This window comes from Chryseobacterium ginsengisoli, from assembly GCF_039542325.1.
GTDB lineage: Bacteria > Bacteroidota > Bacteroidia > Flavobacteriales > Weeksellaceae > Chryseobacterium > Chryseobacterium ginsengisoli.
On sequence record NZ_BAABHX010000006.1, the window covers coordinates 1 to 57,671 of the forward strand.

Here is a 57,671-nt window from a genome sequence, read left to right on the forward strand (position 1 = left end):
GTTTTGGAAAAACCAGCGCAGGTGCTCTTGAGATTGTTGATGCTAATGATTATTATCCTTTTGGGATGAATCATTTGAAGAGTGGAACTTCTTTCTTTGGGACGAGTTCTTATAAGAATTACAAGTATAATGGTAAGGAGTTGCAGGAGACAGGCATGTATGATTATGGAGCGAGAATGTATATGCCAGATCTAGGACGCTGGGGCGTGGTAGATCCATTGGCGGAAACTTCAAGAAGATGGTCGCCATATACATATGCTTTTAATAATCCGATTAGATTTATAGACCCGGATGGTATGGAAAATAAAGATATTCATCTTCTGGGGAATTTAGCAGATAAAGCACTTGAGCAATTAAATGCAAATAGTAGTCTTGCTATGACTAAGGATTCTAACGGGAAATTAGATACTGCAAAACTAAGTAAAAGTGGCTATAATAAATTGTCTGAAACGGATAAAGTATTGTATGATGGTATTAAAAATAGTCCTAATACTGATTCTAGAATTTATACTGAAAATAATAATGTAACACCAAGTGGAGGTTTAATTCCGGGAGGATCTTTTGGTGGAGCTGATTATGATTCGGTAACCGGAATTAGTACAGGAACACAGTATACAAATCCAGAAGTATTAGGAAGTGCAGAAAGTTTTGCAGGAACTCAAAAAGGAACGGGAATGACTCATGAAGTTGTCGAAAATGTGCTTATCACACAAGAGTCTTTAAAAACAAAAAGTGATGTTTCGATTAGTACTTCTGATAATCCTAATCCTGTTTTTAATAAATTTCATGATGCAACTAGAGCGATGATGCCATATGATAATATAGTTATATCAGCCAGAACAAGAACCGAAGCTACAGGAATGGGATCTAGAAAATATTATGAAGGATTTGCTGGAAAAAGAGATGCTAATGGAAAAGTACAAAAGCTGCCTTTATATAAAGTTTATGCAGACGATAAAAAGCTAAAAAGATAATTTTATGAAAAGTACAGTTTTTTTATTTTTTTTCATTATTTACAGTTGTCAAACAAACAATGCAATTGTTAGTTCAAAACCTACTAATATAACAAGGAAAATAGTCTCTTTTAAAGAAAATAATGAAGTTAACATATTAATAGCAGATAATAATGATATTATAGAAGTATTTAAAGAAAATACTTCTAATAATTGTAAAAAAATTAAATTAGGAAAAAGCTATTCTTTAAAAATAATTCCTGTGAGTGATTTAATACAACATGGCGTTGAATCTCCCAATGAATATATTTTAAACGATTCAACCATAATTAAATATAATCATTATTATACTTTAGAAAAAAATCAAAATATTTGCATAACAAAATAATATAATAGATCGATGTCGTGGACATCCCGCTACGCAAAATCTGTGACTTTGAGTAGATAAAAATAACCCACCGCAATTGCGGTGGGTTTTGTGTTATATAGTGTAGCTGTGTTTTAAACTAAACTTTTTATTGATCAGTATTTTTCAATAGTTAAAAAAATAGGAAACAATCCGAAACAGTCTAAAACCTATCATAAAAGGTTAAATACAGACACCGAGAAAGTGATCACCGAAACTTTTGAATATGATAATCAAAACCGATTATTGGTTCACAAACATAAAGTGGATAATAATACTGAAGAGATTCTGGTACAAAATACCTACAACGATATTCTTCAGCTTTCCAACAAAAAAGTAGGTGGGATTGACACGTCTACTCCTTTACAGAGCATTGATTATTCCTACAACATTCGTGGATGGATGACCAAGATTAATGATCCTGCCAATCTTGGTGGAAAACTGTTCGGGTACAAAATAAAATACAACGAAGTGGAAGGACAGGAAACTCCCAATATGGATTTTACAAACCTAAAAGTAAAACCAAAATACAATGGCAATATCGCAGAAGTAGACTGGAGAACAGGAACTGTGACAGGTGATTACTTAAGAAGATACGGTTATGTATACGACAGTGTCAACAGATTATCGGCAGGATTTTACCAGAAAGACACCAATCCTTCTGCAAAAGAATATTTTGAGAAGATGGATTATGATGTGAATGGAAATATTACCTACCTGAAAAGATCAGGAGCTGCAGAAGGTACTACAGCGACCAATATTGATGATCTTGCGTATATTTATTCAGGAAACAGGCTGACTTCGGTGACAGATTCTTCAACGGATTACAGAGGATATCCCGATACATCAGGAAATAACATTCCTTATGATATCAATGGAAATATGACCTCACAAAAAGATAAAGGTATTCTGTTGATCGATTATAATTTCCTGAATCTTCCCAATTATCTGAAATTCAATTCAGGATTATCGACCCGTACAGGAATGATTAATGAAAATACAAATTACCTTTATCGCGCAGACGGAAGTAAACTTAGAAAAACTTTCAATTATGCCCCTTATAATCCTTTAGGAACTATTACTCAACTTTCTACAAAAGTAACGGAGTATCTTGATGGCTTCCAATATGAAGGATCAGGAAAAAAAGGTACCTCCATTGTAGCGTTAAAATTTGTACCCACTGCAGAAGGGTATTACAATTTTGAAAATAATAAGTATATTTACAACTATACAGACCATTTGGGAAATGTACGTTTAAGTTATTTCAAGAATGGAACGAGCGCAGAAGTTATTGAGGAAAACAATTATTATCCGTTTGGAATGAAGCATGAAGGATATAATCCTACTGCTGGAAATCCTGCGTATACATACAGCTATAACGGAAAAGAATTACAGACTGAATCTGGCATGTATGATTATGGCGCGAGGTTTTATATGAGTGATATCGGAAGATGGGGTGTAGTGGATCCGTTGGCTGAGAAAATGAGACGTTGGAATCCTTACAACTATGCTTATAACAATCCTATTAGGTTTATTGATCCAGATGGAATGTTTGCAATACCACCTGATGATCACTTTAATCAATTCGGACAGTTCTTATATACAGATAATAAAACAACAAATAATATTATCATAGACTTTCAAAATCCTATTACAGGAAAATTAAATACAGCACCGTGGTTATCAACTGAATTAAAGGACTACCGTTTTAATAAAGAAAATATGCAAACATTAATAAATATCGGAAATTATTATGCTGACCAAGCTGGAGTTGATGTTGTTAATTTAAGAAATCAATCAGTTTCTGTCGCTATGTGGAATGATAAAGTTTATTCAGGTGGCAGCCCAGACAGAGATAAAGGAGAATATAAAACATTTAATGGAGGTAATTATTGTTATGATTGTCTAATGAATAGTAATAAAGAAGAAAACGTAATTACTATCCAAGTAAACGAGCATAAAGTTAATTCTAAATTAAATAATAAGGGTCATGTATCAAAGTTAGTGATGAAAAATTTCTAATAATTAACTTATTGAATTTCAACAATAATTAAAAATCTGATAAACAAAACAAGAGTAGGTATTTCCCTACTCTTGTTTATTTTAGCCGAAAAAACATATGCAAATGATTGAATGTCATTCCTTGTGTATCAAAGTTAGTGACACAGGAATTTGTATCTATTGTTATTCAAAAAATATCATTAAAAACGGAACAACAAAAACTAGAAAACAACAATATTTCTGTAAAAACTGCTATAAAAGATTTATAGATTTTTATACTTATAAAGCTTATGAGAAAAATATTAATTCTCAGATTATTCAACTCACAAAAGAAGGATTAGGAATAAGAAGTACTGCAAGAGTATTAAATATTTCAACCACAACATTGCTTAAAAGAATTATCTATATTGCAGGTCTTATTACTCAACCTAAAATCTCATTGTATCAATCTTACGAATTAGATGAAATGAGATTTTACATGACTAATAAATCAAACCAGATGTGGCTGACTTATGCTATTAATAAGGATACTAAAAAAATCGTAAGTTTTCAAATAGGAAAAAGAACCAATAAGACTTTAAATACAATCATCAAAACCCTACTCCATTCAAAAGCAGAAAAAATATTTACAGATAAGCTAAGAAATTATCAATATTTAATTCCAAAAGAAATTCATTCAACAAAAAGATTTGAAACTAATTCCATTGAAAGAAAAAATCTAACCATTAGAACACATCTCAAAAGGTTCAATAGAAGAACAATTTGTTTTACAAAAAATAATACTGTTTTATACTCAATTCTGAAAATCTATTTTTGGGGATAGAATCAATAACTTTTGAAAAAAATATTTAATATTAACATTCCGGAACATTCACAGCAATCGCCAAACCACCTTCCGAAGTTTCTTTAAACCTGTCGCTCATAGAAAGCGCCGTTTCCCACATCGTCTGGATCACCTCATCTAACGTTACTTTTGCTTTTGCAGGATCACTTTCCAATGCAATATTTGCAGCAGTAATCGCTTTTATCGCGCCCATCGTATTTCTTTCGATACAAGGAATCTGTACAAGACCTTTGATAGGATCACAAGTCAATCCCAAATGATGTTCCATCGCGATTTCCGCAGCCATTAGAACCTGACCGACACTTCCACCAAGAATTTCTGTTAAACCTGCTGCTGCCATTGCCGAAGAAACTCCGACTTCAGCCTGGCAACCACCCATTGCCGCAGAAATAGTAGCGTTTTTCTTAAATAAAGTTCCGATTTCTCCTGCCACAAGAATAAATCTTACAATATCATCATCACTTATGAAATCTGTAAAAGCCTGAGAATACATCAAAACTGCCGGAATTACACCACTCGCTCCGTTGGTCGGTGCTGTGATAATTCTTCCGAAACTTGCATTTTCTTCATTTACAGCCAAAGCAAAACATGAGATCCATTTATTGATGTTAGTGAAATTTTCTTCGGCATCAACAACCTGTTGAAACCATTCGTCTTTATTTTTATAAATTTTATCTCCTAATAATTTTCTGTTGATTCCGGCTGCCCTTCGTGTAACATTCAATCCCCCGGGAAGAATTCCTTCTTTATTTACACCTTTATAAATACATTCTTTGATCTGCTGCCAAATGTAAAGCGCTTCCTGCTTGGTTTCTTCCTGAGTTCTCCAGCTTTCTTCATTCATTAAAATTAAATCAGAAATTCTGTCAAGTCCCAATTTTTGACAATATTTTGCAATATCAGAAGCTTTATGACAAGGATATAAAGTACGAATACATTCTTTTTCAATCGATTTTTTCTCCTGACTCATGATAAAACCTCCGCCAACAGAATAAAAATCCTGAACAAGCTCTGTTCCGTCTTCAAAAACAGCTTTGAAAATCATTCCGTTGGGATGATAATCAAGGGATTTTTTCATATTTAAAACCAAATGATAACCGTAAATAAAAGGAATTTCTTTCTCACCACCGAGATTAAGAATCTGATATGTTTTTATCTTTTCTATTTTTTCATCAATTTTTGTAGTATCGATTGTTTTAAAATCTTCACCATTCAAACCAAGCATTCCTGCGATATCCGTTCCGTGTCCGATCCCTGTTTTTGCCAGTGAACCGAAAAATTCAAGGAAAACTTCCTTCACCTCATCTATTGACCTCTCTCTTTTTATGATTCTGATAAATGCAGAAGCTGCATTCCAAGGTCCCATTGTGTGCGAACTGGACGGACCTATTCCTACTTTTATAATCTCAAAAACCGATATTGATTCCATATAGAAAATTCCTCATTTTTTCCTAATCACAAAGATACACGATAAATCGAAATGCAAAAGCCGGAGTTGAAAAATCAGCTCCGGCTTTCTAATTAAAACTATATGAACACTTGTAGATAACCTATTTTTGTATTAATTATCAATTGAGAATTAACTTTTTAACATAAACTTTCTTCATGCTGAGAAATATCAAGTCCCAAATCTTCAGACTCTTCGGAAACCCGTAATGTGATAATTCTATTGGTAATTTTGTATAAGATTAATGACCCGAAAAAAGTAAACACTGAAACCAAAAGCAATGCAATCATATGATGCGCAAATACTTCCAAACCTCCATGAAGAAGACTTGCATTTTCTCCGTGTGCAAAAATTGCCGTTAAAATCATTCCCATAATTCCACCAACGCCGTGACAGGCAAAAACATCTAATGTATCATCAATTTTCTTTAAAGCTTTCCAGTTTACCATTAAATTTGAAACAATTGCAGAAATAAATCCAATGAAAAGACTTTCTGAAACCGAAACGAAACCACATGCAGGTGTAATTGCAACCAAACCGACAACTGCTCCGATACACGCTCCCAAAGCCGAAACTTTTCTGCCGTTTATCCTGTCGAAAAATATCCAAGTCATCATTGCTGATGCAGAAGCTATCGTTGTTGTTCCGAAAGCTGTTGCCGCTGTTGCATTTGCTGCCAAAGCTGAACCTGCATTGAAACCAAACCAGCCAAACCAAAGCATTCCTGTACCCAAAAGAACATAAGAAATATTCGAAGGTTCATGATGCGGCTTTTTCCTGTTTCCTACTACCAAAGCTCCTGCTAATGCAGCAAAACCTGCACTCATGTGAACGACTGTACCGCCTGCAAAATCTTTAACTCCGAAATATTTATTCAAAAGTCCATCCGGATGCCAAACCATATGACAAAGCGGTGTATAAATAAAGAGGCTAAAAAGTACCATAAATAAAAGGTAGGAAATGAAACGTACACGTTCTGCAAATGAACCTGTAATTAAAGCTGGAGTAATCACTGCAAATTTCATTTGAAATAAGGCAAAAAGTATAAAAGGAATCGTAGAAGCCATCGCTTTATGCGGTAACACTCCTACTCTGCTGAAAAAAGGATAACTAAGAGGATTTCCAATGATTCCGTAATGTTTCCCATTAATAGTAAAACCTATAGAATCTCCGAAAGATAGAGAAAAACCAATCACCACCCACAAAATAGAAATCACACCCAAAGCAATAAAACTTTGAAGCATCGTGGAAATTACATTTTTCTTTCCAACCATTCCTCCATAGAAAAAAGATAAACCAGGAGTCATTAATAGAACCAAACCTGCAGCAGCCAAAATCCAGGCAACATCTGCTCCTACAACTTTATCTTCGCTTAAAAATTCTCCGGTATTCGGAAAATCTACAATGGGACTCCAAAATAATCCGCCAACTGCAACTAAAGTTATAATTGAGAACGAAACAACCCATTTTAATCCTACTTTCATAAAAATTTACGTTTTACCCTTTCAAAAGTAAGCATAAATTTTTAGAAATTATAATTATTTTTTAAAACACCCCTTAATTTTTAATATAAATTTAAAATAAAATTAATCTTTAATCAAACACACCCCCTAAAATAGTAGACACTTCTTTAAATTTCATTAAAGGAAATAAATGCGTCCCTCCTTTAATGATATAGTTCGGTCGTGAGTTTTTTATCGGGAAAACAATATCTCTGTCTCCCAAAATCTGGATAACATCAGGATTTTCCTCAAACTTCCAATCTGATATCTTTTCAATAGACCATTTTAAATAATAAGGATCTCTTACTCTGAAGTACTGTAAAACTTTAGGATTTCTTGGGTCAAAGAATTTTCTGACCACAGAATACATATTTGTAGTTCTTTCGTTAAAAAAAGTTATCGGTAATATTTTAGGGATTCTTGTGATCTGTCCGGTTTTTATCAGGCGTGATTTTTCTTTGTCGGATTTGATGCTTCCGAGAATAACAACTTTCTGGGCAGGTTTCAGCTTATTAATTTCCTGAACCATTATTCCACCAAAAGAATATCCCAATAAATAAAATGGCTCAGAAACATCTATTTTTTCAGACATTCGCTTTATATATTGAGAAAAATCTTCATTTTGATCCGGAATTAGCCAATCTATAAAAACAATTTCATGATGTTCCGGAAACTTAATTTTTTCCAACACTTTAAAATCTGCGCCAAGACCGCTTACTACATAAATTTTCATATTACTAAAATAAAAAAATCAAACAAAAAAATGAGCGACTTCAAAAAGAAATCGCTCATTTTAATTTATAAAAAAGATTCAGAATCTTATTTTTTCTTTTTTACGTTAGTTCTGTTTTCATTATCCAAAACTTCCGTTGAAAGTTTGAACTGGATATCCATTTCGTTTTTGATGAAATAATCTTTCAATGAAGACTGGTAGAATACTTTGAAATCTCTTCTGTTTAATGAGAATTTCGCAGATTCAATCACTACTGTAAACTGCGTGATATAAACGTTTGCAGGGAAAGTAATCGTCTTTCTAACCCCTTTGATCGTAATATCTCCGTAAACCGTAGAGTTGAACTCACTGTTTGCTAAAGGAATAATTTTCGTAAGGTGAAATTTCGCAAGAGGGAATTTTTTAACCTCGAAGAAATTTGTGCTCTTAAGATCATTTGTTAGTTTTACCATATCTTCATCCTGGCTTGAAACATCACCCGCCATAAGAGACTTCATATCGATAACGAATTCACCGTCTACCAAAACTGTTTTATCGAAAGTGAATTTTCCACTTTTCAGTTTTACTGTTCCGGAATGTGTTGTAGGAACTGTTTTTACAACCTTGTAACCCCACCATCTGATCTCTGATGACGTTACCTTTACCACTTTATCTCCTTTTTTTTGAGCGAAAACAAATGACATACTTACGCACATCATAGCAAACAATAGTAATCTTTTCATTCTTTTTTATTTACAATTCAACAAAAATAAAAAAAAGTGTAGAACTTCTACACTTTTAACAATCTTTTTTTGATTAAATTATTTTGCTGTCACTTTTACAAGCAAATCCATATCATCTTTCACAAGAACATCCTGCATAGTAGATTTGTAAGCAACATCGAATTTTTGTCTGTCGATTGCGAATTTGTTTGAAACTAAACTAACTGCTCCGTTTGCATAAGTAATTTTTGCAGGGAAAGAAATTGCGTTCGTTTTTCCTTTCACAGTCAGGTTTCCAGTTACTAAAGAAGTATAAACTTTATCGTTGTTTTTCTTTACTCCTGTAATTTTGAAAGTCGCAGTCGGGAATTTTTCAACTTCGAAGAAATCACCGTTTTTAAGGTGTCCGTTCAATTTTTGTTGATATTCACCTGTAAGGTCTGTAGAAGTAATGGTAGTCATATCTAAAACGAAAGAACCTCCAACCAATTGGTTTCCTTTCATCACCATATCACCAGACTTTACTTTCACAGTTCCGTTGTGAGAGCTAGCTTCAGATTTTGCGATTTTGTAACCCCACCACTGAACATCAGAACTTACTACTTTTTTTGATTGTCCGAATGCTAAACCACTAGCTAAAACTGCTAATAAAAATATTTTTTTCATTTGAATAAAAGTTATTTACTTGTTTGTTATTTACTGATGCAAATGTAGTCAACTTGTTTAATAGATTTTGTTGATGTATATCAATAAAAACAATTATTTTCATGAATAATATCATCCAATAAAAAACTCCGAATTTCTTCGGAGTTTATATTTAATCTTGATAATAAGCGGTGTATAACGCTGCGCCAATCAATCCTGTATCTTTATTTTTAATTAAATAAATCGGAATGTTTCTCAGCATTTCTTCCATTTTATCACTGATCTTGTATTTTTCGTAGAATTTATCTTTGTTGATATAATCTGCGATTGCCTGAGGAATATCTCCTGAAATCAGTAGACCTCCTGTTGCTTTTAGCTTTAAAGTTAAGTTATTTGCTTCTCTCGCCAGGAATTCAAGGAAAGTATCCAAAGCAATTTTACATATCAAAACATCTTCTTCTACTGCAGCTTTATATAGTTCTTCAACGAAATTTCCGTTTGCAAAACGATCAGCAAGCCATTCAGGTTCCGGATGTCTTTTTACGTCTCTTAAAAATCTGTAAATATTGAATAGACCTCCTTTAGACAAAACATTTTCCCAGCTTACAATTCCGTAAATATTATTTAAGAATTGATAGAATTCAACCTCAACATTGGTTCTCGGAGAAAATTCTGAGTGACCTCCTTCTGTTGCAAATGGTCTTAAATATTTTCCGTCAAAGAAATATCCGGCTTCACCCAAACCATTTCCCGGAGCTAAAATTGCCACGTTTCCGTTTTCAAGATGTCCGCTTGTGTAGATAGGATCAAGATCTGCATCTTCCAAAAGCCCCATTCCGTAAGCCGAAGCTTCAAGGTCATTCAGCATATCAGCTTTCTCGAATCCGAAATCTCTCGTGTATTCTTCTACATCAAGATTCCATCCCAGTCTCGCAGGATGACTTTTCCCGTTGATCACTGGTCCCGGAACAGCCATTGCAAGTCTTTTCACATTCTCCAGTTGGTTATCCTCTATAAACTTCTTTAAAATATCTGCAAAAGAAGCATACTCTTTAGTTGGATAATTATTTTGGATTTTAATCTCAAGACCTCCGTTACTAGAAACAAAATAGCCTAAAGTTGTAATATCTTCGCGAAGGTTTGCACCAATGATAGATACGTTATCATTGTTCCCGTTTTTTACTCCCGGTAAATAAAGTGGAAATTTTGGATTTAAAATCATAACCTCAAATTTTATCAAATATAATAATAAGTTTCGTAAATTTTCGTTGGAAATAAAAAACCTTCTCAAAAAATAGAAAAGGTTTTGGCTAATAATTGCTTATATTTAAATCTAACTACTTCCCTAATGGAATATTGTAAGAAAATCCTACTCCAACGTTACCCACATTGTAGTCCTGATTCGGCAAATCTCCTTTGCTTCCTACAAATACTTTCTGATATTGTACAAAGAAATTCCAGTCCTTGTTGTGATATCCAATCTCTGGTTTAATATAAAAACCACCGTCTGGTCTATCAAGTGTAGAGTTTGATGCTACTTTATCATCACCTACTAAAAAACCGTATCCTAAGTCTGTTCCGAAATAAAATCCTGTCTGTTTAGGATAAATCCTAATCAAAGCACCTACAGGAACCACTCCTACATCATTGTTATCGTATCCGTTATTACTTTTACCAAAATAATGAGTATATCCTGTTGCAATACCCAATCCGAATCCTGGTGTGATAAGGTTCTGATAAGCCACATCTACACCTACTGCCATCGAAGTATTGTCTGAAGGAACTGCTAAACCAACATTTGCTCCTACCTTAATCATATTATTCATTTGCGCGCTTTGTGCACTCAATGCTCCTGCAGTCAAAATTCCGGCAAATAAAATTGCTTGTTTAAACACTTTCATAACTCTGATTTTTTAAATTTTACTAAGCTGGAAGATGTAAAAATCGTGCCAAGGAAAAGCTTATGTTTAATTTTAACATTGATTAAAATCACAAAACAATGAATATCAATTAATTAAAATTCACTAAATTTAAATGACTGTTTAAATAAATTCGAAGTAAAATAATCTCAAAACGTAGGAACCAACGCCAATTAGTAATATTAACAATTCTTAACCGTTATTAATTTTAACCTTCCATCACTAAAAACATCCAAAAACAAAGTATTAACATGACACCTCTATCACTCATCAACAACAAACATCTTCTCTGGCGTGCAGGATTTGGTGCGGGAATTAACCAGCTTGAAGATCTCCATAAAAAAGATATTAAAACTTTAATTAATGATTTATTTAAAGAAGAAACCTTTCTTTATATTAATTATGACACTCCCGACATTGCAGAAACCTCCGACTACATGAACAGTACAGCTCCGGCTGAAAAGAAAAAGGAAATGCAAAAGATCAACCGCGAACAAAACGAGGAACTGAATCTGAATTTTCTTGATAAAATGGTCAACAGCAAAGAACAGATGAAGGAAAAGATGGCGTTTTTCTGGCACGGACATTTTGCTTCGAGAGTAGTGAATCCAAGATTTAACAGACAAATCTTAAACGTTATCCGAAAGAATGCACTTGGAAATTTCAAAGATCTTCTATTTGAAGTGAGTCAAGCTCCGGCAATGTTGAACTTTTTAAATAATCAACAAAATAAAAAAGATCATCCCAATGAAAATTTTGCCCGTGAAGTGATGGAACTTTTCACAATGGGACGAGGAAATTATACAGAAAAGGATATTCGGGAAGGAGCAAGAGCTTTTACAGGATGGGGTTATGATAAGGAAGGAAATTTTGTAGAACGAGTAAAACAGCATGATGAAGGCACAAAAACTTTTCTTGGAAAAACCGGAAATTTCACTGGAACCGATGCTTTAAATATCATTCTTGAACAAAAAGCCACTTCAAAATTCATTACAACTAAGATTTATAAATTTTTCGTTAATGAAAATGTAGATGAAGCTATTGTTAATAAGCTAAGCGAGAGTTTTTACCAATCCAATTACGATATCAAAAAATTGATGATGGATATTTTTTCAAGTTCATGGTTTTATGATCAAAAAAATATTGGAAACAGAATAAAATCTCCGATTGAATTAATGGCGGGAATGATGAGAACCCTTCCGATGAATATTCAAAATCCTGAAAATCTTATTGTTTATCAAAAATTATTGGGTCAAATGTTGTTGTACCCACCAAATGTTTCTGGGTGGCCAAACGGAAAATCGTGGATCGACAGTTCAACTTTAATGTTGAGGCTTCAAATTCCTCAGATCTGGTCTGGTTTACGCCCACTGGATTATCGTCCCAAAGAAGATGATGATCTCGATATGGGACTGAAAAACAATACGAATACATTAACGAAAAGCTTTAAAAATCCGAATATCACGATTGATTGGGCAAGAATTGAAAAAATATTCAATGGAAAAAATGTTGAAGATTATTTAATTCAAAGTTCAAAATCTTTGGATATGAGCTCCGTGAAAAATTTCTCGGATAATAGCGTGAAAATGAATGTCATTAATCTAATGTCAACACCAGAATATCAATTGATGTAATTTTTAGGTCGCAGGTCGCAGATTTTAGCTTACAGTTAAAATGCAACTATAAAACCTGCAACCTATTATCTTTAACCTAAAACCTAAGCTTTATGTTAATCAAAAGAAGAGAATTCCTAAAAATAAGTTCATTGGCAACCGCATCTTTATTGATGCCGAATTTTTTGAAAGCAATGACATTCGATGAAGCACTCGAACCCAATCAAAAGATATTGGTTGTGCTTCAATTCACAGGCGGAAATGATGGTTTGAATACGATAATTCCAACCCGAAATGATATTTATTTCAAAGAAAGAAATAAAATTGCGATTCAGGATTCTTTGCGATTGAATGATGAAACGGGAATCAATCCTGCTCTTTCCTATTTTAAGGAACTTCACGATAATGGTGAACTTTCAGTTTTAAATAATGTCGGTTATCCGAATCCTGATAAATCACACTTTCGAAGTATGGATATTTGGCATTCTGCGAGTAAAAGTGACGAATATCTGGAAACAGGCTGGCTGGGAAGATTTTTGGATGAAGAATGTTATAAATGCGATCATCCTACACAAGCTTTGGAAGTTGATGATATGCTTAGTTTAGCTTTAAAAGGTGAAAATAATAAAGCATTTGCCTTTAAAGACCCAAAAAGGTTGTATCAAACGAGTCAGGAAAAATATTTTAAATCATTGTACGATCATCATCATGATGACGAAACGGTTTCGTATTTATATCAGACTTTGGGTTCAACCATCAACAATGCTGATTATATTTTTGAAAAAAGTAAAGCCAAAAAGACTGAACAAATCTATCCAAATTCTCAGTTGGGAAAAGACTTTAAAACAGTTTCTTCTTTGATAAAATCTGACATCAACACAAGAGTTTATTATTTATCAATCGGAAGTTTTGATACACACGTCAATCAAAATGAAAGACAGCAAAAATTGTTCGGAGACATTAATGAAGCTGTAAAATCTTTCGTTGCAGACATGAAAAGCAATGGACTTTTTGATAATATTTTATTAATGACTTTTTCGGAATTTGGAAGAAGAGTCGCTCAAAATGCAAGTAACGGAACCGATCATGGAACGGCAAATCAAATGTTTTTTATCAGTGGTGGTTTAAAGAAAAAAGGACTTTTAAACCCACTTCCGGATTTAACGAATCTGAATGAAGGAGATCTGATTTATACCGAAGACTTCAGAAAAGTCTATGCAACTGTTCTGAAAAACTGGCTGAAAGCAGATTCTTCCAAAGTTCTCGGCTGGAAAAACGGGATTTATGATTTTATTTAAAAATAAAAAGAGACTGTTCAATTTTGCAACAGTCTCTTTTCTATAATTTCAAATTCTAACTACTTTAATTTGATGCAGGAAGTTGTTTTGGTTCGGTTTCCTGTTGCTTTTTATCCAGTTTTTCTGATATTTTCTTGACGATAAATTCAACCACCAATGGTGCTACAATCGCTATTACAGCTTTTAATATTCTTGATTTCATAACGTTTATTTTTATAGCCTAATTATTACAATTTTCAAGCCACAAACATTTTATCCGAATTTTTAATCTTCATCATCAATGACAAGATTTTCATAATTTTTATTGGCTGCTGTGAATTTTTCCTGCAATCGGATTCGTAATTTTCTAGGTTTGTGAACAATCAAAGACTCGCCAAATCCTAACAGAAGTCTTTCTAATTCGTAATTCAACTGAACACAGATTTTAAAAATCGTCCCCTCATTCGATTCGCTTATAATTTCCTGACTCTTGTGCAAAGGCTTTGTTTTTACATACGGAGCATTGTGAGAATCTACAAAGAAAATAACATTTCTCGGAGCCATTGTTGGTGAAACTGTCACTCCGACAATATCTTTAAAATATTCGTCTCCATCAAAATTCATATCAATATAATTAATTTTTTCTTCAATCTGAATGCTTTCCATTCTATCTAAAGCCAAATTATAAACATATTGTTTATTAGAACATATCAAAAACCAACGATTATTAAACTCCTTCAGCAATTGAGGATGCACAACATAAGAATCTGATTCTCTGGCTTTAAAGCTTTTATAAGTAATATTTAAAACCTTTTTATTTAAAATTGCATCATACAGAATATCAATATGTTCCAATCCTTTCAACTGTTCATTTTTATCTAAATGAATAATAGATTTTTGACTCGTCGAATGAATAGAATCCTCCAGTTTCTGAATCACCCCGTTCATATCTTTAAACATCGAAAAATCCTTGAATTGTTTTAAAATCTGCACTGCATTATTCATTGCTTTCAGGTCACTTTCGTTTACCGAAATATTATGAATACTATAATCGGGATCGCTGTATCGATAATATTTTCTTTCGTAAACCTCGATCGGAGCTTCATACCCGAATTTTTCACTGCGCATATTTTGCAGATCGAGTTGCACAGTTCGTTTGCTGACAAAAGATTCCTTTCCTTCAAACTCAAACAATGCTTCAGAACATTCGTCGATCAAATCTTCCAAAGTATATTGCCGATATTTGTTTTTAAGACATTTATCTAACGTTTTGTAGCGGATAAGAGCGTTTTTGTTGGATGACATATTTTTATTTTGTGTTTATTATGAATTTTTTGGTAATCGCAAAGGCGCAATTTTATTAAGACATTGCGCGTCTAAGGCGCAAAGATTTTATCTTCGATAAAATTTAGCTGGAAAATTTGCTGAAAATCTATGATTTTCTTGCGCCTTAAAAATAGTTTGAATTAATAAACTTTGCGTCTTTGCGTTTAAAACAATAATTATTTCCTCATTAAAGCTTTCCCTTCAAAAGAAATCCCATCCCAACCGAACTCCATAAAGTTTCTGATATTCTGATGATCAGTTCCTTCAGGATTTTGTAAAACATCTTCTCTATAAAACTCGCCAAAAAGATTCAATGTTTCCTCTTTTGACAAATCATTCAACTTTGCAAAACTGAAAACTTTACACGAACCGTTATTTTGGTCAGCTTCATTTACTGTATTTCCGTTGGTAAATTTTGTCGGAGTAAAATCATAATGTTCATCAATAAATGCAATTACTTCTTTAAACTGAATTTCTTCCGCCGATTTTTCTAATTGTTCGAATAACATTTTATTTAATTTTTTTCAAAAATAATTAAAATAAATTTATCTACGCAAAAACATTGCACACTTTAGCAATTACTTTGCATTATCAAAACGAAATAAAAATGGAATTCAACGGAAACAACTTAATAGAATTAGGATATAGATCGGCAAAATGGTTCAAAGAAGCGATTGCGCATATCAACGAAAATAATTTGGATGAAAATCAAATCGCAGCATATTTGGAACAATTCAAACAACCCGAATTGATTCCGCTTCATGAAACAGCAAAAGATTTTATCATTAACATTAAAGCCGAACACGAAAGTGAAAATGATAACGTGGAAAAAGTAATTAACACGATGAACGTTTTGATGAAAACTCCGACTTTGGTTGCAGGTGCAATTATGCCCGATGCTTGTCCGACAGGTCCGGTTGGTCAGATTCCTGTTGGTGGAGTTGTTGTGGCAAAAAATGCAATTCATCCGGGATTTCATAGCGCAGATATTTGTTGTTCAGTAATGTTAACAGATTTTGGAAAAGCAGATCCTAAAGAAGTTTTGGATATGGCTCATTCTATTACACATTTCGGATACGGAGGAAGAGAAAGAGGACAACAAATGCCGATGTCTCAGGAATTAATGGATGCTTTTAGAGAAAATGATTTCCTAAATGATGAAAAATTAATCAGCATCGCCCGTTCTCATATGGGAACTCAAGGTGACGGAAACCATTTCTTATTTGTCGGAATTTCAAAAAATACAGGAAATACAATGTTGGTGACTCACCACGGATCGAGAGCTCCAGGAGCAGCTTTGTATGATAAAGGAATGAAGGTCGCCAATAAATTCAGAATGGAAAATTCTCCCGAAACATTGAGAGAAAATGCATGGATTCCTTATGAAACTGAAGAAGGAAAATCATATTGGGAAGCACTACAATTGATAAGAACATGGACAAAAGAAAACCATACTTCGATTCATGATGCTATTTTGAATAAAATGGAAATCGAAAAACAAGATAGATATTGGAACGAACATAATTTCGTTTTCAAGGACGGTGATTTATTTTACCATGCAAAAGGAGCGACACCTCTTGATGATAAATTTATGCCGGATATTACGGGACCAAGATTGATTCCTTTAAATATGTCAGAGCCCGTTTTGATTGTTCAGGGAACAACCAATGAGAGAAACCTTGGTTTTGCGCCACACGGAGCAGGAAGAAATTTCAGCAGAAGTCAGCATAAAAAATCTTTGGCTCATAAAACAATTGAAGAAGTTTTTGAAGAAGAAACCAAAGGATTAGATATCCGTTTTTTCTCGAATGAAATTGATATTTCTGAACTTCCGACTGCTTATAAAAGTGCTAAAAATGTAAGAGCGCAGATTGAAGAATATGGACTTTGTGAAGTTTTGGATGAAGTGATGCCTTACGGATGTATTATGGCGGGAGATGTGCAGAAAAATGCGCCCTGGAAAAAGAAGAAGAAAAAATTTAGAAAAGCTTAATTGTTGGTTAATCGCAAAGGCGCAATTTCTGTAACAATTATGCTTTTTAAGACGCAAGGATTTTATCGAAGATAAAATTTTGTGAATCTAATTTGCTGAAAAATCTTTGATTTTCTTGCGCCTTAAAAAAATAACTAATTTAAAATCTTTTCGTGTTTGCGTTTAACCAAAAAATAATAAAAACTAATAACCGAATCTTGCAGGTGTAAAAGCCTGTAAGGTTTATGAAAACTATTCATAAAGGTAGGAACAGTAGCTCAGATGGTAGAGCAACAGATTACTTTTCGCTTCCGGCAAATAAAGTTCCTGTAAACTTCAAAGTTGTGTGTCGCAGGTTCGAGTCCTGCCTGTTCCTCTAAATTAACAATTAAGGCAAAGAAAGTTCCTATATGTTTAGAAATTACTTTCCGCCTTTTTACAAAATTCTAAGGCAAAGGGAGTTCCTATAATTTTTGGAAAAATACTCCCCGCTTTTTATAAAACTATAGGTAAAAGGAGTTCCTATATATTTCATTAAAAGAACTACTCCTCACTTATTTTTTTAAACTAAAAACAATGAAAACATTAAAATTATTCAACGCTGTTTTAGCTAAAGAATCTGATGCAAAAGCATTTATTTCTGATGATGGTTTTATTATTGAACCTAATGCAATTTGGGCTAAAAAAGAAATTATTTCTTACTACGCTAAAGAAAAATTGAACGGAAATGATTTAAATAAAACCTTTCACAAATCATGGCAGAAAATAAAAGACAGCTCTAGAATTGATCTGTTTTTTGAGCAGATTACTCACTATATTTCCACGTATGGAAGTAATTTTCAGAGTGAAATTTATATTCCGAATGAAATATTGAATGTTCCTGACTTAAAGTTGAATTTTAAAGTAATTAAAGCCTACACAAAAGAAGAAATGACAGAAAAATGTCTTTCTCTTTTGAGATCAGGTATTGCTTTAAAAGAAGAAACCATTGATGATTTGCTGAATATTTTGCATAACGAACTGGAATATGATTTCACAGGAAAAGAAAATATCAGAAATAAAGAAGCCGTGATAAAAATTGCCGACCGATATGATATCTATCCTGAAAATCCGGTTGAGTTTTTCCGATATGTGATTTATAAAACAACAAAAGAAACACTTTTAATTAAAAATGATGATTTAATTAATAATATTAATCAAAGTAAATTCAATCCAGCCTATCTTTTTGAAAGCTTTGGATTGGGAAAAATGGCGGAAATTTTCAACCGTTTCAAGCCTTTATTTTTAGCCTATAAAAACAAAGCTCCAAAAACGATTAATAAAATTTCGAAACTGTCAAAAGTTTATCATCAGCCTTTAATTTCAAATCCGCTGAATAATGCTACTAACATCTTGCTGGAAAACAGCGATTTGCACTGGTTGGAAAATGCTACTCCATTTGCTTTATTTAAAGCTTTATCGGCTTGTTATTCAAGAATGTACGGACAGGACACTTTCGTTTTTAGAATCAGAAACGGTAAATCGTGGACGAAAAAATCAACCTCAACTTCTGTAAATGAATTAAATTATGATTTTATCTTAAATTACTTAAAATCAAAATATAATTTTTCAGGAAAGAAGATCTATTTTCCTGAAGATGTGAAATTTGCTTTACCAACTTCCGAAAAAATGTTTGTGGGAAATATCCCGACAGGAACAAGATTTTATGGAGATAGATTAGCTGTCGGAATTTATTGGGAAGATGCTTGGGGAGCGAATGACCTTGATCTTTCCGGATTAAATATCGCAGGAAAAATTGGTTGGAATGCAGCTTATAATCAAAATGAAGGTCAGCTGATGTACTCCGGAGACATGACTTCTGCGCCAAATGGAGCTGTAGAATATCTTTACGCCAACAGAGGATTGGCTGCTCCAACTTTGATAATGAATAACGTTTTCAGCGGAAGCAGCGAATGTGGTTATAAAATTGTTATCGGAAAAGGTGATACTATTTCTTACGATTATATGATGAACCCAAATAATCTTTTTGCTGAAGCCAAATGTAACTCGGTTCAAAAGCAGACGATTTTGGGAATGTTTATGCCAAAAGACGGAAAACAATGCTTCGTACTGCTGAATTTCGGAGCCGGACATTCTCATGTTTCAGGAAATAATGAGGTTTCAATTATGGCGACTAATGCTTTGTATCAGCAATGGTTCGAACCGATTTCCTTTAATCTTCTGATGCAGGAATTAGGAGCGGAAATCACTTCTGAAAAAGAAGATGCACACTTTGATTTTTCTTTGGAAAACCTGGAAAAAGATAGTTTCATCAAAATTTTTAAATAACTTTTTTACTGTCATTTTTGAGTTAATCTCGGAATGGCAGTTTTTATTTTTTTAATGAAAATGATTTATTAAATAAGTGTGCTGAAAACTTAATTCTAAAAAAATATCTAAAAACTGACAATTTGACTTTTTTAATGTCAAGCGAGATACAAAAAGAATCTCCATAGATACTAAAAGAGTCTTGCGACACTCTCAAAGAATATAATTTGATATAAAAAGAATCTCGCATGACACAAAAAGTATCTCCGTTGATACTAAAAGAGTCTTGCAACACTCTCAAAGAATATAATTTGATATAAAAAGAGTCTCGCGAGATATAAAAAGTATCTCCGTTGATATAAAAACTATGAAATAAGATTATAAAAGAGTCAATGCAGGCATCTGAAGAATACTCACCTTATTTGAAAGCTCTAAAATTCTCCAAAATTTAAATCATCACAGACAAAAAAACACAACGTAAAAACATTGCGCACATCTCGTTTTACTTTGCAGTATAAATTAAAAACAATGACACCAAAAATATTAGAAAAACTAAGAGAAGTCGAAGAAAAACGAAATATAGAAATACTTCTTGCCGTAGAATCCGGAAGCAGAGCTTGGGGTTTTGCGTCTCCTGATAGTGATTACGATATACGTTTTATATATAGACACGAAAAAGATTGGTATCTTTCACCGTGGGACAAAGATGAAACAATAGAATTCATGACAGAAGATGATATGGATGGTTCCGGATGGGATTTGAGGAAAACTTTTCATTTGCTTTTAAAGTCGAATGCGGCTTTGTTAAGTTGGTTCTACTCTCCAATCGTTTATGTAAAAAATGAAAAATTTTATGAATTTTTTAAACCTTTGGCAGATGAATGCCTTTCTCCGATAGCAGTTTCCTATCATTATTTAAGCATGAGCAAAAAGTATCTGGAAGTTTGCAGAACCGATGAAGTAAAATTGAAATCTTATTTCTATTGTCTTCGAACCACTTTGACAGGAAAATGGATATTAGAAAAAGGAACTGTTCCGCCAGTTTTGTTTAGTGAACTGCTTGTTTTAGTGGACGATTTTACAAGAACGAAAATAGAAAATTTAATCGCTTTAAAAGCTACAAAAGGAGAATCTTATTATCATCCGAATGATTGGGAATTGTTTGGATTTTTGGAAAAAATAATATTGGATAATGAGGAAAAAGCGAAGGGTTTGAAAGGTGGAAATACGGATAAAACTGAAATGGAAAGGGTTTTTAGAGAAATATTAGCACTATAAATTAGAGTAAAAATATGAAACAATTATCTGAAAGAGCTTTACAGTTTATTGAAAAATCGGGAAGAAATAAGGAATATGAAATAAGCTTAGATACTTTAGAAAAGCATTTGAGATTTTATGACATTCAAAACTATTCTGAAATTATACGTTTTCAAAAAAATTTTTCAGGGCTTAATCTTCAGAATATTGTAATTCATATTTTTACTTCTAAACAAATAAAAGAAAATAAAGGAGTAAATACATATCATTGGAAAGGACAAACCTTGTTTTCTATAAATGACAGTCTTTATATTGCAGAAAACGGAGAAATTGCCATTAGAGATTGTGGTTGTGATTCCTATGACTTTTATTTTTATTACGAAAGTTTTGGAACATTTATCGAGCAACAGGCATTTTTTGAAAAACATAGATATTATAAGAAACTTCCTGCCATCTTCTATGAAATTCAAGATATAGAAGCATTTTCAAAATCTATGTCCGATTATGATTTTTTAAAGGAGTGCTCAGATAAATATAATCTTGTATGGAGAAACGAGGTAAATCTTGTCCATGCCACAAACTCTTCAGACATTTGGGATGTTGTTTTTGATAGTATTTCAGAACAAAACCGTTATGATTTAATTAATAAATTAAAAGAAAAACATTTAATAACATGAAAAATATAATCGCCCTGTCTCCCATGTACACGGAAGACAGCAACAACCTAAAAAAAGCATCCATCAACTCACCTTATGAACTGAGCCGTTTCAATGCAAAATGGAATGTTCCTGAAGAATTTCGTGAAGATGTGATTGCAGTGTATGGCGAAGACATTTATGCTGAAATTGTTGCTGAACAATGCAATTTGACATTAGCAAAGCCTGATGATAATTGGCTTTCAAAAATTTCGGAAGAATTTACAAAACGTAAGATTTCTTACGGTCAATTGAATGATTTTGTACATGAAGAAAATATTTTCATTAAATGTTCCGATTTTAAAAGTTTTAAAGCTGGAGTTTTCGATAAAGTCACGAACATCAAAGGTTTTGATTCTTTAGATTTGGACATTACAGTTTTCACTTCGGAAGTTGTGGAATGGGAACTTGAAGTAAGATGTTTTGTATTGAATAATGAAATAAAAACCTATTCTTCTTATTGGCGAAACAATGCTTTCGATACCAATCCGCTTTCTGAAACAGAGCAAAACGATCTATTTAAGTTTTTCAAAAACTTCATGAAACAGTATTCTCAAACGCTTCCAAAAGCAATTGTTTTAGATTTCGGAATGATCAAAGGAAAAGGCTGGGCTTTAATTGAGGCGAATCCTGCTTGGTGTTCCGGTTTGTATGCTTGTGATGCGGAAAAGGCCTTGGAGGTGGTTGTGGAGAGTTGTTTGAAAAATTAAACGATTACGGAAATCCGTAGTCGTTTTTAGATACATTCATACTATATTTACAATAAACTAATAACAATCTTGAACTCATGATAACAAAAATTGAGCTTAGTCAAGTTGCAACTTATAAGAATCCTGTCGAAATAAATGATCTCAAAAAAGTAAATTTCTTTTTTGGCAATAACGGTTCTGGAAAGTCTACAATTGCTCGTCTATTTTACAATCTTTCTCAAAATGAAGTTCTTTCAAGTCCCTTCAATAATAGCTCGATTGATGGTTTTAATCGAATTGAAGAAGAAATAATTGTATTTGATTCCGATTTTGTGCAAAATAACTTTTATATCAAAACTGAATTATCCGGAATTTTTTCATTGGATGAAAAGAATGAAGAAATTGATGAAAATATAAAAAATGAATATCTAATTGTAGAAAATATTGAAAAATCAATTTTAGATAAAGATGAAGAAAAACAAAAACTTAATGTTTCAAAAAAACAAGATTATGAGAATATTTTAAATGAATGTTGGACATATAATAAACAATTTCAAGAAAACTTTAACAAAATAAAATTAAAAGGGAAAAGAGAATCTTTTTATGAAAAGCTTGTTGAAATAAATGAAGCAGAAAATTCCTCAAAAAATATAAATTATATTTCTGAAAAATATAAAAAATACTATTTAGAAGAATTAGTTAAAATAGAGAATAATATTTCTGTTAATTATTTTAATGAAATACTTGATTTAGAAAAAGAGCTTAATAATGCTTTAGAAGAAATCATTATAGGAAGTAATGATGTTCCTATTGCTTCTATTATTAATGAATTGAACAATAGTCCTTGGATTCAACAAGGAATTAATTTCTTGGATAAGGAGAAAGAAATTCAAGATTGCCCTTTCTGTCAGAAACAAACAATTGATAAAGATTTATTAGAGCAATTTGAAAGTTATTTTGATACTACAAGAGAAGAAAAAATTAAAAATCTTAAAGATTTATATTCAGGTTATATCAACAAAGTTTCTTCTTTTAATTCAAACTTGAAAGCTTTGACAGATTTAGATTTGGTTAAGTTTGATGTCTTAAAAATACAAAATCAACTAACAACCATTTTGAATAAAAATGAAAAAGAAATTCAAGCTAAAATTGATAATCCTAACGAAAAGAAAAAGTTAGAAACTATTGAATTATTTAAAATCGAAATTGAAAAAGTCAACGAAAATATTAGAATTCATAATAAAGAAATTGACAACATAGAACAAAGCCAACAAGAATTAACAGATGAAATATGGAAATATATTTCTCATCAGGTTAATGATAAAATTAATTCCTTTAAAATCACACATAATAACAATATACAAAAATTAGAACAATTAAAAGCAGAAATTGATACTTTTAAAAATCTAAAAATTGAATCAAGAGATAAAATTAAAGAGTGGCAAAGCCAAACAATTAACACACAAAAAGCTGTTGATAATATAAATGATTTGCTATTAAAAAATAATTTTACAGGATTTAAAATTGAAAGAAAAGAATCTGAGAATAATATAATTAAATATTATATTTTGCGAGAAGGAGAAACTTCCGAAAACCACATTTTTAAAACCCTAAGTGAGGGAGAAAAAAATTTTATAGCCTTTTTATATTTTTATCAAATGTGTTTAGGAACTAATGATACGCAAAATTCTACAAAAAAGAAAATTATTGTAATTGATGATCCAGTATCCAGTATGGATAGTCAGGTTTTATTTTTTGTTTCAACTCTTATAAGGAAATTAATTGCGCCTAGAGGTGGTACTGGAGGAGGAAGGATTTTTAAAAATGAAAATATTGAACAAGCATTTATCCTGACTCACAATAGTTATTTTTTTAAAGAGGTTTCTTTTTATCAAAGACTAATCTATAAAGATGAAGTTTTGTTTAAAAAAATTTCAAAAAGAGATAATATAACATTTATTGAAGACATTGGATATTCCAATATTAATGATTATGGATTATTATGGAGAGAAATCAAAACTGAAAATTCAGAAAAGATTACTATTTCTTTATTAAATAATATGAGAAGAATAATTGAAAGTTATTCAAACTTTATGGGATATATAAATGGAAGTAATCTTTGGAGTTTATTAAATAATTTAGATTTGGATGAAGAATCTATTGAATACTTAGTTTGTGTATCTTTTTTATCAAATATTAATGATGAAAGTCATAAAGTATCAATTAATGATGAAATGTATTACAATAGATTATGTGATGAATCACGACAAATTGCTATGACTAGTTTTAAACTTTTTTTTGAAAAACTGAATGGATCTTCTCACTATGAAATGATGATGGAAATATGTTAAATTTAGAATCCCTTAAATCCCGCAACCTTATCCTCTTCGAAGCCATCTCCGGAAGCCGCTCTTTCGGACTGGCAACAGAAAACTCGGATACAGATATTCGTGGAGTATGTTATTTACCGAAAGAAGATTTTTTTGGTTTAAATTATATTCCGCAGATTTCCAATGAGACCAACGACATTATGTATTACGAAATCGGAAGACTGGTTGAATTATTACAGAAAAATAATCCTAATATTTTAGAAATTCTGGCAAGTCCGGAAGATTGTATTCAGCAGAAAAATCCGTTGATGGATTTGCTGAAACCTAAAGATTTTCTATCTAAATTATGCAAAGATACTTTTGCGGGTTATGCCATTTCACAGATCAAAAAAGCAAAAGGATTGAATAAAAAAATTCTGAATCCAATTGATAAAGAAAGAAAATCCATTCTCGATTTCTGTTATGTTTTGCAAAATCAAGGTTCAATTCCATTAAAAAAATGGCTTTTTGAAAACGGAAAAGTTCAGGAAAAATGTGGTTTGGTAAGCATCGACAATACCAAAGGAATGTTTGCTCTTTTTTATAACGAATCAGGAGATTTACATTATAAAGGAATTATTCAGAATGAAGAAGCCAATCAGGTTTCTGTTTCGTCTGTTCCGAAAGATGAAAAATCTGTTGCTTATCTGTTTTGCAATCTTGATGCTTATTCAACTTACTGTAAAGATTACCGCGAATATTGGAAGTGGGTTTCGGAACGAAATGAAGACCGTTACAACGTCAATCAACATCACGGACAGAATTATGACAGCAAGAACATGATGCACACAATTCGATTGCTACAGTCTTGTGAACAAATTTTTAAAACCAACTCTTTAAACATCCGTGTTGAAAACCGTGATGAATTATTAGACATTAAAGCCGGAAACCGTTCTTATGAAGATGTAATGATGAAGGCTGAAAATTTAATCAAATCTATAGATTATTATCATTCAATTTCTAAACTCCCGGATTTGCCGGATTTGAAAAAGACAACAAAAATTTTAATCGAAATCAGAGAAAATCTGTACCAGAATTTATAAAAAATAAAAGAGCTTCGATGGAAGCTCTTTTTATCTGAATATTGTTGTGTAATTATCTTACAAGCTTAATATCAATTGCAGAAAAACCTTTTGGAGATCTTTCTTTTTCGAATGATACTTTGTTGCCTTTTTTTACAAGTTCTGTACAGTTGTTGCTGTGGAAAAATATATTTTCCTTGCTTTTATCTTCTGTAATAAACCCGTAACCTTTCTCACTGAAAAATGTGATGATACCGGTTTTTCTTATTTCTTCTGCTTCGATAGGAGCTGCACCCAACTGAATGTTATTGATATCAAATTCTTCAACATTACTGTTATCTGGTGGTGTAGAAGTCAACTGACCGTTCGCATCTACATACATGATCATATCATCAAGGCTTTTACCCTTGTTGTTGCTCGTTTTACGTTCTTCACGTTTCAGAGCTTTTTCTTTTGCTTTTTGAACTTTTTTCTTGAAATTTTCTTTTTTAGAGAAAGAATCCGCCATATATTTCTTTGTATTAATTTCTATTTTTTATTTTATCTTAATCATTCATGACCGTTAAGAATATTGCTTTCCGGTAATTATTCCAGCTATTAAGCCATGATTAATAAATACTATTAAAGATTTTCTGAGTTCTTTTATTAATGTGAATGCCATTCATTTAAAGAATAAGCAAATAAAAAATTGAAACGGAAGTAAATAAAATGTTCTAAACTATCACAGAAGTAAAGACAGAGATTTCTTTTAATAAGTAAACAAAGGTACGGAAAATAAGCTTACAAAACAAATTTATCACAATTCAAATCCCTGAAATTCAATTTATTTTATTTTTTTTCTTAAAAGGTGTAACAAAATAAAAGTTCGAGCAACAAATTAATTGATATATCAATAATTGATAAGTCATTTTAATATAAATACAATTCTGAGAAATGGAAAAGTTAGATTCAATCATATTTTACAACATCGATAAAGCCATCAGAGCGTATAGAAATTATGCCCAAAGACAATTAAAAGCAAATGGTTTTACGATCACGATCGATCAATGGCTGATCATCAAAGCGATTTTGGAAAATCCGGGAATTACACAAAACGAAATTGGAGATCTTGTTTTTAAGGACAATGCTTCAGTCACGAGAATTATAGAATTGTTGGTAAAATCTGAATATATCACCAGAACTCCGAATCCGGATGATCGCAGAAAAACCAATCTTGAGGTCACGAAATCAGGAAAAGAAATCATCCAAAAAGTTCAGAATCTGGTAGAAGACAATCGAAAAATTGCATTGGAAGACGTTTCTGCGGAAGAACTGGAAATCATGAATTCGGCTTTGCTTAAAATATCAAAAAACTGCCTTAATACTAAAAAATAAACACAATGGTACGAATATTTTTAATCGTCTTTTTTTGGCTTCTCTCAGCATTCAGTCTATTGACAGCGCAAACGACACAGAATTTTTCTTTATCAGGAAAAATAGATTCTGATAAAGTAAATCAGATGGAAATTAATTTGTTCAATTCCGAGAACAAACTGATAAAAACTGAAATCGCAGACTCAAAAGGAAACTTCAGTTTCAATGATTTGGCTTCGGGAAATTATTCCTTAAAAATCAATCGAAACGGAGCGGAAAATTACAAATCTGAAAACATTTCTGTAACAGGAAACACTACTCTACCTTCGATTTCATTGAGTGAAAAAGTAATTGAAGGCGTGACGATCACTAAAGCAAAACCTTATATCGAAAGACAGGACGGAAAAATGATACTGAATGTTGAAAACAGCATTGTAAGCACAGGAAATTCGGCATTTGAAGTTTTAGAAAAAGCTCCGGGAGTAAAAATTGACAACAATGACAATATCAGTCTTCGCGGAAAAGGCAATCTGTTGGTACAAATCGACGGAAAAAATACTCCAATGAACGGAACCGATCTCGCGAATTATCTCCGCGGAATTCCTTCAGCAAGTGTCGAAAAAGTAGAATTTATCACCAATCCTTCATCAAAATATGACGCAGCAGGAACTTCGATCATTAATATTAAACTGAAAAAAGATCAGAGAAAAGGAACAAACGGAAGCATTTCAACAGCTTTGGGAACCGGAAAATATATCAAAAACAACAATAGTTTCAGCATTAATCACAGAAATAAAAAGGTGAATCTATTTGCAAATTACAGTTTTGCTTACAGAGAATTTTACAACAAATTGCTGCTTGACAGAAGTTTTTACGAGAACGGAGATTTTAAACAGGCTTATGTTCAGGATAATTTTCTGAAAATGAATTTCCGGAATCATATCGCCAAAGTCGGGATGGATTATTATATGAATGATAAAAATGTTCTAGGATTTTCAGTCGGTTTTATCAGCAACAGATTCGATCCGACTAGTAATAACAATACTTCAATTTTAGACAATAATTATCAGCCTGCAGGAAGTTCGAACACAACAAGCAATAACCGCGACCATTGGAAGAACGTTTCTTTCAACCTTAATCATAAACTCAAAATTGATTCATTAGGTTCAGAATTGACGACAGATTTGGATTATATCAATTATTCGAACACTTCTTTGCAGAATTTTATCACGAGTAACTATGATGTCAATGGAAATCTTTCCACCTCAATGCCTAATCCTTATCATTTAAAAGGTGATCTTGGTGGAAATCTGAATATTTACTCCCTGAAATCCGACCTTACAAAAGTCTTCAAAAAGAACTGGAAATTGGAAACAGGAGTTAAAACAAGCTTTGTAAAAGCCGATAACGATCTTCAGTTCTTTGATGCAAGCGCAGGAAATTTAGTCCTTGATGAGTCTAAAACGAATCATTTTATTTACGAAGAAAATATTAATGCAGCGTATGGAAATTTAATTAAAAACTGGGAGAAATTTAAAGTTAATTTTGGTTTGCGAGTAGAAAACACGAATGTTACAGGAAATCAGATTACGACTAATCAAGTCAATAAAAAGAATTACACACAATTGTTTCCAAGCGCCGTTTTTTCTTATGACCTGAATGACAAAAATACAGTTGAGCTTAATTTCAGCCGAAGAATTACAAGACCGACTTATAAACAGTTAAATCCTTTTAAATTTTATCTCGACCTTACAACATATCAAGCCGGAAATCCGGACCTGAACCCGCAAACAACCATGAATTATGAATTTACTTACAGCTTAAGCAATAAATATTTTGCAACGTTAAGTTACAGCAAAACGAAAAATAATATCACAGATGTTTTAAAACCTACTGTTGAAAACGGAAAGATCGTCGTTGTTCAGGCTAATGAAAATCTGAGTTCTGCATCCTATTTCGGGCTGAATCTGATTGCCCCCGTAAAAGTGACAAAATGGTGGGATATGAACAACAATGCTAATTTTTATTACGGAAGTTATACGGGAAATATTTCTGATACCTACATCAAAAATCAGGGGAATTTCACTTTCGACCTCAACAGCAATAATTCTTTTAAACTAGGAAACGGATTTACTGCTGAACTGACAGGAAATTACAAAGCAAAAGAAGTTTATGCCTATATGTTCCTGAAACCGATGTGGTCTTTAAATATCGGAGCTCAGAAGAAATTTAATAATAACAGCACGCTGAAATTCTCTTTCAACGATATTTTCTTCACAAGCAATCCCGAAGCAAGAAATATCTATACAAGCTACATAGAAAACTTCATTGTGAGAAGAGATACGCGCGTTGTTACGCTTTCTTACACTTATAATTTTGGTTCATCCAAAAACGGACAGCCAAGAAAAACAGGCGGTGCGGATGATTTGAAACAGAGAGTTGGGAATGGATAAAATTATATTAAACTAAAGAATAAAAACCACCGAACTTTCGGTGGTTTTTATATTTAAAATCTGTTTAAACTAATTTCAGAATTTAACCACAAAAGCCGCAAAAGAAAATCATAACGCAATGATTGAATATTCAAAGTTTTCAAAAGAATAAAATCAAAGATTTTTTAAGATGAATAATAGTTTGCACAAAATCGGGAGACTTTGCGCAGCGGGGGAAAACATATTATATTTAAATTATTTTTAGTCATAATATTTAATTTCTCTAATCCATTTATATAGATCTTTTCCGTCTACATTTTTTATAACTTCCGTCCAATTTTTTTGTTTATCAAATTTGTATTTGAAAATAATTTCAGTTAGTTTTAAGTCATTTTTACCTTTCCCCCAAGTATCTAAGTAAAAAAGCTTTCTATTTGATTATTCTTATCTCAAATTGTTCTTTTACAGGAATACCATAGATTTTGGCAGATTTTTATGTATTAAGTTCTTTGTTTGAAAATATCTTCAGTGGCTTTTTTAGTTGTCTTTATTTTTTATAAAATTCAGAATCTCGTGATAGTTATATTTTTCAATTCGCTTTTGAAAACTTCCGTCGGGTCTGATTGCAATATAATTACCATATTCAAAAGGATATTTAAAAAATAGATCTTTGATCTTGCCTTCTTTATCTTCATAGACATTTTTTACATCACTTTGATAGCCTTTTTCTGTCATGAAAAAGATGAAGACCTTCTTGTTCTTTTCACGAAAAAAACCTGTGTAAGAGCTATTTGAAAACTGTTGCTCAATTATTCCCGCATCCATATTTACGGGTCTAAAAAAGTAACAGATGGCAATAGTATATTCTTCATCAATTCCTTCATCAGTCAACTTATTAATATAATCTATAACTTCTTTATGTATCTCTTTGGATAATACGCCTTTTTCTAAAGCTCGAAAAATCATTGCTACTTCTGTGTTTGCATTTTTAATATCTGAAAAATATCCTTTTAAATAACCAGTTTTCCTACCAAAATCTCTTTTATCGAATTCCTCTTTTGTTATCTGTTTTTGGTTTTCATCAAAATAATAGATTGTCTTTTTTTGTGAAAAGCTCTTGAAGCCAATTAATACAATTAACACGAATATTATTTTTCTCATTGCATTTTGTTTTTTTAATTATTTTATTTTAATCTTGCTTGTATCTATATTTTTGTCTTTCAGAGCTCCGTTCATTTTTACTTTTATGAGATCTTCAATATAAGTTCCCATTAATGGTACTGCAATATTTCCGATAAATCTATAACATGGAGCTTCATACGTTTGAAGTCTTTCCGGATATTCTTCATCGTCAGGAATTTTTGTATTAATTCTTACAAAAGGATCAAATTCTATAGGCTGTATATTTATTGAAGCATCTTTTTTATAATCGGTATAATTATCAAATTTATATGGATCACCTGGACTTGCCCATCTTCCGTCTTTTGTTTTATATACATCGAAAAATTGATATTTTTCCTGATAGAGTTTTCCACAATATTCACCAACGAAAAGTAATACCTTATCATAGTATTCAATCATTGGTCTGCCGAGATGGCTATAAGATTTAAATTCTATTGTATCACTAGGATAATGACCGTAAACTTCATCAATAATTTTATATTTATATTTCATAGCTCCTCCATCTAAGGTAACTACTCTGCAATAATATGGATCTTCTTCATATCTTTTGGATATTTTTTCTCCTACAAAAATGTATAGATTAGAAGGTTGTTTCTGTTCACAAGGCACATAAGGAACACAATGTTCAGGTTCTAATTGTACTTTTATTTTTTTCTTAATAATATCTGCAACTTTGTACTTTTGAGTAAAATATTTAATACTGTAAAAATATAGAGTATCAGTAAGTTTTGCTTTTATTTCATACTTACCTTCTTTATCCGCATGAGTAATGTAGTTTTTGTTTTTATATAATTTTTGATAAGTGTCTCCATCATCACTCCAACTTTTAGTTGCAGATCTCATTTTACTATACTTATATAAAGTATCATTAACCGCAATCATTACAAAATTTCTACTTTTAGTAGTGTCCTTTGCAATTCCTTTAACAAGAACTTTCTGAGACTTGCAAAATATTGATAAAAAAAGAAGTGTAAATAGAAATATGTTTATTAATCTTGTTTTCATAATATAAGTTCAAGAGAGTAAACCGCCAAATAAATGACGGTTTATAATTTATTTACTCAGAATAATCATGACTATCATATCCTTTTACTCCTGTAAATTCTATTTTCTCAATTTTAAGATTAGCAAAAAATTGTTGAACATTATATGTCCAATCTCCACGACTTTCAACCATTAAATTTTGTACTTGACTTGGTATTTCATTCTCAAATGTAATTATAACCCTTGGAAAATTAAAATCATTGTCCGATGCAACACTGAGCAAACTTCTATCAAAAAAGAATAATTTCAACACATAATATTTTGTACTTGGGGATATTTTTGTATCCTGAAACCATCTTACTATTTCCACATTTTTATTTTTTAGCTTAGTGTTAAAGTTGGAAAAATTATGACCATAAAACTGTGTTTTATTAGGAACTATAGAATTTAATTTCGGAACAACATCATTATAAAAAGTTATATAATCGCTTGTCGTTTGAGCTTTACAATTATAAATAAAAAATAGATTTATAAATAGTAAAGCTTTTAATAATATTGATTTCATAGATTTCAATCAAAGAAAATTAAACTGCCAACTTTGGCAGTTTAATTTTTATTTTAAAGAATTATCCGTACTATCATAACCATTTAAACCAATGAATTCTATTTTTTCAATTTTCATATTGGCAAAAAATTGTTGAATATTATAGGTCCATTGCATATTATTTTGTTCAGCCAAAGTTTCAATTTGTTTTGGTATTTTATTCTCAAAAGTGATTGATATACAAAGTAACTGATAGTCATTATCTGATGCGATACTCCACATTTTCATGTTTGTTAAAAATAAATTCAAAATGTAATATTTTGTTCCAGGATTTATTTTAGTATCATAGTTTAATGATATTATATCTATATTTTTATTTTGTAGTTCATTATAGAAATTAGAAAAATTCTGTCCATAAAATTGTGTTTTATTAGGAACTATAGAATTTAGCTTAGGGGCTATATCATTGTAAAAAGCGATGTAATCACTTGTTGTTGCTGTTTGTGCTTTACAATTATAAATGAAAAGAAGATTTATAATTAATGACACTTTTAATACTAATGATTTCATAGATTTCAATTAAAGAAAATTAAACTGCCAACTTTGGCAGTTTAATTTTTATTTTAGAGAATTATCTGTACTATCATATCCATTAAGTCCAATGAATCTAATACTTTCTATTTTCATATTGGCAAAAAACTGTTGAATATTATAGGTCCATTGCATATTATTTTGTTCAGCCAAAGTTTCAATTTGTTTTGGTATTTCATTTTCAAAAGTAATTGATAAAGATGGCCATTGCAAATCATTATCTGTTGAAATGCTCCACATAGTAACAGGAGCAAAATATAATTTTAAAATATAATATTTAGATCCTGGATCGGTTTTAGTATCGTAATTAAATATAATAACATCTAAATTTTTATTCTGTAGTTCACTAATAAAATTAGAAAAATTCTGTCCATAAAATTGAGTCTTATTAGGAACTATAGAATTTAATTTTGGAGCCACGTCATTGTAGAAATCTATATATTCACTTGTCGTTTGTGCTTTACAATTATAAATAAAAAATAAATTTATAATTAAGAATGTTTTTAATATTGTTTTCATAATAATTTATTTAATTAGGACATTTTGAAACTTTGGCTCTTTCATCATTAATATTAGGAATTTTTTCTATGGTAGCATTAATCTTTCTAAGATTTCCATTAGCATCTACTTTGGCTATATTTATTCCAGCATTCAATTTTTCTAGCATGTATGCTAAACCTACAGCTCGAGGATTATAGTTTTCTCCTGACGTATCTATTGCTGTACTTTTATTATTATAGATATATTTCATCTTATCAATTTCCTTTGCTAATTTACTCCCTTCCAAAAAACCATGATTATTTGGATCATAATTTTTACTTCTTGGATTATCTATCAAAAATTGAGCGGCAACTGCAGGATCTGTTACTACCAAAGTATAGGATTCTGTAGTAGTACCTGATATACCATATACGAATTTAACAAGAAAATTAGAATTTGCCGTCACACTTTCAAGCATTCCATAAAAATCACCCGCAGAGGGTACAGCAGGATCTCCCGAATGGCTGTGTCCGTCTCCTACATATGTTTCGTTTGGGTTTAGCCATTCCACGGGTACTATAGAGTAATGTTCGAAGCCTATTTTAGATGGTGTTGCACGGTATGCTTCGGTTGTGTTATCCTTTCCTATTGCCAACGCCCATTCTTTGTCCAAAGGTGCTTTTGCTTCCAAATCATTTTTCATGTTTATTCCCGCTTGGCTTTTTAGAATGTTATTAGCTTTATCAATCGCAGGTTTTGCTTTTGCACAAGGATCTTCAATATCAGGAACCTCCGTAGTTCCTGTACCTGTTCCACATCCCGGAGCCAATCTGTAGAATACAGTATTTAATGAACAAGGATCTTTTTGGGGCTGTGGTCCCGGAGTTCCTCCGCCGCCACCGCCTCCACTGCCACCTCCGCCACCGCTTGGGAAAGGATCATCATCTATCCATGTAGCGGTTGTTGAGCAGGAAGTTACTAAAAAACAGTGAATAAGTCCTCCGCAATTACAATTAGCATAATCACAAATTGAAGCACTTTGCCCATGTACACAATAATGATATGTTGTACAAACAGTAGTGTATATAAACATTTTGTTTTGCTCTGTCCCTTTCTTGGCATCCATTATATTTAGCCTATTGTATTCTGTAGAACCTTCATAAAGATCTTTCGGCAGATTGGTAAACTCCTGATGTCCGAAGGTAAAGAAATCCATCTGAAGGAAAGTATCCATAAGAAGCTTTCTGTTTTCTTTAGGGTAGTTGGCATTATAGACGTATGCTTTCAGGTAATCATTGGTAAAATCCTGCACATGAAAGACGGAATTGTTTTCATCAAGTTTCACAATCAGTAGCGAGCTCAGCTCTGTTTCATCTGCTGAAAGCGGTACATACAAAACGGTTTTATCACTAATGTCTAATACCTGCATTTTGTCCCAAATCGGCATCCCTTTTTGATCCGGCATTGCAGTAAGAAAATCTTTTTCACGGTTGTACGCTTCCAGAATTTCAACATAGTCTACGCCTGTTTTTGCGTTTGTGGAAGATGTTGTGTGTTTAAAGAAATTCGCATTGTTTCTTTGAGGTTCGGTTTCGCCTTTGGCGAAGTCTTCATTGTGACAGGACCATAGTAAGGTCAGAAAGACTGTCAGTATAGACAGCCTGAGAATAATTTTTCTTCTCATAATTTGTTTTGTGTTTAAGAATCGTAAATATATAATTTTTTCTTAAATAATCACTACGAGGTGATCATCATGGGAACAAATTTGATAAAAAATACAATATGCTGAATACAACTTTGGTTGTAAAATCTCTGAACCTTAGTTGTATTTTCTTTTTTTTCTTACTTTAGCATAAAATATATACAATATGACTTTGGGAACCAAGCTTAATAAGTTGAGAACGGGTAGAAATCTTACACAGGTACAGATTGCTGAAAAACTTCATGTTTCTCAGAACGCTTACAATAAGTGGGAAAGTGACAAAGCGAAGCCGGCAATGGAAAACTTAATGAAGATTGCAGATTTTTATGAAACTGATGTATATGAGCTGTTAGATGAAAAGCCTATTGTACAAAATAATACAGATAGAGCGGTAGGAAATATTCATAACAACAATACTGTAACAATAAATAATACATTTTCAGAAGAAGTCATTGAAAGCATATTGAAAAACCAACAAGACATTACCAAACTTGTAGAAGCACAAAGCAAACTTATTGAAAGTCTTCTGAAAAAATAAAGTTTAAAAATTTAAACGAACCATAAAAAAGCCGTAGAAAAATTTTCTGCGGCTTTTATTTTTATGAAATATAGTTTTAAGTGCCTATATTAAATCTTACTTACTTTTTTGCATTAGTATAAAATGAATAATAATAAAAAATAGGATACCTTTCAAAAGTTTCTGATTTACCTATTGTGTATGCATCATGTTCATATATATTTGAAAAATCAAGAATAAGAGATTTTTTTTCCGGGGAATTGAAGATGAACTTTATTAAACTGCTTACAGCAGTTTCCGTCTCATAGGTAAATAAAAGTTGTTTACCGTCAGGACTGTATACTTTCTTATTATAGATTCTCGCATTCAGCTTTTTATCTACACCAGTATCGCTACATTTTACCTTATACATCAATGTTTCTTTGCCATTTTTCATAATGTATACATCTGCATTTTTATAGCTTTCATCATACTTGAAAATAACAGCTTCATTGATTTTCATAATCATGTCTGTGAATTTTTCTTCATTAGGTATCGGCTGGGTTTCAGTACCTGCGGGCATTTCGATTGGTCCTGATTTTGAAGATGCTGTCGGTTTCTTTTTTTGTGCATTTGTAGTAATCCCAAAGAATACCATTGCAGTGACAACTGAAATAAATTTGAAAATTTTCATGGAATATTTTTTTGCAATGTTATGTAAATTATTTTAAAATGATCTTATTGTGTATTTAAAATTCAATCATGGGTGATCGTAATTAAAGCTTACGGTTTTCCCTAATCTTTTAAAACAATAAGAACCTGCTCAAATTTTATTTAAAATGCTATTTGTCATTCTGAATGGAATTTTGCGAAGCATTATGAAATGAAGAATCTCTTGAAATTAAGACGATAAAAGATCAGGAGAAACCACATCTTATTACTTATATAATAGTAAATTGGGTAGATATCATCTTCCCTCTTAAGCTTAAATGTCTAAAAAATCCAGCCATTCCTGCAACAAATCCTTAATATCTGTCAAAGGAAAAGTATAGGGTTTCTTTTCAATTCTGAAATTGGGATATTCAATATCCAATTCAATATGTTCCAATACCATCGACTCATAAACTGTCCCATCGAAATTTGTTGTATTATTTAAAAAGAAATTTACAAATAAAAGATGTATTAAGTTCGGAGATTTTACATAGCGAGAGTTTAAGGAGCTATTCCTATATTAAGTTTTTACTCCAACCTTTTAAATGCTGTTTCGGCATATTCTTTCTTAAGTTCTTTATTTATTATTAGACTTATATCAATATTTTTAAACAAGGTATATTTTTCAACTAATGGCTTAAAAAACTTATTTCCATTTGCATGTAAGCAATTGTAAAACAATAAAACTTGCTCAGAGCTCGAAAGTTGTGATCTTATTATTGAAATATAGAATCTTTTATTAATATCGTCTGTATTATCTATTAGCTTAATAATATGGTAAAGTGTCCTAAAATAATGACCTAAAATATTTTTATGATTGAAATAAACTAAATTATAAAATGATACAGCAAACATCCTATCAATATTTTTTTCTGTAATTCTTAAATTAGGATTTTTAGTCAATTCAACACCACCTATTTTGATATTTTCATTATTTATATGATTAGCTGCATAATCATTATATTTTTTTAGTAATGTATCGAAAACATCTCTTCCTGTTACATTATAATTTTGGTTAACATAATTTGAATGTTCTACGATATTTGTAAATAATGAAATCATTTGAAAAAATGTATTCTCAAACTGTTGCTTACTTAAAGTTAAGTTTTGAGTCTCAAATTCTTTTCTAGTTCTTACCATTTCATCCCTAGTTAATTCTAATTCTTTTCGTTGATATTCTAATTCTTTTTTTTGCATTAAAATAGTAAGAATAATACCTGCTAGAGCTAACCCAGAAAATAAAGAGTTAATTGCACCAAAAGAATCACCTATATTATTAGGATCTTTGTCAAAATGAAATCCATAAAATACTAAATAGGAAATTAGCCATAACACAATGATTCCTATTGTTGTAAATACACTTATTGTTTTTAAGTTTAAATCTTTTTCTTTATTATTTTCTGACATGAATAATGGTTTAGTTTTCAACAAATATAAAAAAATCAATTACGAATTTTTCATTACATTTGGAAAAAAAAGAAGATGAATATAAATCTTATATCATTTATATCTGAATACAATAGAGCTAAAATGATCAGTATTTACGAACCACTTGAGGTGTTAAAAAAATTATCTGAAAGAGATGGAGATGAATTGGCAATTGCAAGTTTAACTTATAGATTAGAAATACTTAATTTTGATGAAAATGCATTTGAAAAAGCCCTTGCTAATACAAATTTTAATTTGGAAGAAAAATTAAAAACAGTAAATGGCGTAGAAATCACTACTAAAGATTTTTTGAAAATAATATCAATGGAAATTGGAAAAGAAGTTGCAAGATATTATGATGGAGAAGTTGAAAAAATTTAAAAATATAGGAATTTCTGATAGAGTAGATTATAATCAATTCTAATAAAATCAAAACCCTCGCCAACACGCGAGGGTTTTCTATACAAAAAACTTAACATAATACTTGAAAATTTATGTTCAAGAGATTTTCAAGTTTTCTTAATATTTTAGAAGGGGTTTAAATAATTTTTATAAATGATTACAAATCTTTTAAATTTTCTTTTTTCATTTTATTCATCGAAGATTTAAAATTATTTCTTGCGTTATTAGATTCTTGATCAGCAGTCATATAAATATTTTTATCCATTAAATGGAGTGAACTTAAAATCCTTTTTTCACAAGAACTGGAATAGCCGCTCATTAGCATATACATCATACTTAAGTTTTGATTCGTATTTTTCCAATTCTTGGTATAAATAGTTGATGGTAATTCAAATGATTCCCCAGAAATATAGCACCTATCTTTACTTTCTCTTTTACTTAATTCTCCATCACCATATTTAAGTTCTAAATCATCAATTAACAGCTTTTCAGGACTAATTATATCTATGCTATATAAGATGGATTTGTAAAATGATAGTACAATTTTTTCGATATTATATTTTTCATTCAATTTATAATTCATGAACGAATAAACCGAAATATTTGGAGAATAAGATGATCTAGAGGGACTTTTATATGTTTCAGATTGATTTGGAAGCAGTTTCTTGATTGTTAATTTAGATCTTATAGGATCATCACATTCATAATTATCACAATTAAAGATAGTGGTTGTATACACTTGAGCAAGAGAATCAACTTGTGATTCTTTAAATTTACCAAGTTTGAAAATAGAAATGCCTTCTATTTCTTGGGAGAATAGAGATGTTGAAATACAAAGGAAAATAATAATTAATTGTTTCATGGTTAGATATTTTAGCAAATATAAAAAGATTTATAAATCAAATAATACGGAATTCAATAAAGAGAAATTAAAGAATCAAAAAGCCACTCAATAAAACGGATTTTGCAATCCTTGTTTAAAACTCTTTACTTCTCCATCAGAATTCTCATCCCAAAACTTAACATAATATCCTAACTATCAAAATAATACCCCAAAAATTCATTTCAATTCAAAATAAATTTTATATTTGAAAAAATTTTTAAAACACAAATACATATGTCTTCAAGATCAGAAGTAGGACATGCCAAAAATGTGGCAAACCTACAAAAACTAATTCAGCAGGTTTCCGTTTATTCCCTTTACAATCCTCCGGTTCCGGATCTTACCGTTGCAAATCTCCAGACTCTTTACAGTACTGCAGCCGCCAAATTAAGCGAAGTCGAGGATAAACGCAATGCCAACAAGAACGCTATTGCTTTACGTCAGATAGCTTTCAAAAACCTCAAAGCCAACTGTACCAGAATCATCAACCGTTTAGAAATTCTCGGTTTGACGCAAGGAACAGTCAATCAGGCAAGATCTCTGAACCGCACTATACAGGGCGCACAAAAGAAATCTGCCGCAACACCCGAAGAAGGTAAAGAAGCGCCAAAAACCATTTCCACTTCCCGACAGTCTTTCACCCAGCAAGCCGAAAACTTCGGAATTTTTGTTCAGCTGTTGGCAACCATTCCTTCCTACACTCCCGATGAAGAGGAATTGAAACTAACCAATCTTAGCACGTACAAAGATTCATTGTTAACCACAACTCATGCGGTAGACCAAACCGAAGCTGAGCTCAACGTCAAGCTCATGGAAAGAGACAAAATATTATATACAGAAGGAACCGGGCTCTATTCCATTGCCCAAAACGTAAAAAAATATGTAAAAAGCCTTTATGGAGCTACCTCCCCTGAATATACAACCGTTTCAGCCATCATATTTACCACCCGAAAATAATATTTTACACTCTAAAAAAATATCAGAATAAGAATATCTAATATTCTTTCAAGGTAAAGTTACATTCTTACGATGTAACTTTATTTTTTTGCAATGTGATTTTATATTGGCACGATGTAAATTTATATTTTACCGATGTTGAGTTATATTTTTGCGATGTTGTGTTATATTGGCACGATGTAAACTTATATTTTAATGATGTTGAGTTATGTTTTTACAATGTTGTATTATATTAGAATGATGTTGAGTAATATTCTGGCGATGTTGAATTATAATTTTAAGTTGTAAAATAATATTCTTTCGTCTGCAAGTTATATTCTTCTATCTGCGAGTTATATTTTTACGTCTGCAAACCATATTCTTCCTTCTGTAGATTCTATTTTTTCATCATGTATCTTATTCCATTCAGTATTAGCGATGTCATCCTGAGGCTCTCGAAGGATTCCGCAGCTAGAATTGAAGAATCATAGTAAAAAACACTCAGTATCAACGATGTCATCCTGAGGCTCTCGAAGGATTCTGCAGCTAGAATTGAAAAACCATAGTTTATTTAAATAAAAAAACACTCAGTATCAGCGATGTCATCCTGAGGTTCTCGAAGGATTCTGCAGCTAGAATTGAAAAACCATAGTTTATTTAAATAAAAAAACACTCAGTATCAGCGATGTCATCCTGAGGCTCTCGAGGATTCCGCAGCTAGAATTAAAAAACCATAGTTTATTTAAATAAAAAACACTCAGTATCAGCGATGTCATCCTGAGGTTCTCGAAGGATTCTCATGATAACAAAAAAGACCACCGAATTTCGATGGTCTTTGTATAATAGATTAAATAATCTTAAGCTTCAGCTGAAGAATTTTCATCTCCTGCAGGTCTTTCACCTTCAGGTCTTCTTTGTCCTTCAGGTCTGTTTGGTCTTTCAGGTCTACCCTGTCCTTCCGGTCTACCTTGTCCTTCTGGTCTTGGTTTTCCTTCAGGTCTTGGAGGTCTTGGTAAAAGAACTTTTCTGGAAAGTTTCATTTTCTTACGGTCATCATAACCCATGAACTTCACTTCTACTTCATCCCCTTCGTTATAAGGAACTTTGTCTAAACGAGCCCATTCGATTTCAGAGATGTGAAGAAGTCCTTCAGTACCTTTTGCAATCGCTACGAAAGCACCGAAATCCATTACTTTCACTACTTTACCTTTGTAAACTTCACCTACAACAGGTACGAAAGTAATTTCGTTGATTTTTGCAATCGCCTCATTGATCTTCTCTCTGCTAACACCGGAAATTTCGATTCTTCCGATTTCACCAACTTCTTCAATCGCGATAACAGTATCCGTATCTTTCTGCATTTGCTGAATGATTTTTCCACCAGGTCCGATTACAGCACCGATGAAATCTTTAGAGATCTCCATCATTACCATTTTCGGAGCGTGAGGTTTCACATCTTCTCTTGGAGCAGCAATTGTTTCAGTGATTTTATTTAAGATATGGATTCTTCCGTCTTTAGCCTGTAAAAGTGCTTTCTCCATAATATCCATAGATAATCCCTGGATTTTGATATCCATCTGACAAGCAGTGATTCCGTCTGCAGTTCCCGTTACTTTGAAGTCCATATCACCTAAATGATCTTCATCTCCTAAGATATCAGAAAGTACCGTGAATTTCCCTGATTTTACGTCAGTTACCAATCCCATTGCAATACCTGAAACAGGTTTTGTAATCTGAATACCCGCATCCATCAAAGCTAATGTTCCTGCACAAACTGTCGCCATTGAAGACGAACCGTTTGATTCTAAAATATCAGAAACGATACGGATGGTGTAAGGATTTTCTTCAGGGATCATATTTGCCAAAGCTCTTTGAGCCAGGTTTCCGTGACCAACCTCTCTTCTTGAAGTTCCTCTTAAAGGTCTTGCTTCACCAGTTGAGAATGGTGGGAAGTTATAATGTAAGAAGAATCTTTCGTCATAGTTTACCATTACGCTGTCTACCATGTTCGCATCTTTTACCGAACCTAAAGTTACAGCCGTTAAAGATTGCGTTTCACCTCTTGTGAAAATTGCAGAACCGTGTGCTCCCGGTAAATAATCGATTTCGCTCCAGATCGGACGAATCGTTTCAGGATCACGACCATCAAGACGGATTTTATCATTCAAAATCATCTGACGCATCGCTTCTTTTTCAACATCGTGGTAATATATTTTTACGAAAGGAGTTACTCTTTCCAACTCTTCAGCATTCTCAACATATTGAGCTAAAAATTCTTCACGTACCGCTTTGAATTTTTCTCCTCTTTCTTCTTTGCTAGAAGGCGTTTTTGCTACTTCGTAAACTTTATCATAAGTTTCTTTCCACACTTTTTCACGGATAGCCTCATCGTGATTTTCGTGGTTGTATTCTCTTTTTGGGAATGATTTTCCTACTTTTTCAGCTAATCTTTCCTGAGCTTCAACTTGCTTTTTGATTTCAACGTGAGCGAACTGGATCGCTTCAAGCATTTCTGCTTCAGAGATTTCTTTCATTTCACCTTCCACCATTACGATAGAATCTTTAGTTGCTCCAACCATAATATCAAGGTCAGAATTTTTAAGATCTTCGAATTTTGGATTAATAGAAAGTTCACCGTTGATTCTTACTACTCTTACTTCAGACATTGGTCCGTTGAAAGGAATATCTGTAATGGCAATCGCCGAAGATGCAGCAAGACCTGCTAAATCATCAGGAATTGACTCTCCGTCATAAGAAATTAATGAAATCATCACCTGAACTTCCGCATGGAAATCTTCTGGGAATAATGGTCTCAAAACTCTGTCTACCAAACGCATCGTTAAGATCTCCTGATCAGATGGTCTAGCTTCTCTTCTGAAAAAGTTTCCTGGAATTTTACCGCCTGCATAGAATTTTTCTCTGTAATCTACTGTTAAAGGTAAAAAATCTACACCAGGATTGGCTTCTTTATTGGCTACAACTGTTGCTAAAAGCATTGTTCCGCCCATTTTTACGACTACAGATCCGTCAGCTTGTTTTGCTAATTTTCCTGTTTCAATTGTGATTTCTCTGCCGTCTGCAAGAGTAATCAGCTCTGTAATTGCTTGAGGTACACTCATAAATTGTTTTGTGTTGCACTCCGTATTGAGTGCTTTAATTAATTATATTTCGTCTAATTTTCGTTTGCAAAGATAATGCATTATAATGATTTATCGAATTTCAGATATAAATTATCTTATAATCAGGACAATTTTTATTGAACTCATAAGTTATTTTCAATTGTTTTGATAATAATTAATAAAATCAAAAAAATAAGCATAAAAAAAGCAACTCCTTTCGAAGTTGCTTTTATTTGAAAATCTCTGTAGATTATTTTCTTAAACCTAGTTCAGCGATGATAGCTCTGTATCTTGTAATATCTTTTTTCTTAAGATAATCCAATAAGCTTTTTCTTTTACCTACCAATTTCACCAAAGATCTTTCAGTATTGAAGTCATGACGATTAGCCTTCAAGTGCTGAGATAAGTGGTTGATTCTGAAAGTGAAAAGAGCTACTTGTCCTTCAGCGCTTCCTGTGTCTTGTGCAGATTTACCGTGCTTTGCGAAAATTTCTGCTTTTTTTTCTGTTGTTAAGTACATTCCAATATTGTTTAATGATTATTATGTAACGGGTGCAAAATTACGACTATTTTTTGATTCCACAAACATTATTGATTCCATAAATCAATTTTAATAGAAAAAAATGTTAAATATTTCTTAAAAAAATTATGCTATCCCACTAAAAGGCAGTAATTTTGCATACGAATTAGTGATGAGAAAAATTATAACTTTTACAGCCCTTACTGCTATTCTTTTCGTAAGTATTTCTTCTTTAAAAGCACAGAAAAATACAGGAGATAAGATAAAAAAAGTCCTGTACTTCAATCCCGAAGTAGATCCCGATATTGAGGAAATCAAGGAGCCCACCAATACAGCTTTCTTTAGCGCAGTTTCTGATAATTTAAGTGAAAGAAAAAATAAAATGCTGAAAACAGAAACCCAGATTTCTTTTGATAGCATTGAAAAACAAACAATTGTAGATTATTGTGTTAATAACGATGCAGATTTTGCCATTGTTCCAAGGGTAAAATATTTTAAGGTCGGAATCGGGAAATATGTTTTTTCCAATCAGGTTATTGTAAGCATGAAACTTTTCGATGCAGAAGGAAATCTTCTTACAGAAACCGATTACGATACTTATAAAAAGAATATGCGATTATTAGGCTCTACCGTAAACTCTGTAAAAATCGGAACAAACGGGGCCATAAAAGGAATTCTAAAACAACTAAGAAAAATCAAGCCATCTTCAGAAGCCGGATTTTAATAACAGTTCAATGTTCTAGTTTTAATTAAATACACAAAAAACTTCCTTACCCTTCATCAACACTGCATAAATTCATTATTCAGATATTACTTTTTTCTTAAGCTTTTACAAAAACGCTATGCATTACACTGAATTTCATCAATTTAAATTCATTAAATAGTGAATAATATAAATTATTTTTATTAATTTAGTTGAAAACAATTCATCCCAAACTATCTCAATTGAAATTTCTTCGACACTCGCAGTTTTTGTGAGTGTCTTTTTTTAATTTAAAATTAAGAGTTTAATAAATTCTTAAATTTTGTCGATCATTGGTCAATCTTAAAAATTTGGGTTATTTTTGCAATACTTAAAAAATGACGTTTTGAATTCTAGAGACGAACTTATCTTCAACCCTGCCGACATTGCCGAAACTCTTAGCGAACTTCACGCTGACGAGAGGCTTTTGGCATTTTTGAAAGTCCCGAAAGAATACAAAGCAGAAGTTTTTTCTCATCTTGACCCTGATTTTCAAGAAGAAACGATCAGAAGTATCGGAAGTGATGAAGTTTCCGAAATCCTGAATGCGATGACTCCGGATGACAGGACTTCCTTATTTGAAGACTTTCCGGATGAACTCATCAAATATTCTATCAATCATCTGAATCCGCAGGAAAGAAGAATTGCCCTGAAATTATTAGGCTACAATTCTGATTCTATTGCGCGACTGATGACTCCTTATTATATACAGATCCGTAAAGAATGGACGGTAAAAAGATGTCTTCAACAGATCAAAAAAGTCGGAAGTAAGGTAGAAACGATGAATTATCTTTACGTTGTGGACGAAAGAAACCGATTAATCGATGATATTGCTTTAGGAAGTTTATTATTGGTTGAAGAAGACACGTTGATTTCAGATATAACTGATAATCATTTCGTTGCCATTACAACAATAACATCAAAAGAAGATGCTGTACAATATTTTGAAAAATATGACAGAGCTGCTCTTCCGATCATCACAGAAGCCGGAGTTTTGGTAGGAATTGTTACCATTGATGATATTTTAGATCAAATTGAATCACAGAATACCGAAGACATTCAGAAATTCGGTGGACTTGAAGCGTTGGATCTTCCTTACACTCAAACTTCGCTGATTGAGATGGTAAAAAAAAGAGGAATGTGGCTGATTATACTTTTCTTCTCCGAAATGCTGACCGCTTCTGCAATGGGCTTTTTTGAAGATGAAATTCAGAAAGCTGTTGTTTTGGCATTATTTGTCCCATTGATTATTTCCAGTGGAGGAAATTCCGGATCACAAGCTGCTACATTGATAATCAGAGCAATGGCACTTCAGGAAATTGGCTTAAAAGACTGGTGGTACGTCATGAGAAAAGAAATTTTCACAGGATTATTACTTGGTGGGATTTTAGGAATTATTGGATTCTTAAGAATTATGATTTGGCATAAAGCAGGTTTCTTCGATTACGGAATTCACTGGGCTTATGTAGGTCTCAGTGTTGGCGTTTCATTAGTAATGATCGTACTTTGGGGAACATTATCCGGTTCGATGGTTCCTTTTATTCTTAAAAGATTAAAACTCGATCCGGCAACATCTTCTGCTCCGTTTGTAGCAACTTTGGTGGACGTAACCGGACTTATTATCTATTTTTCCGTAGCAGGACTTTTCTTAACGGGTAAACTTTTGTAATTTAGGCAAGATCTAAAATATTACTATGAAAGTTGTTTCTTTGGTTCCCTCGATTACTGAGGCTTTATTTGATTTGGGTTTAACAGAAAAAGAAGTTATCGGAAGGACAAAATTCTGTATTCATCCTGCAGAAAAAGTAAAAAATGTCACCATTATCGGCGGAACTAAAAATATTAATATCGATAAAATTAAAGCATTGCAACCTGATTTAATTCTTGCCAACAAAGAAGAAAACATCAAAGAACAAGTTGAAGCTTTAATGAATGATTTTAAAGTAATTGTTTCCAACGTTGAAAATATTGAGGACAATTATTATCTCCTTAAAAATCTTGGAAAAATCTTTAATAAAGAAGATCGTGCACAATTATTTAATCTGAAAATTTACGATGTTCTCAATCAAGCTAAAATTAATTCAAAAATAAAAGTAGCTTACCTCATCTGGAAAAACCCTTATATGACAGTAGGTTCAGATACTTTTATTCATAAAATTCTGGGTGAAATTGGTTTTGAAAATATATTTAAAGACCAAAAACGTTATCCTGAAATTCAGACTGAAGATTTGGCTGAAGCTGATATTATTATGCTTTCTTCTGAGCCTTTTCCTTTTAAAGAAAAACATATTGAAGAATTGAAGGAATTCTATCCTGACAAAAAAATAATGATCGTAGATGGAGAAGCTTTTTCCTGGTACGGAACGCATATCGCGAAATGCGAAAATTATTTCAAGGAATTAATTTCTAAAGTTGAATCGATTAAAATTTGATTGCTTTTAATTAAAAAAACTCTGATTCAAATGAACCGGAGTCTATATTTTAAACCACAAAAGCCTCAAAAATGAAGAAGAATAAAATCTAAAATTTTGTTCCTCAATAATGACACTCTTGATAAACTATTTACTTTTGTGACTTTTGTGGTTAGAAATTCTTACTTATAAAATTTTTGAAACCTCGTTACAAAGCCATTCCAACAATTCTTTGTCTTCGGCTGTAAAAGGATCAATCGTGTGAGAATCAATATCGATCTGACCAACATTTTCCCCGTCTTTGAAAATCGGAACTACAATTTCTGCTTTTGTATCGATTGAACAGCTTAAATAATTATCCTGCTGATGAACATCAGGAACTACAAATGTTTCATTCGAAACAGCAACCTGACCGCAAATTCCTTTTCCATAAGGAATAATATCGTGATCTGTCGGTGCTCCAACGTATGGTCCCAATTTCAACTCGTCTTTATCTCCATTTTTAAAATAGAAACCCGTCCAGTTGAAATAAGAAATTTCCTGATCTAGAAGATGACACACTTTTTCAAGTTTTTCTTCTGTATTATGTTTAGGACTTTCAAGGATAGACGAAAGTCTTTTCTTTAATTCTGACATTTTAATATATGTTTTAAGAGAATTGTTTAAGCGAAAGTTCTTCTTTATAACCGAACATTCCACGTTCTTTTATCATTTCCGCAACACCTTCCGGAAGCTGGTTTTCCCAACCTTTGATATTGCAACCTATCTTTTTCAAAATATCTCTTGAATAAATTTCCAAAAACTCCGGATTGTAATTTGTAATATCTACAATACGATCATTATGTTTGAAATATTTATACAATTCTTTTAAGTTTTCTTCAACTTTTAAAGTATCAGAATTCAGTAATTCATGAGTTTCAGGATCTTTGTAAGGGTAAAGATAAACTCTCATTCCGTTTCTGAAGAATTTCCCAAAAGCTTCCAAAATTCCTCCTGAAAGATCTTTATAATATTTCTCATCGAAAACCATCAACAGGTTATTCACTCCCATTGCAACACCAATATTTCCGCTTGTGTATGACGCAAAATAATCGATCAAACGATAATATTCTGAGTAATTTGAAACGATAACGGTATAACCTAATTTAGCAAGAACATCTACCCTATCAAGGAAATCTCTTTCGTCAATATCTCCGTCTGCACGAAGGTTTGAAATGGTAATTTCGATCAAAACTTCCGTATCATCCTGAATACAAGCAGAATCTTTAAGGAACATATCCATACCATTTTTCAGCATATCGATGTTCACTTTCGTTACAGGTCTGAAACTTCCTCTTACCGCAAAAATATTTTTCTTGTACAAAATATCTGCAGGGAGCATATTGTTTCCTTCTGAATTAAAAATCACAGCATCTGTCATTCCGTGTTTTACCAACTGTAAAGACATCAATCTGTTATCTACGTACTCGAATGCCGGTCCACTGAAATCGATCATATCAATTTCAAGATTGTCTTTTGCAACATCGTCGTATAAAGATTCAACTAAATTTCTTGGATTATCGTAATAATGGAATGCACCGAAAATAAGGTTTACTCCAAGATTCCCTAAAGTTTCCTGTTGTAAAGTAGCATCATTTTCTTTGAATTTTACGTGAATTACAATTTCATTATAATCCTCATTTTCTTTCACCTGAAAACGAATTCCTACCCATCCGTGACCTTTTACAGTTTTATCAAAATTGATTGTGGTAACGGTGTTCGCGTAAGAAAAAAACTTTCTGTTTGGGTTGTTTTCTCGGGAAATCCTTTCTTCGATCAAAGCAACTTCATATCGAAGCATTTTTCGAAGTCTGTTTTGGGTAACGTATCTGTTTTTTACCTCTTTTCCGTAGATCGCATCACTAAAATCTTTGTCGTAAGCAGACATTGCCTTAGCAATTGTACCCGAAGCTCCCCCTGCTCTAAAAAAGTGTCGAACAGTCTCCTGCCCTGCTCCAATTTCTGCGAAAGTACCATAAATAGTAGGATCTAGATTAATTGTTAATGCTTTTTGTTTAGGAGTTAGTTTCTGATACATTAGGACATTAAATTTTTCGTAAATTTACCAAAATTAAACCAACCTCAAAAGAAAATGAAGTTGAAATTTTTAGGAACGGGAACTTCCCAAGGTGTACCCGTGATTGGTTGCACTTGTGAAGTGTGTACTTCGAGTAATCCAAAAGACAGTCGTCTGAGATCTTCTGTGATAGTGACTACCGATGAAAACAAAAAAATCCTTATCGATTGTGGACCAGATTTCAGGCAGCAAATGCTTGTAAATAAAGAACATAATGTAGATATTGCACTTCTTACCCACGAACACAACGATCATGTGATCGGGCTAGATGATATGCGTCCGTTGATCTTTAAAAGTGGAAAAAATATTCCCCTTTACTGTTATAAAAGAGTCGCCGATGAAGTTAAAAACCGTTTTCCATATGCATTTGCAGATATAAAATATCCGGGAGCTCCGGCTTTTGATCTTCATGAAATTAAAAATAAACCTTTCACCGTTTTAAATACCGAAATCATTCCGATCGAAGTGATTCATTTTAAAATTACAGCTTTTGGATATAAATTTAAAAACCTTGCCTATATTACAGATGCAGGATTTATTTCAGAAACTGAAAAAGAGAAATTACAAAATCTTGATGTCTTAATTTTAAACTGCATCAGAAAGTTTGATCCGCATCCGGCACATTTTATCCTTCCAGATGTGATTAAGTTATTTGAAGAACTAAAACCTAAAAAATTATTTTTGACTCATATCAGTCATCATTTAGGTCTGCATGATATTGAAGATAAACAACTTCCATCCGGAATGCACCTTGCCTACGACGGTTTGGAGATAAATTTTTAAAAAATTTTCTTTAAAAAACTTTGGAGTATTAAGAAATGTTCATATATTTGCACACCAATTAGAAACAAGGTAACACACTTGCCCAGGTGGCGGAATTGGTAGACGCGCTGGTCTCAAACACCAGTTCTTAGGAGTACCGGTTCGATCCCGGTCCTGGGTACTAAAAGCCTCTGAAATCATTTGATTTTCAGAGGTTTTTGATTTTTAGGGTGGTCAAAAAGGTGGCTAATTTTATTATTTAACCTTAGGAACCTTTTGTTAAATTATATCTTCGAGTTACTAACTATTAATACTATATATAAGTCTATAGTATTTTATAAATTTTATGTCTTCCGTATGAACTTACTCTTATGTTTTAAACTTTTGCCACATGAAAATAATAAAAATATTATTTTATGAGATTTTTTAAGTCTATTCTAAAGTTATTCCTATATTAATTGCAAGCTTGTCCGTAAGCCCAATTTAATCTTAAAGAACCATTCATAAAAAGGAAAAAGCCAAAATGGCAGATTTTCAATTAACAGTATGCCAAAAATTCCTCTATAATAATTTCATAGTTAACACCTATATTAATGTGAATTTTGATGTTTTTTAAAACTTTTTTTGTTTTTTGTTCTAAACAAATATATTTTAGGTTTGAGATTTGTTATTACTGAAGTAATAAAAAAATAAATATCATGGCACAATATGCTATATCCGGTGTCTGGAAGGATACTAACGGAGTAATTACAGATTATGCGGTTCACCTTTTAACTGAGCGCAATACACCAAATACATTCGATGTTGCTAAAGCTGAAAAATATTCCAAAGCTGAAGCTATTAGGTTAGTAAACAATCATTATGTGCGAACGGCAATTTGGGATTATAATAGAAAATTGTGGAGCTTAGGCGCAGAAGTAAGTGTAGTTGATAACTATTTAAGAAGTGATGCTGATTCAACTGTTAGAGATAATCTTGAGAATCTTTTAAATTATTGGAATATTACAATTGGCTGTAATTAGAATGAATGTTTTTTTGAAATTAATTAGAAAATAATAGGAATTTGTCTCACAACTAAATGATGGGGTTGGGAATCCTCTATTTAAAAACCAATCTCTGAGGGAGGGGATCAATAAAATTAACAAAAGAGTCCGTGCTCACTAGTTGTGAGACGGGCTCTTTTTATTTATGAATAAAGTTGCTCAATTTCATCCGCTTTTTGATTGAAATGCTCTTCTATTCTATTTTCAAAAGATCTGTTAAAGTCAGTAATATATTGATTATTATTTTCAATGAGGTAATTTGTAAAAATCATTTTTTTATTAGCCTCTTCTATTATTAATTTCTTGTCCAACATTTTGGACTGTATATCAATAGTTATCTTATCATTAACTGGCTGATATACATTACTATCCATATTAGAACTAAATCTAATTGCTTGTGGCGAATAATTAAATAATTCTGAATTACCTGTTGTTGTTGCTTCTACAGTTACAATAAATACATCTACAGTTTGCCCCTGAAAAGGGTTTTGAAAACTCGGAGAAACTTGAATAGTTTCTGATCTATGATTTACGATCTTAAAATCACTAATTGTTACTTCTTGCCACAATAGTTTTCGCTTTACATTTTCAAGCTTTAATTCTCTATTTTGAGGAGTATTTATTTCTGAATGTTTAATGCTATTTATTTCTTGTTTCAGAAGATCATATAAATATCCTGGTAATTCGAAATTGATTGTTGGTAATGTTGTTCTGTCTTTCATGGTTTAATATATTTTATATTGCTATTATAGGAATCAATTAATTTATTCAATCTAAAGAAATTAGGACGTTAAAATCAATACATATGTTTTTCATATCGTTTTTTTTTGAGATTTAATATTTATAAATCACCAAATATTTTCTTAATTTAAAAAAAAAATAATCATTAAATAATTCACCGAATTTCTATTTCAAAATTGGTTAACATAAGTTATTATCATATAGTCTTATACAGAATCAAATTCTCTCTGATATAATAAGCCTTCGATGAACCAGATAAAATCATTATATCTAAAAACTCTAAAAAATCAGTCAATATTTTTTTGTTTTCTTTAACTAATTTGAATTTTTCTTTAAATACTTTCATTATTAACTTTTCGCCATAGTAATAGTTATCACCGTCTACCATGCTTACATTATTATCCTTCATATGTTTAACCAAAACAGCGATTCCTTGAGGCATCAAACTTTGAAAACCAATTCCTGATAATAATTGTAATAAAGCATCAACATGGGCATAATTTAACTTATCAAGCATATTAAAATATTTCTGTGAAATCTCATTCGGTTTTAATATTGTCCAATTATCTGCTTCTGTTTTCCACCATTTACTGTAGAATAAAAATTCCTGTAATAAAAAATGCTTTGAATCCTTTACCTGTAAAAATAATTTGTTCCAATAATTCCAAAAATTTTCTTTCATTGAAATATCTTCCGAATGCCTGTCTATTTTGAAATACAGGTCTTCGATTATTTTTTTTATAAATTCAATTCTTTTATATCCTATTTCTTTTGGATTAAGTTCAATGAGATTTTGAAAGAAATTTTCATTCTTTTGAGTAAAATTATATAATAGATAAGTTATTAAAGAATGCCTTATGGTGACCTCTATTTCATAGTAATGTTCGGAAGAATATTCCCGATTTTCAGATGTATAAGATTCATATTGTGCATCAAACATAGACTTAATAAAGTCATATGAAAAATCATAATCCTTGTCCACTGGAAAAATTCCCAACACTTTTTCCAGCTCAAAATAAGAATATTTAGTGTAAGATAAATTTACAAGCTCATAAGGTGCTTTATTATTGTCAACAAAATTCAAGATGGTATTTTCTTCATTTTGTATCAACTGTAGCTGCTCTTCCGAATAATGAGCCCCCTTCCTGTATTTCTTGAAAAATTCAGCATAAAGAATAATAGCAATAAAACAATTATAAGCAAATTGATAATCATTTTCCCAAACATACTTTTTGAAAGAATGGTAAAATTCTTTCATGTGATGTTCTTCCTTAATATGAAGATCTCTGAGAAAAAGAAATATCATTAATTCTACCTTTTCTAATTGCTCTTCTGTTAATCTTTTTTTATGTAGTATTAGTTTTGGCAGTGAACTATACACCGAGTCATAATCATAAACACTCACTTTAGGCATTAAACTTTCAAAACTAAAATCATTTTGGTTCTTTTTATTATTATAAAAATCCTCTGCCATTTTTAAGATAGTTTCTACACAAAAATTAAACTCTTCATCATTTAACTGATCGCAAAATAAATCCAAGCCTAAAGAGACTAATGTACCTAATGGAAAAACATTTATCTTGAAATATTCAATATCTGCATAATGATGATTTTCATTTTGATAATAATTAAGGGATTCCTGCCAAAACTCGTACGTTTTATTGTTCTCTTCAAGATTTTTGTACGTTTGAGAAATCCACAAATGATACTTGGAAGCTTCATCATAATTTTTTTGATCTTCCTCATTTTTCTTCATTTCCTTTTCCAAGGAAGTATCTGATGTATAATTTGGTCCAATTTGTATAACTTTTTGTCCTTCGTATTCTACCTGTTCTATGATTTGTTTTCTGATATCGATTTCCGCTAATAACTTTAACAAATAGAAATCTTCCTCGGTATTGCTTGCTTCAAGATAATCAATCATTTCAAAGAGCTTCCCGTTAAAATTACCATATAAAATCTGATATTGCAGTAAAAACCCTGTCAGTCCTTTATGATATTTTTGTCTGTGTTCCCAGTTCAATGCATCCAAACGCTCTCTATCACATAATTCACCAATAGCATCACCAATACCAAAACCATAGAAAGAATTTTTTGAATAGTCATTTAACCATCTATTTCTATCCCAGTCAAAAAATAACTTATCTGATAATAACGGTAAAAATTTATCCCCCACTTTTTTAGGATATGCCATTGTGATACTCGCCAATACGGATAGAAGAATGACGTTGTCAGAATTTTTATATATCTTGTCAAAGAATGTCTGTGAAATTGTATTGACATTCTCTGATTCTATCTTTCCTAAATCGTACAAATATTTTTCCAAAGACACTACGACCGACTGCAACAAATAAGGAACCGTTATTTGTCCGCCACGATTGATAGACCATAAATAATTTGAACCTTTAATCTGATATTTTTCATCTTCATATAATATTTCAATGTCTGTAATATCATCCGAAGTGGTCATAAATCTGCTTTCCTTCAAAAAATCTGATGCAGTATATTTGCCGGAACAATAGTTTGTAAAATCTATTATAAAGTTTAAAGCTTTCCAAGGATGAGAATGAAGCAGTTTTAAAATAAAAGTTTGGTAGGCACTATGAGGACAATATTTAAAATCATAGCTGTTGATTAATCCAAAATGAAAATTCACATCTGTACCGCTATAATCTTCATCTTGCTCTTTCTTCCAGACAGACTCGGCTAAAACTATGAGCTCTTCAGGAAAAAATTTTGGCAATGTTCCCGAATAAAAATAAGACAAGGCATATTTTATTTCGCTACGATTGTCATATAATTCCCCCTCTTTAGCTTCTTTTATAAGACTTTCCAGCATAGTTCTTACTTCATCCGGAATATATTCACCCAAACGATACAATAGCTTTGTTGAGCTGTTTCTTAAGGAGCTTATATTTCCAATATTGAGTTCTTCATCGCTTTTATTATCATTTTCTAAAATGTCATAGAGTAATAATCCTACCAATCTTGCAGTTACTTTGTTTTCTTTAGCTGAATTGAGTACTATTTCCCAATCAAGCAACAGCCGGACAATTTGAATATGTATGGAGATTAGATTTTTACGTTGCTTATATAAAAAACTGATAACAATGTCCCAACCAATATTGTTAGGAACCTGATTAGAGTCTTTACCACTTATTTTTAAAAGATGTATAAATCTTAAAAGAAGTTCACAATTATTTTCTAATAATTTCTGTTCATTTTCATTAAAATATTTTAAACAAAGGTCTGATTTAATTATTGCGGTTAAAATCTCATCTTTCCAATAACTTTCGACTTGTAAAGAATTTGTCGTGTCGATAATGAAATCATAAATCCAGCTGGAAGATTCCTCAATTTTAGATTCTGTCCATAATCTAAAGCCTCTTCTGATTGCTGGTTCGTTACTTAATTTTGTATAAAAATCTGTAACATCTTTACTATCCAGATATAAATTATCTATATATTTTATGAGTCCCCAATCCTCGAAAATATCGTGGGATGGAGCATATAATTGATTCTCCTCATATAAAACACCATCAGATTTGAGTGCTGTTACACTGTCTAAATCAAACTCATTGACAGAAGTAAGTAATGTGAGGTTTTTAGCTCTTTTTACAGCCACATCTATAAACGCCCTACACCTTTTCTCTTCACTCTTCCCTCCAACAATGTTTTTCCAAAGCTTATTTTTAAATTCTATCCTCCCTATTTTAGAAAAGTCATTATCCGATAATGAGATTAGCTTATTGGCTAGCGATAGATATTTAGGAATCCGCAATAGCTCATTGAGATTTACATTTTCAACAATAGATTTTAATGCCGGAATATTATCAATAAAATATTGCAATTCCTGGTCTGTAAGCTTCGGAACCTCTATTGTATAAGAATTATGTAATTGCTCTACTTCAAAATAATTTAATTTTAATATTTCTAAAGCATAGCTTCTGCAGGATACCATTAATTTGATATCCGGATTTTCTTTTAAGATGTAAAGTAGCTCTCTGAATGCCTCGCCATCTCCTTCCATTAGTTTCTCAAAACTATCGACATAAATTAGTTTATTAGGAAATTCAGGAAACTCATTAAAGACATCCTCAAGACTTAAATCAATATTACAATCTTTTAATGTATTGAGGAGAGAACTTTTCAATAACTGATCAGCAGCAAAAGAAATAATGCAAGTATTATTCAAAGATTCTAAGATATGCTTTGCATATGCAGACTTACCAGAACCTGCTTCTCCGTCTATAAAAACAAATTGCTGCCTACTTATAATATCATTTAGGGGCAAATCCGTTAAATTTCTTTCAAGGGAAACTCCTGCAATATCTGGCTGAATTTTATTGAGAACATTTTTAGTCTGTTTTACTATGCTCTTTATTTTTACACTCTTATCATCCGGATTAAAAATGATTTTAACGATAAAATTATTATCCCCATTTATAAAATCTCCACCATTTGTATGAATGGTGGAGTCACTTATAATATTCTTTTGTATATCCACTTACTAAGAAATTTGATTACTATCTCCGTTTATGAAATTTCCACCACCCGTATTTACATTTCCTGTAATCACATTTTTACTGTTGGTGATTGTATTTTCAACTTTTGGAAGTTTTTCTAAAATTTCTGTTAAATTATTTTCAAATTCGGGATTGTCCTCAATGGAATTTTCGATTATAGCTTTAATAGCATTTTGCTTTTCTTTGTTGTCAGGTTCATTGATTAATTCTTTCAATGCATTTTTAGGTTCATCATTCTTGAAGAATAAAGATTTTAACCACTTAATGCTACCCTCAGTAAGTTTTTCACTACTTGTATCTACAATTTTTTCTGCTCCTTTTTTTGCGAGTTCTATTAAAAAAGGATATAAGACGGCAATAGTTGTTGCTGTTAGTAATGGCATAATAATATATTTTAAATGTGTTCAAAATCTCAAAAACTTTCTCCTATAAAATAAGGCAATAATTATATGAATCATAAAGATACAAAATTAAATTACGGTTCCTATGACAGAGGTGAAAAATTGATATATTCCATACATAAACATCAATTAAATAACACAATCAATAATTCCTGCTTTTATTGAAAAGATAATATTAGATCAGATATTTTCTTTTTTAAAAATCATTTTATCAACTTACTTTTTTTCAACCCCATCCAACAACAACCTTATATATCCTCTTATTATCTTATCATCATTAAATAACTTATAATTAAAAGTCAGGAACAGTACGAAACATATCTTCAAAAATTGTTTTTTAAAAAAATATACTATTTTTACCAACGAAAAAACAGGATTTATAAAATCTGAACAGCTTAACCGCAGGATTTCTAAAATCTGAACAGTTTTTTCATTTTGAGTTAAAATTAACTCGTAAAAATCCATCTCTAAAATTATTTGAGATGGATTTTTTTGTCATAAAGATTACAATTTAAATGATTAATTAACTAAAAATTTATGTGTTGTATTTTCTGTTTTAAGATAATATACACCTTTCAATAGATTATCTATTAATATTGAATTGCTTTTTAAATTTGATTTCTTAATCAGTTTTCCTTCACTATTATAAATAAGAACTTCATTTACCTTTTTATTAAGATACAGATATTCACCATTTTTAATTGGATTAGGATAAATTGAAAGCTGAACTACCTTATCAATTTCACTAATTCCCAAATTTGAATAACATGTCCAGGAAAGATCATCAATAGCAACTCTTTGCCCCGTATTAGGATTTACAAGTTTAATAATGATATTTCCTGCGATATTTATATTATCAAGTGTTGTTGTCACAACTCCGGAATTAAATGGTATCATTCCAACCTGGATATCATTAATTTTCAGAATAAGGTTTCCCGGATTTCCTGCAAATTTTAATTGTGTAGTGACAGTAAGGCTTTTGATCCCTTCTGTTATAATCGAACTGGTTAGATTTCCATTCCTGATAACAATAGCTTTATTATTAATTGTTTGATCGGTTCTCGAATCAGAAGCCGTCCATGTAATATTATTATTTACCCAGCTATTTGTTTCAAAAGAACTGGAGCTTGCGGGAATATTTTCAAAATCTTCTGATCCGCAAGAAAAGAACATTTTAAAATTCTGACCACTAAATTTATGATTGATTGAGTTGCAATAAAACACATTAGAAAAAATAAGTAATACACTGGTAATTAGTAAATTGATTTTATTTTTCATTTTTTAAAATTTTAAATTAACATTATTTAAGGTTTGTTTTTTAGATATAGAAATCCCTGTTCTGGAGAGATTCCAAAATTTTATGCTGTAGCACAGCTGTCGTAAAAATTGTTTGATTTAGCTAGTAGCTTCAGAAAAGCTGAGTATTAAGCCTGGTTAGCTTATTTTTCCTGTTGCTATTTCGTTTAGTCCAGATTCGATAAAAAAATA

At 31.7% G+C, this 57,671-nt stretch carries 53 protein-coding genes and 2 tRNA genes (1 of these 55 running past the window's edge); 25 read left to right on the forward strand and 30 right to left on the reverse strand.

The genetic code is table 11. The annotated features are described in order from the left end of the window. The 4 genes from ABD940_RS16650 to ABD940_RS16665 all read left to right on the forward strand — a co-directional run. The coding region (locus ABD940_RS16650) for an RHS repeat-associated core domain-containing protein (protein ID WP_345206518.1) at nt 1–974 on the forward strand (974 nt) is incomplete at its 5' end. Between the two features lie 4 nt (nt 975–978). Next, complete coding sequence (locus tag ABD940_RS16655) at nt 979–1,341, forward strand: hypothetical protein (protein ID WP_345206521.1); 363 nt, start codon at nt 979–981, stop codon at nt 1,339–1,341. Between the two features lie 222 nt (nt 1,342–1,563). Continuing rightward, the gene (locus tag ABD940_RS16660; protein WP_345206524.1) at nt 1,564–3,381 is read left to right on the forward strand and encodes an RHS repeat-associated core domain-containing protein; all 1,818 of its coding nucleotides are present in this window, start codon (nt 1,564–1,566) and stop codon (nt 3,379–3,381) included. A gap of 103 nt (nt 3,382–3,484) precedes the next feature. Continuing rightward, entirely contained in the window at nt 3,485–4,183 is a 699-nt protein-coding gene (locus ABD940_RS16665; RefSeq protein ID WP_345206526.1) for an IS1 family transposase, read from the forward strand. Between the two features lie 31 nt (nt 4,184–4,214). Here ABD940_RS16665 and ABD940_RS16670 read toward each other — a convergent pair whose 3' ends face one another. The 7 genes from ABD940_RS16670 to ABD940_RS16700 all read right to left on the reverse strand — a co-directional run bounded on the left by ABD940_RS16670 (nt 4,215) and on the right by ABD940_RS16700 (nt 11,133). Further along, entirely contained in the window at nt 4,215–5,633 is a 1,419-nt protein-coding gene (locus tag ABD940_RS16670) for an L-serine ammonia-lyase (RefSeq protein WP_345206529.1), read from the reverse strand. A gap of 158 nt (nt 5,634–5,791) precedes the next feature. Further along, nucleotides 5,792–7,135, reverse strand: a complete 1,344-nt coding sequence (locus tag ABD940_RS16675) for an ammonium transporter (RefSeq protein WP_345206531.1) — start codon at nt 7,133–7,135, stop codon at nt 5,792–5,794. A gap of 109 nt (nt 7,136–7,244) precedes the next feature. After that, nucleotides 7,245–7,886: an alpha/beta hydrolase gene (locus ABD940_RS16680; protein WP_345206535.1), complete on the reverse strand. Its 642-nt coding sequence runs from the start codon at nt 7,884–7,886 to the stop codon at nt 7,245–7,247. Nucleotides 7,887–7,972: 86 nt separating this feature from the next. Beyond that, a complete protein-coding gene (locus ABD940_RS16685; RefSeq protein WP_345206537.1) occupies nt 7,973–8,608 on the reverse strand; it encodes a YceI family protein in 636 nt (211 codons plus the stop codon). Between the two features lie 78 nt (nt 8,609–8,686). Beyond that, nucleotides 8,687–9,253 (reverse strand): YceI family protein, encoded by a 567-nt coding sequence (locus ABD940_RS16690; protein WP_345206540.1) that lies wholly within the window; start codon nt 9,251–9,253, stop codon nt 8,687–8,689. Between the two features lie 151 nt (nt 9,254–9,404). Next, complete coding sequence (locus ABD940_RS16695) at nt 9,405–10,454, reverse strand: glucokinase (protein ID WP_345206543.1); 1,050 nt, start codon at nt 10,452–10,454, stop codon at nt 9,405–9,407. A gap of 115 nt (nt 10,455–10,569) precedes the next feature. Beyond that, on the reverse strand, nt 10,570–11,133 hold the full coding sequence (locus tag ABD940_RS16700) for a hypothetical protein (protein WP_345206545.1): 564 nt from the start codon (nt 11,131–11,133) through the stop codon (nt 10,570–10,572). Between the two features lie 269 nt (nt 11,134–11,402). Between ABD940_RS16700 and ABD940_RS16705 the strand changes: the two genes are divergently transcribed. Together ABD940_RS16705 and ABD940_RS16710 are read left to right on the forward strand one after the other, a co-directional pair. Next, complete coding sequence (locus tag ABD940_RS16705; RefSeq protein ID WP_345206548.1) at nt 11,403–12,785, forward strand: DUF1800 domain-containing protein; 1,383 nt, start codon at nt 11,403–11,405, stop codon at nt 12,783–12,785. A 92-nt stretch (nt 12,786–12,877) separates the two neighbouring features. Next, nucleotides 12,878–14,062 (forward strand): DUF1501 domain-containing protein, encoded by a 1,185-nt coding sequence (locus ABD940_RS16710; protein WP_345206551.1) that lies wholly within the window; start codon nt 12,878–12,880, stop codon nt 14,060–14,062. 64 nt (nt 14,063–14,126) lie between these two features. On the opposite strand, the gene ABD940_RS16715 is transcribed toward ABD940_RS16710, so the two are convergent. The 3 genes from ABD940_RS16715 to ABD940_RS16725 all read right to left on the reverse strand — a co-directional run bounded on the left by ABD940_RS16715 (nt 14,127) and on the right by ABD940_RS16725 (nt 15,876). After that, nucleotides 14,127–14,264: a hypothetical protein gene (locus ABD940_RS16715; RefSeq protein WP_345206553.1), complete on the reverse strand. Its 138-nt coding sequence runs from the start codon at nt 14,262–14,264 to the stop codon at nt 14,127–14,129. Between the two features lie 62 nt (nt 14,265–14,326). Further along, nucleotides 14,327–15,346 (reverse strand): helix-turn-helix transcriptional regulator, encoded by a 1,020-nt coding sequence (locus tag ABD940_RS16720; protein ID WP_345206556.1) that lies wholly within the window; start codon nt 15,344–15,346, stop codon nt 14,327–14,329. A 197-nt stretch (nt 15,347–15,543) separates the two neighbouring features. After that, nucleotides 15,544–15,876: a HopJ type III effector protein gene (locus ABD940_RS16725; RefSeq protein WP_345206559.1), complete on the reverse strand. Its 333-nt coding sequence runs from the start codon at nt 15,874–15,876 to the stop codon at nt 15,544–15,546. Between the two features lie 98 nt (nt 15,877–15,974). Here ABD940_RS16725 and ABD940_RS16730 point away from each other — a divergent pair, with 98 nt between their 5' ends. From ABD940_RS16730 to ABD940_RS16765, 8 genes are all read left to right on the forward strand, one after another. Continuing rightward, on the forward strand, nt 15,975–17,360 hold the full coding sequence (locus ABD940_RS16730) for an RtcB family protein (protein WP_345206562.1): 1,386 nt from the start codon (nt 15,975–15,977) through the stop codon (nt 17,358–17,360). A gap of 246 nt (nt 17,361–17,606) precedes the next feature. Further along, nucleotides 17,607–17,715: transfer RNA gene (locus ABD940_RS16735), tRNA-OTHER, on the forward strand. Between the two features lie 200 nt (nt 17,716–17,915). Next, nucleotides 17,916–19,667 (forward strand): hypothetical protein, encoded by a 1,752-nt coding sequence (locus ABD940_RS16740; protein ID WP_345206565.1) that lies wholly within the window; start codon nt 17,916–17,918, stop codon nt 19,665–19,667. Nucleotides 19,668–20,174: 507 nt separating this feature from the next. Continuing rightward, the gene (locus tag ABD940_RS16745) at nt 20,175–20,924 is read left to right on the forward strand and encodes a nucleotidyltransferase domain-containing protein (protein ID WP_345206568.1); all 750 of its coding nucleotides are present in this window, start codon (nt 20,175–20,177) and stop codon (nt 20,922–20,924) included. Between the two features lie 14 nt (nt 20,925–20,938). Continuing rightward, entirely contained in the window at nt 20,939–21,580 is a 642-nt protein-coding gene (locus ABD940_RS16750; protein WP_345206570.1) for a hypothetical protein, read from the forward strand. Beyond that, complete coding sequence (locus tag ABD940_RS16755) at nt 21,577–22,308, forward strand: ATP-grasp domain-containing protein (protein WP_345206573.1); 732 nt, start codon at nt 21,577–21,579, stop codon at nt 22,306–22,308. Before ABD940_RS16750 ends, ABD940_RS16755 begins: the two co-directional genes overlap by 4 nt. A 77-nt stretch (nt 22,309–22,385) precedes the next feature. Continuing rightward, complete coding sequence (locus ABD940_RS16760) at nt 22,386–24,638, forward strand: AAA family ATPase (protein ID WP_345206576.1); 2,253 nt, start codon at nt 22,386–22,388, stop codon at nt 24,636–24,638. After that, a complete protein-coding gene (locus ABD940_RS16765; RefSeq protein ID WP_345206579.1) occupies nt 24,632–25,699 on the forward strand; it encodes a DNA polymerase beta superfamily protein in 1,068 nt (355 codons plus the stop codon). Before ABD940_RS16760 ends, ABD940_RS16765 begins: the two co-directional genes overlap by 7 nt. 52 nt (nt 25,700–25,751) lie before the next feature. Here ABD940_RS16765 and ABD940_RS16770 read toward each other — a convergent pair whose 3' ends face one another. Then, a complete protein-coding gene (locus ABD940_RS16770; protein WP_345206582.1) occupies nt 25,752–26,186 on the reverse strand; it encodes a cold shock domain-containing protein in 435 nt (144 codons plus the stop codon). Nucleotides 26,187–26,611: 425 nt separating this feature from the next. On the opposite strand from ABD940_RS16770, the gene ABD940_RS16775 reads away from it, so the two are divergent. Beyond that, on the forward strand, nt 26,612–27,052 hold the full coding sequence (locus ABD940_RS16775) for a MarR family winged helix-turn-helix transcriptional regulator (RefSeq protein WP_345206584.1): 441 nt from the start codon (nt 26,612–26,614) through the stop codon (nt 27,050–27,052). Nucleotides 27,053–27,057: 5 nt separating this feature from the next. Further along, nucleotides 27,058–29,484, forward strand: a complete 2,427-nt coding sequence (locus ABD940_RS16780; RefSeq protein ID WP_345206587.1) for a TonB-dependent receptor domain-containing protein — start codon at nt 27,058–27,060, stop codon at nt 29,482–29,484. Between the two features lie 516 nt (nt 29,485–30,000). On the opposite strand, the gene ABD940_RS16785 is transcribed toward ABD940_RS16780, so the two are convergent. From ABD940_RS16785 to ABD940_RS16810, 6 genes are all read right to left on the reverse strand, one after another. Further along, on the reverse strand, nt 30,001–30,624 hold the full coding sequence (locus ABD940_RS16785; RefSeq protein ID WP_345206589.1) for a hypothetical protein: 624 nt from the start codon (nt 30,622–30,624) through the stop codon (nt 30,001–30,003). An 18-nt stretch (nt 30,625–30,642) separates the two neighbouring features. Then, nucleotides 30,643–31,527 carry a hypothetical protein gene (locus ABD940_RS16790; protein ID WP_345206592.1) on the reverse strand — a complete coding sequence of 295 codons (885 nt, stop codon included), beginning with the start codon at nt 31,525–31,527 and terminating at the stop codon, nt 30,643–30,645. Nucleotides 31,528–31,702: 175 nt separating this feature from the next. Further along, nucleotides 31,703–32,194 (reverse strand): hypothetical protein, encoded by a 492-nt coding sequence (locus ABD940_RS16795; protein ID WP_345206594.1) that lies wholly within the window; start codon nt 32,192–32,194, stop codon nt 31,703–31,705. A gap of 48 nt (nt 32,195–32,242) precedes the next feature. Further along, nucleotides 32,243–32,743, reverse strand: coding sequence for a hypothetical protein (locus ABD940_RS16800; protein WP_345206596.1), 501 nt, complete (start codon nt 32,741–32,743; stop codon nt 32,243–32,245). Between the two features lie 48 nt (nt 32,744–32,791). Beyond that, nucleotides 32,792–33,283: a hypothetical protein gene (locus ABD940_RS16805; protein WP_345206598.1), complete on the reverse strand. Its 492-nt coding sequence runs from the start codon at nt 33,281–33,283 to the stop codon at nt 32,792–32,794. Nucleotides 33,284–33,293: 10 nt separating this feature from the next. Then, nucleotides 33,294–34,928 carry a hypothetical protein gene (locus ABD940_RS16810; protein WP_345206600.1) on the reverse strand — a complete coding sequence of 545 codons (1,635 nt, stop codon included), beginning with the start codon at nt 34,926–34,928 and terminating at the stop codon, nt 33,294–33,296. Between the two features lie 184 nt (nt 34,929–35,112). On the opposite strand from ABD940_RS16810, the gene ABD940_RS16815 reads away from it, so the two are divergent. Beyond that, nucleotides 35,113–35,484, forward strand: a complete 372-nt coding sequence (locus ABD940_RS16815) for a helix-turn-helix domain-containing protein (protein ID WP_345206602.1) — start codon at nt 35,113–35,115, stop codon at nt 35,482–35,484. A gap of 100 nt (nt 35,485–35,584) precedes the next feature. Here ABD940_RS16815 and ABD940_RS16820 read toward each other — a convergent pair whose 3' ends face one another. From ABD940_RS16820 to ABD940_RS16830, 3 genes are all read right to left on the reverse strand, one after another. Further along, entirely contained in the window at nt 35,585–36,136 is a 552-nt protein-coding gene (locus tag ABD940_RS16820; RefSeq protein ID WP_345206604.1) for a hypothetical protein, read from the reverse strand. 291 nt (nt 36,137–36,427) lie between these two features. Beyond that, nucleotides 36,428–36,556 (reverse strand): hypothetical protein, encoded by a 129-nt coding sequence (locus ABD940_RS16825; protein WP_345206607.1) that lies wholly within the window; start codon nt 36,554–36,556, stop codon nt 36,428–36,430. A 125-nt stretch (nt 36,557–36,681) separates the two neighbouring features. After that, on the reverse strand, nt 36,682–37,560 hold the full coding sequence (locus tag ABD940_RS16830; protein WP_345206610.1) for a putative phage abortive infection protein: 879 nt from the start codon (nt 37,558–37,560) through the stop codon (nt 36,682–36,684). Nucleotides 37,561–37,635: 75 nt separating this feature from the next. Here ABD940_RS16830 and ABD940_RS16835 point away from each other — a divergent pair, with 75 nt between their 5' ends. Continuing rightward, nucleotides 37,636–37,962 carry a hypothetical protein gene (locus tag ABD940_RS16835; RefSeq protein WP_345206612.1) on the forward strand — a complete coding sequence of 109 codons (327 nt, stop codon included), beginning with the start codon at nt 37,636–37,638 and terminating at the stop codon, nt 37,960–37,962. Nucleotides 37,963–38,140: 178 nt separating this feature from the next. Here the strand turns inward: ABD940_RS16835 and ABD940_RS16840 are convergent, their stop codons facing one another. Then, complete coding sequence (locus tag ABD940_RS16840) at nt 38,141–38,845, reverse strand: hypothetical protein (protein WP_345206614.1); 705 nt, start codon at nt 38,843–38,845, stop codon at nt 38,141–38,143. 255 nt (nt 38,846–39,100) lie between these two features. On the opposite strand from ABD940_RS16840, the gene ABD940_RS16845 reads away from it, so the two are divergent. Beyond that, a complete protein-coding gene (locus ABD940_RS16845) occupies nt 39,101–39,823 on the forward strand; it encodes a hypothetical protein (RefSeq protein ID WP_345206616.1) in 723 nt (240 codons plus the stop codon). Between the two features lie 836 nt (nt 39,824–40,659). Here the strand turns inward: ABD940_RS16845 and ABD940_RS16850 are convergent. After that, nucleotides 40,660–42,921, reverse strand: a complete 2,262-nt coding sequence (locus tag ABD940_RS16850) for a polyribonucleotide nucleotidyltransferase (protein ID WP_345206618.1) — start codon at nt 42,919–42,921, stop codon at nt 40,660–40,662. Between the two features lie 250 nt (nt 42,922–43,171). Beyond that, a complete protein-coding gene (rpsO, locus tag ABD940_RS16855) occupies nt 43,172–43,441 on the reverse strand; it encodes a 30S ribosomal protein S15 (RefSeq protein WP_034704056.1) in 270 nt (89 codons plus the stop codon). Nucleotides 43,442–43,613: 172 nt separating this feature from the next. Here rpsO and ABD940_RS16860 point away from each other — a divergent pair, with 172 nt between their 5' ends. The 3 genes from ABD940_RS16860 (at nt 43,614) to ABD940_RS16870 (ending at nt 46,615) form a co-directional block, all read left to right on the forward strand. Further along, complete coding sequence (locus ABD940_RS16860; RefSeq protein WP_345206620.1) at nt 43,614–44,165, forward strand: pyruvate decarboxylase; 552 nt, start codon at nt 43,614–43,616, stop codon at nt 44,163–44,165. 364 nt (nt 44,166–44,529) lie between these two features. Continuing rightward, on the forward strand, nt 44,530–45,852 hold the full coding sequence (mgtE, locus tag ABD940_RS16865) for a magnesium transporter (protein WP_345206622.1): 1,323 nt from the start codon (nt 44,530–44,532) through the stop codon (nt 45,850–45,852). Nucleotides 45,853–45,877: 25 nt separating this feature from the next. Further along, nucleotides 45,878–46,615, forward strand: a complete 738-nt coding sequence (locus ABD940_RS16870) for an ABC transporter substrate-binding protein (protein ID WP_345206623.1) — start codon at nt 45,878–45,880, stop codon at nt 46,613–46,615. 165 nt (nt 46,616–46,780) lie between these two features. On the opposite strand, the gene ABD940_RS16875 is transcribed toward ABD940_RS16870, so the two are convergent. Together ABD940_RS16875 and ABD940_RS16880 are read right to left on the reverse strand one after the other, a co-directional pair. After that, entirely contained in the window at nt 46,781–47,230 is a 450-nt protein-coding gene (locus ABD940_RS16875; RefSeq protein ID WP_345206624.1) for a GAF domain-containing protein, read from the reverse strand. 13 nt (nt 47,231–47,243) lie between these two features. After that, nucleotides 47,244–48,671 carry a TonB-dependent receptor gene (locus ABD940_RS16880; RefSeq protein WP_345206625.1) on the reverse strand — a complete coding sequence of 476 codons (1,428 nt, stop codon included), beginning with the start codon at nt 48,669–48,671 and terminating at the stop codon, nt 47,244–47,246. A 54-nt stretch (nt 48,672–48,725) separates the two neighbouring features. Between ABD940_RS16880 and ABD940_RS16885 the strand changes: the two genes are divergently transcribed. From ABD940_RS16885 to ABD940_RS16895, 3 genes are all read left to right on the forward strand, one after another. After that, a complete protein-coding gene (locus ABD940_RS16885) occupies nt 48,726–49,493 on the forward strand; it encodes an MBL fold metallo-hydrolase (protein WP_345206626.1) in 768 nt (255 codons plus the stop codon). Between the two features lie 80 nt (nt 49,494–49,573). Continuing rightward, nucleotides 49,574–49,653, forward strand: a tRNA-Leu gene (locus ABD940_RS16890). Nucleotides 49,654–50,170: 517 nt separating this feature from the next. Next, complete coding sequence (locus ABD940_RS16895; protein WP_345206627.1) at nt 50,171–50,494, forward strand: DUF3892 domain-containing protein; 324 nt, start codon at nt 50,171–50,173, stop codon at nt 50,492–50,494. 164 nt (nt 50,495–50,658) lie between these two features. On the opposite strand, the gene ABD940_RS16900 is transcribed toward ABD940_RS16895, so the two are convergent. The 5 genes from ABD940_RS16900 to ABD940_RS16920 form a co-directional block, all read right to left on the reverse strand. Then, nucleotides 50,659–51,237, reverse strand: coding sequence for a hypothetical protein (locus tag ABD940_RS16900; RefSeq protein ID WP_345206629.1), 579 nt, complete (start codon nt 51,235–51,237; stop codon nt 50,659–50,661). A 215-nt stretch (nt 51,238–51,452) separates the two neighbouring features. Then, nucleotides 51,453–55,763 carry a hypothetical protein gene (locus tag ABD940_RS16905; RefSeq protein ID WP_345206631.1) on the reverse strand — a complete coding sequence of 1,437 codons (4,311 nt, stop codon included), beginning with the start codon at nt 55,761–55,763 and terminating at the stop codon, nt 51,453–51,455. A 3-nt stretch (nt 55,764–55,766) separates the two neighbouring features. Next, complete coding sequence (locus ABD940_RS16910; protein ID WP_345206633.1) at nt 55,767–56,165, reverse strand: hypothetical protein; 399 nt, start codon at nt 56,163–56,165, stop codon at nt 55,767–55,769. A gap of 537 nt (nt 56,166–56,702) precedes the next feature. Beyond that, on the reverse strand, nt 56,703–57,461 hold the full coding sequence (locus ABD940_RS16915) for a T9SS type A sorting domain-containing protein (protein WP_345206635.1): 759 nt from the start codon (nt 57,459–57,461) through the stop codon (nt 56,703–56,705). Nucleotides 57,462–57,617: 156 nt separating this feature from the next. Continuing rightward, nucleotides 57,618–57,671: the end of a hypothetical protein gene (locus ABD940_RS16920; protein WP_345206637.1), read on the reverse strand. 1,335 nt of this gene lie beyond the right edge of the window; only the last 54 of its 1,389 coding nucleotides appear in the window; its start codon lies off the right edge, out of view — the gene reads right to left on this strand; the stop codon is at nt 57,618–57,620.

Excerpts from the sequence above, each read along its gene's own strand:
- ABD940_RS16655 (WP_345206521.1), top strand. The coding sequence starts at position 979 with ATGAAAAGTACAGTTTTTTTATTTTTTTTCATTATTTACAGTTGTCAA.
- ABD940_RS16725 (WP_345206559.1), bottom strand. The coding sequence starts at position 15,876 with ATGTTATTCGAACAATTAGAAAAATCGGCGGAAGAAATTCAGTTTAAA.
- ABD940_RS16775 (WP_345206584.1), top strand. The coding sequence starts at position 26,612 with ATGGAAAAGTTAGATTCAATCATATTTTACAACATCGATAAAGCCATC.
- ABD940_RS16675 (WP_345206531.1), bottom strand. The coding sequence starts at position 7,135 with ATGAAAGTAGGATTAAAATGGGTTGTTTCGTTCTCAATTATAACTTTA.
- ABD940_RS16685 (WP_345206537.1), bottom strand. The coding sequence starts at position 8,608 with ATGAAAAGATTACTATTGTTTGCTATGATGTGCGTAAGTATGTCATTT.
- ABD940_RS16880 (WP_345206625.1), bottom strand. The coding sequence starts at position 48,671 with ATGTATCAGAAACTAACTCCTAAACAAAAAGCATTAACAATTAATCTA.
- ABD940_RS16900 (WP_345206629.1), bottom strand. The coding sequence starts at position 51,237 with ATGAAAGACAGAACAACATTACCAACAATCAATTTCGAATTACCAGGA.
- ABD940_RS16715 (WP_345206553.1), bottom strand. The coding sequence starts at position 14,264 with ATGAAATCAAGAATATTAAAAGCTGTAATAGCGATTGTAGCACCATTG.
- ABD940_RS16885 (WP_345206626.1), top strand. The coding sequence starts at position 48,726 with ATGAAGTTGAAATTTTTAGGAACGGGAACTTCCCAAGGTGTACCCGTG.
- ABD940_RS16835 (WP_345206612.1), top strand. The coding sequence starts at position 37,636 with ATGAATATAAATCTTATATCATTTATATCTGAATACAATAGAGCTAAA.
- ABD940_RS16765 (WP_345206579.1), top strand. The coding sequence starts at position 24,632 with ATGTTAAATTTAGAATCCCTTAAATCCCGCAACCTTATCCTCTTCGAA.
- ABD940_RS16830 (WP_345206610.1), bottom strand. The coding sequence starts at position 37,560 with ATGTCAGAAAATAATAAAGAAAAAGATTTAAACTTAAAAACAATAAGT.
- ABD940_RS16785 (WP_345206589.1), bottom strand. The coding sequence starts at position 30,624 with ATGAGAAAAATAATATTCGTGTTAATTGTATTAATTGGCTTCAAGAGC.
- ABD940_RS16910 (WP_345206633.1), bottom strand. The coding sequence starts at position 56,165 with ATGCCATTACTAACAGCAACAACTATTGCCGTCTTATATCCTTTTTTA.
- ABD940_RS16690 (WP_345206540.1), bottom strand. The coding sequence starts at position 9,253 with ATGAAAAAAATATTTTTATTAGCAGTTTTAGCTAGTGGTTTAGCATTC.
- ABD940_RS16845 (WP_345206616.1), top strand. The coding sequence starts at position 39,101 with ATGTCTTCAAGATCAGAAGTAGGACATGCCAAAAATGTGGCAAACCTA.
- ABD940_RS16730 (WP_345206562.1), top strand. The coding sequence starts at position 15,975 with ATGGAATTCAACGGAAACAACTTAATAGAATTAGGATATAGATCGGCA.
- ABD940_RS16670 (WP_345206529.1), bottom strand. The coding sequence starts at position 5,633 with ATGGAATCAATATCGGTTTTTGAGATTATAAAAGTAGGAATAGGTCCG.
- ABD940_RS16700 (WP_345206545.1), bottom strand. The coding sequence starts at position 11,133 with ATGAAAGTGTTTAAACAAGCAATTTTATTTGCCGGAATTTTGACTGCA.
- ABD940_RS16665 (WP_345206526.1), top strand. The coding sequence starts at position 3,485 with ATGATTGAATGTCATTCCTTGTGTATCAAAGTTAGTGACACAGGAATT.
- ABD940_RS16760 (WP_345206576.1), top strand. The coding sequence starts at position 22,386 with ATGATAACAAAAATTGAGCTTAGTCAAGTTGCAACTTATAAGAATCCT.
- ABD940_RS16805 (WP_345206598.1), bottom strand. The coding sequence starts at position 33,283 with ATGAAAACAATATTAAAAACATTCTTAATTATAAATTTATTTTTTATT.
- ABD940_RS16790 (WP_345206592.1), bottom strand. The coding sequence starts at position 31,527 with ATGATTGCGGTTAATGATACTTTATATAAGTATAGTAAAATGAGATCT.
- ABD940_RS16720 (WP_345206556.1), bottom strand. The coding sequence starts at position 15,346 with ATGTCATCCAACAAAAACGCTCTTATCCGCTACAAAACGTTAGATAAA.
- ABD940_RS16710 (WP_345206551.1), top strand. The coding sequence starts at position 12,878 with ATGTTAATCAAAAGAAGAGAATTCCTAAAAATAAGTTCATTGGCAACC.
- ABD940_RS16895 (WP_345206627.1), top strand. The coding sequence starts at position 50,171 with ATGGCACAATATGCTATATCCGGTGTCTGGAAGGATACTAACGGAGTA.
- ABD940_RS16740 (WP_345206565.1), top strand. The coding sequence starts at position 17,916 with ATGAAAACATTAAAATTATTCAACGCTGTTTTAGCTAAAGAATCTGAT.
- ABD940_RS16680 (WP_345206535.1), bottom strand. The coding sequence starts at position 7,886 with ATGAAAATTTATGTAGTAAGCGGTCTTGGCGCAGATTTTAAAGTGTTG.
- ABD940_RS16870 (WP_345206623.1), top strand. The coding sequence starts at position 45,878 with ATGAAAGTTGTTTCTTTGGTTCCCTCGATTACTGAGGCTTTATTTGAT.
- ABD940_RS16810 (WP_345206600.1), bottom strand. The coding sequence starts at position 34,928 with ATGAGAAGAAAAATTATTCTCAGGCTGTCTATACTGACAGTCTTTCTG.
- rpsO (WP_034704056.1), bottom strand. The coding sequence starts at position 43,441 with ATGTACTTAACAACAGAAAAAAAAGCAGAAATTTTCGCAAAGCACGGT.
- ABD940_RS16875 (WP_345206624.1), bottom strand. The coding sequence starts at position 47,230 with ATGTCAGAATTAAAGAAAAGACTTTCGTCTATCCTTGAAAGTCCTAAA.
- ABD940_RS16745 (WP_345206568.1), top strand. The coding sequence starts at position 20,175 with ATGACACCAAAAATATTAGAAAAACTAAGAGAAGTCGAAGAAAAACGA.
- ABD940_RS16815 (WP_345206602.1), top strand. The coding sequence starts at position 35,113 with ATGACTTTGGGAACCAAGCTTAATAAGTTGAGAACGGGTAGAAATCTT.
- ABD940_RS16850 (WP_345206618.1), bottom strand. The coding sequence starts at position 42,921 with ATGAGTGTACCTCAAGCAATTACAGAGCTGATTACTCTTGCAGACGGC.
- ABD940_RS16825 (WP_345206607.1), bottom strand. The coding sequence starts at position 36,556 with ATGGTATTGGAACATATTGAATTGGATATTGAATATCCCAATTTCAGA.
- ABD940_RS16820 (WP_345206604.1), bottom strand. The coding sequence starts at position 36,136 with ATGAAAATTTTCAAATTTATTTCAGTTGTCACTGCAATGGTATTCTTT.
- ABD940_RS16800 (WP_345206596.1), bottom strand. The coding sequence starts at position 32,743 with ATGAAATCATTAGTATTAAAAGTGTCATTAATTATAAATCTTCTTTTC.
- ABD940_RS16840 (WP_345206614.1), bottom strand. The coding sequence starts at position 38,845 with ATGAAACAATTAATTATTATTTTCCTTTGTATTTCAACATCTCTATTC.
- ABD940_RS16795 (WP_345206594.1), bottom strand. The coding sequence starts at position 32,194 with ATGAAATCAATATTATTAAAAGCTTTACTATTTATAAATCTATTTTTT.
- ABD940_RS16705 (WP_345206548.1), top strand. The coding sequence starts at position 11,403 with ATGACACCTCTATCACTCATCAACAACAAACATCTTCTCTGGCGTGCA.
- ABD940_RS16860 (WP_345206620.1), top strand. The coding sequence starts at position 43,614 with ATGAGAAAAATTATAACTTTTACAGCCCTTACTGCTATTCTTTTCGTA.
- ABD940_RS16770 (WP_345206582.1), bottom strand. The coding sequence starts at position 26,186 with ATGGCGGATTCTTTCTCTAAAAAAGAAAATTTCAAGAAAAAAGTTCAA.
- ABD940_RS16755 (WP_345206573.1), top strand. The coding sequence starts at position 21,577 with ATGAAAAATATAATCGCCCTGTCTCCCATGTACACGGAAGACAGCAAC.
- ABD940_RS16780 (WP_345206587.1), top strand. The coding sequence starts at position 27,058 with ATGGTACGAATATTTTTAATCGTCTTTTTTTGGCTTCTCTCAGCATTC.
- ABD940_RS16695 (WP_345206543.1), bottom strand. The coding sequence starts at position 10,454 with ATGATTTTAAATCCAAAATTTCCACTTTATTTACCGGGAGTAAAAAAC.
- ABD940_RS16915 (WP_345206635.1), bottom strand. The coding sequence starts at position 57,461 with ATGAAAAATAAAATCAATTTACTAATTACCAGTGTATTACTTATTTTT.
- ABD940_RS16750 (WP_345206570.1), top strand. The coding sequence starts at position 20,939 with ATGAAACAATTATCTGAAAGAGCTTTACAGTTTATTGAAAAATCGGGA.